The sequence below is a fragment of the Amycolatopsis sp. NPDC059235 genome (genome assembly GCF_042754125.1).
In the GTDB taxonomy this organism is placed as follows: Bacteria; Actinomycetota; Actinomycetes; order Mycobacteriales; family Pseudonocardiaceae; genus Amycolatopsis; species Amycolatopsis albidoflava.
Window position 1 is genome coordinate 39,660 of record NZ_JBHZAG010000030.1, and the last position, 54,232, is coordinate 93,891.

The 54,232-nt window shown below is 69.9% G+C and carries 57 protein-coding genes and 4 tRNA genes (1 of these 61 running past the window's edge); 35 read left to right on the plus strand and 26 right to left on the minus strand.

Going from position 1 to position 54,232, the window contains the following annotated elements:
• The first annotated feature begins 106 nt into the window (after window positions 1-106).
• Window positions 107-1,231 carry a Dyp-type peroxidase gene (locus tag ACFXI3_RS20880; protein WP_378401406.1) on the plus strand — a complete coding sequence of 375 codons (1,125 nt, stop codon included), beginning with the start codon at window positions 107-109 and terminating at the stop codon, window positions 1,229-1,231.
• Between the two features lie 54 nt (window positions 1,232-1,285).
• Here the strand turns inward: ACFXI3_RS20880 and ACFXI3_RS20885 are convergent.
• From ACFXI3_RS20885 to ACFXI3_RS20900, 4 genes are all read right to left on the minus strand, one after another.
• Window positions 1,286-1,360, minus strand: a tRNA-Val gene (locus ACFXI3_RS20885).
• Window position 1,361: 1 nt separating this feature from the next.
• Window positions 1,362-1,432 (minus strand) — tRNA-Cys (locus ACFXI3_RS20890).
• A 21-nt stretch (window positions 1,433-1,453) separates the two neighbouring features.
• Window positions 1,454-1,526, minus strand: a tRNA-Gly gene (locus ACFXI3_RS20895).
• 126 nt (window positions 1,527-1,652) lie between these two features.
• Window positions 1,653-2,078 (minus strand): SsgA family sporulation/cell division regulator, encoded by a 426-nt coding sequence (locus ACFXI3_RS20900; protein WP_005159130.1) that lies wholly within the window; start codon window positions 2,076-2,078, stop codon window positions 1,653-1,655.
• 391 nt (window positions 2,079-2,469) lie between these two features.
• On the opposite strand from ACFXI3_RS20900, the gene ACFXI3_RS20905 reads away from it, so the two are divergent.
• Window positions 2,470-2,544, plus strand: a tRNA-Val gene (locus ACFXI3_RS20905).
• 71 nt (window positions 2,545-2,615) lie between these two features.
• On the opposite strand, the gene ACFXI3_RS20910 is transcribed toward ACFXI3_RS20905, so the two are convergent.
• Window positions 2,616-2,876: a hypothetical protein gene (locus ACFXI3_RS20910; protein ID WP_344277086.1), complete on the minus strand. Its 261-nt coding sequence runs from the start codon at window positions 2,874-2,876 to the stop codon at window positions 2,616-2,618.
• Complete coding sequence (locus ACFXI3_RS20915; RefSeq protein WP_378401408.1) at window positions 2,873-3,412, minus strand: RNA polymerase sigma factor; 540 nt, start codon at window positions 3,410-3,412, stop codon at window positions 2,873-2,875. Before ACFXI3_RS20915 ends, ACFXI3_RS20910 begins: the two co-directional genes overlap by 4 nt.
• A gap of 449 nt (window positions 3,413-3,861) precedes the next feature.
• On the opposite strand from ACFXI3_RS20915, the gene ACFXI3_RS20920 reads away from it, so the two are divergent.
• From ACFXI3_RS20920 to ACFXI3_RS20970, 11 genes are all read left to right on the plus strand, one after another.
• Window positions 3,862-4,677 carry a nitroreductase/quinone reductase family protein gene (locus ACFXI3_RS20920; RefSeq protein ID WP_378401491.1) on the plus strand — a complete coding sequence of 272 codons (816 nt, stop codon included), beginning with the start codon at window positions 3,862-3,864 and terminating at the stop codon, window positions 4,675-4,677.
• A 603-nt stretch (window positions 4,678-5,280) separates the two neighbouring features.
• A complete protein-coding gene (locus tag ACFXI3_RS20925; protein WP_378401410.1) occupies window positions 5,281-6,831 on the plus strand; it encodes a sugar transferase in 1,551 nt (516 codons plus the stop codon).
• A gap of 157 nt (window positions 6,832-6,988) precedes the next feature.
• Complete coding sequence (locus tag ACFXI3_RS20930) at window positions 6,989-7,600, plus strand: malonic semialdehyde reductase (protein WP_344277075.1); 612 nt, start codon at window positions 6,989-6,991, stop codon at window positions 7,598-7,600.
• A 155-nt stretch (window positions 7,601-7,755) separates the two neighbouring features.
• Window positions 7,756-9,783, plus strand: coding sequence for a threonine--tRNA ligase (gene thrS, locus ACFXI3_RS20935; protein WP_378401412.1), 2,028 nt, complete (start codon window positions 7,756-7,758; stop codon window positions 9,781-9,783).
• Window positions 9,780-10,322 (plus strand): HIT domain-containing protein, encoded by a 543-nt coding sequence (locus ACFXI3_RS20940; RefSeq protein WP_344277069.1) that lies wholly within the window; start codon window positions 9,780-9,782, stop codon window positions 10,320-10,322. Before thrS ends, ACFXI3_RS20940 begins: the two co-directional genes overlap by 4 nt.
• Before the next feature lie 50 nt (window positions 10,323-10,372).
• On the plus strand, window positions 10,373-10,903 hold the full coding sequence (locus ACFXI3_RS20945) for a MarR family transcriptional regulator (RefSeq protein ID WP_344277066.1): 531 nt from the start codon (window positions 10,373-10,375) through the stop codon (window positions 10,901-10,903).
• A 100-nt stretch (window positions 10,904-11,003) separates the two neighbouring features.
• Complete coding sequence (gene pgsA, locus ACFXI3_RS20950) at window positions 11,004-11,651, plus strand: phosphatidylinositol phosphate synthase (RefSeq protein ID WP_344277063.1); 648 nt, start codon at window positions 11,004-11,006, stop codon at window positions 11,649-11,651.
• The gene (locus tag ACFXI3_RS20955) at window positions 11,648-12,559 is read left to right on the plus strand and encodes a phosphatidylinositol mannoside acyltransferase (protein WP_344277061.1); all 912 of its coding nucleotides are present in this window, start codon (window positions 11,648-11,650) and stop codon (window positions 12,557-12,559) included. The genes pgsA and ACFXI3_RS20955 overlap by 4 nt, the downstream gene beginning before the upstream one ends.
• A gap of 17 nt (window positions 12,560-12,576) precedes the next feature.
• Window positions 12,577-13,719, plus strand: a complete 1,143-nt coding sequence (locus ACFXI3_RS20960; protein ID WP_344277630.1) for a glycosyltransferase family 4 protein — start codon at window positions 12,577-12,579, stop codon at window positions 13,717-13,719.
• Window positions 13,716-14,201: an NUDIX hydrolase gene (locus tag ACFXI3_RS20965; RefSeq protein WP_344277058.1), complete on the plus strand. Its 486-nt coding sequence runs from the start codon at window positions 13,716-13,718 to the stop codon at window positions 14,199-14,201. Before ACFXI3_RS20960 ends, ACFXI3_RS20965 begins: the two co-directional genes overlap by 4 nt.
• A 15-nt stretch (window positions 14,202-14,216) precedes the next feature.
• Window positions 14,217-14,729, plus strand: coding sequence for an XdhC family protein (locus tag ACFXI3_RS20970; protein ID WP_378401416.1), 513 nt, complete (start codon window positions 14,217-14,219; stop codon window positions 14,727-14,729).
• Between the two features lie 87 nt (window positions 14,730-14,816).
• Here the strand turns inward: ACFXI3_RS20970 and ACFXI3_RS20975 are convergent, their stop codons facing one another.
• Window positions 14,817-16,928: an elongation factor G-like protein EF-G2 gene (locus ACFXI3_RS20975; protein ID WP_378401418.1), complete on the minus strand. Its 2,112-nt coding sequence runs from the start codon at window positions 16,926-16,928 to the stop codon at window positions 14,817-14,819.
• A 444-nt stretch (window positions 16,929-17,372) separates the two neighbouring features.
• Between ACFXI3_RS20975 and ACFXI3_RS20980 the strand changes: the two genes are divergently transcribed.
• A complete protein-coding gene (locus ACFXI3_RS20980; protein ID WP_378401419.1) occupies window positions 17,373-18,965 on the plus strand; it encodes a M4 family metallopeptidase in 1,593 nt (530 codons plus the stop codon).
• A 138-nt stretch (window positions 18,966-19,103) separates the two neighbouring features.
• On the opposite strand, the gene ACFXI3_RS20985 is transcribed toward ACFXI3_RS20980, so the two are convergent.
• Window positions 19,104-19,424, minus strand: a complete 321-nt coding sequence (locus tag ACFXI3_RS20985) for an AzlD domain-containing protein (protein WP_378401421.1) — start codon at window positions 19,422-19,424, stop codon at window positions 19,104-19,106.
• Window positions 19,424-20,119 carry an AzlC family ABC transporter permease gene (locus tag ACFXI3_RS20990; RefSeq protein WP_378401423.1) on the minus strand — a complete coding sequence of 232 codons (696 nt, stop codon included), beginning with the start codon at window positions 20,117-20,119 and terminating at the stop codon, window positions 19,424-19,426. The genes ACFXI3_RS20985 and ACFXI3_RS20990 overlap by 1 nt, the downstream gene beginning before the upstream one ends.
• A 70-nt stretch (window positions 20,120-20,189) precedes the next feature.
• Here ACFXI3_RS20990 and ACFXI3_RS20995 point away from each other — a divergent pair, with 70 nt between their 5' ends.
• Window positions 20,190-20,753 (plus strand): XRE family transcriptional regulator, encoded by a 564-nt coding sequence (locus tag ACFXI3_RS20995; protein WP_344277627.1) that lies wholly within the window; start codon window positions 20,190-20,192, stop codon window positions 20,751-20,753.
• 4 nt (window positions 20,754-20,757) lie between these two features.
• On the opposite strand, the gene ACFXI3_RS21000 is transcribed toward ACFXI3_RS20995, so the two are convergent.
• From ACFXI3_RS21000 to ACFXI3_RS21010, 3 genes are read right to left on the minus strand one after another with little or no spacing between them, the layout of a single operon-like run.
• Window positions 20,758-21,174, minus strand: coding sequence for a VOC family protein (locus tag ACFXI3_RS21000; RefSeq protein ID WP_378401425.1), 417 nt, complete (start codon window positions 21,172-21,174; stop codon window positions 20,758-20,760).
• Between the two features lie 25 nt (window positions 21,175-21,199).
• A complete protein-coding gene (locus tag ACFXI3_RS21005) occupies window positions 21,200-22,222 on the minus strand; it encodes an NADPH:quinone reductase (RefSeq protein WP_378401427.1) in 1,023 nt (340 codons plus the stop codon).
• Window positions 22,223-22,249: 27 nt separating this feature from the next.
• Window positions 22,250-23,848 carry an AMP-binding protein gene (locus tag ACFXI3_RS21010; RefSeq protein ID WP_378401429.1) on the minus strand — a complete coding sequence of 533 codons (1,599 nt, stop codon included), beginning with the start codon at window positions 23,846-23,848 and terminating at the stop codon, window positions 22,250-22,252.
• A 175-nt stretch (window positions 23,849-24,023) separates the two neighbouring features.
• Here ACFXI3_RS21010 and ACFXI3_RS21015 point away from each other — a divergent pair, with 175 nt between their 5' ends.
• A complete protein-coding gene (locus tag ACFXI3_RS21015) occupies window positions 24,024-25,199 on the plus strand; it encodes an iron-containing alcohol dehydrogenase (RefSeq protein ID WP_378401431.1) in 1,176 nt (391 codons plus the stop codon).
• A 54-nt stretch (window positions 25,200-25,253) separates the two neighbouring features.
• Here the strand turns inward: ACFXI3_RS21015 and ACFXI3_RS21020 are convergent, their stop codons facing one another.
• Together ACFXI3_RS21020 and ACFXI3_RS21025 are read right to left on the minus strand one after the other, a co-directional pair.
• A complete protein-coding gene (locus ACFXI3_RS21020) occupies window positions 25,254-25,871 on the minus strand; it encodes a TetR family transcriptional regulator (protein ID WP_344277027.1) in 618 nt (205 codons plus the stop codon).
• A 39-nt stretch (window positions 25,872-25,910) separates the two neighbouring features.
• Window positions 25,911-26,888: an NADPH:quinone oxidoreductase family protein gene (locus ACFXI3_RS21025; protein WP_378401433.1), complete on the minus strand. Its 978-nt coding sequence runs from the start codon at window positions 26,886-26,888 to the stop codon at window positions 25,911-25,913.
• Between the two features lie 118 nt (window positions 26,889-27,006).
• On the opposite strand from ACFXI3_RS21025, the gene ACFXI3_RS21030 reads away from it, so the two are divergent.
• Together ACFXI3_RS21030 and ACFXI3_RS21035 are read left to right on the plus strand one after the other, a co-directional pair.
• The gene (locus ACFXI3_RS21030; RefSeq protein WP_378401435.1) at window positions 27,007-27,861 is read left to right on the plus strand and encodes a MaoC/PaaZ C-terminal domain-containing protein; all 855 of its coding nucleotides are present in this window, start codon (window positions 27,007-27,009) and stop codon (window positions 27,859-27,861) included.
• Window positions 27,862-27,925: 64 nt separating this feature from the next.
• Window positions 27,926-28,402, plus strand: coding sequence for a cupin domain-containing protein (locus ACFXI3_RS21035; protein ID WP_344277019.1), 477 nt, complete (start codon window positions 27,926-27,928; stop codon window positions 28,400-28,402).
• Between the two features lie 6 nt (window positions 28,403-28,408).
• Here the strand turns inward: ACFXI3_RS21035 and ACFXI3_RS21040 are convergent, their stop codons facing one another.
• Window positions 28,409-29,650: a flavin-dependent oxidoreductase gene (locus ACFXI3_RS21040; RefSeq protein ID WP_378401437.1), complete on the minus strand. Its 1,242-nt coding sequence runs from the start codon at window positions 29,648-29,650 to the stop codon at window positions 28,409-28,411.
• 174 nt (window positions 29,651-29,824) lie between these two features.
• Complete coding sequence (locus ACFXI3_RS21045; protein ID WP_378401439.1) at window positions 29,825-30,448, minus strand: response regulator; 624 nt, start codon at window positions 30,446-30,448, stop codon at window positions 29,825-29,827.
• 22 nt (window positions 30,449-30,470) lie between these two features.
• On the opposite strand from ACFXI3_RS21045, the gene ACFXI3_RS21050 reads away from it, so the two are divergent.
• Entirely contained in the window at window positions 30,471-31,565 is a 1,095-nt protein-coding gene (locus ACFXI3_RS21050) for a sensor histidine kinase (protein WP_378401441.1), read from the plus strand.
• Here ACFXI3_RS21050 and ACFXI3_RS21055 read toward each other — a convergent pair.
• Window positions 31,525-32,274, minus strand: coding sequence for a polysaccharide deacetylase family protein (locus tag ACFXI3_RS21055; protein ID WP_378401443.1), 750 nt, complete (start codon window positions 32,272-32,274; stop codon window positions 31,525-31,527). The genes ACFXI3_RS21050 and ACFXI3_RS21055 overlap by 41 nt on opposite strands.
• A gap of 135 nt (window positions 32,275-32,409) precedes the next feature.
• Here ACFXI3_RS21055 and ACFXI3_RS21060 point away from each other — a divergent pair, with 135 nt between their 5' ends.
• Window positions 32,410-33,306, plus strand: a complete 897-nt coding sequence (locus ACFXI3_RS21060; RefSeq protein ID WP_378401445.1) for an aminoglycoside phosphotransferase family protein — start codon at window positions 32,410-32,412, stop codon at window positions 33,304-33,306.
• Between the two features lie 17 nt (window positions 33,307-33,323).
• Here ACFXI3_RS21060 and ACFXI3_RS21065 read toward each other — a convergent pair whose 3' ends face one another.
• Together ACFXI3_RS21065 and ACFXI3_RS21070 are read right to left on the minus strand one after the other, a co-directional pair.
• Window positions 33,324-33,839, minus strand: coding sequence for a DUF1877 family protein (locus tag ACFXI3_RS21065; protein ID WP_378401447.1), 516 nt, complete (start codon window positions 33,837-33,839; stop codon window positions 33,324-33,326).
• 82 nt (window positions 33,840-33,921) lie between these two features.
• Window positions 33,922-34,971 carry an LLM class F420-dependent oxidoreductase gene (locus tag ACFXI3_RS21070; protein WP_378401449.1) on the minus strand — a complete coding sequence of 350 codons (1,050 nt, stop codon included), beginning with the start codon at window positions 34,969-34,971 and terminating at the stop codon, window positions 33,922-33,924.
• 168 nt (window positions 34,972-35,139) lie between these two features.
• Between ACFXI3_RS21070 and ACFXI3_RS21075 the strand changes: the two genes are divergently transcribed.
• A complete protein-coding gene (locus ACFXI3_RS21075) occupies window positions 35,140-35,556 on the plus strand; it encodes a VOC family protein (protein ID WP_378401451.1) in 417 nt (138 codons plus the stop codon).
• Between the two features lie 4 nt (window positions 35,557-35,560).
• Here ACFXI3_RS21075 and ACFXI3_RS21080 read toward each other — a convergent pair whose 3' ends face one another.
• The gene (locus tag ACFXI3_RS21080; protein ID WP_378401453.1) at window positions 35,561-36,061 is read right to left on the minus strand and encodes a MarR family winged helix-turn-helix transcriptional regulator; all 501 of its coding nucleotides are present in this window, start codon (window positions 36,059-36,061) and stop codon (window positions 35,561-35,563) included.
• Window positions 36,062-36,129: 68 nt separating this feature from the next.
• On the opposite strand from ACFXI3_RS21080, the gene ACFXI3_RS21085 reads away from it, so the two are divergent.
• On the plus strand, window positions 36,130-37,548 hold the full coding sequence (locus ACFXI3_RS21085; protein ID WP_378401455.1) for an FAD-dependent monooxygenase: 1,419 nt from the start codon (window positions 36,130-36,132) through the stop codon (window positions 37,546-37,548).
• Here ACFXI3_RS21085 and ACFXI3_RS21090 read toward each other — a convergent pair.
• From ACFXI3_RS21090 to ACFXI3_RS21105, 4 genes are read right to left on the minus strand one after another with little or no spacing between them, the layout of a single operon-like run.
• Window positions 37,545-39,020 carry an FAD-binding oxidoreductase gene (locus ACFXI3_RS21090; RefSeq protein ID WP_378401457.1) on the minus strand — a complete coding sequence of 492 codons (1,476 nt, stop codon included), beginning with the start codon at window positions 39,018-39,020 and terminating at the stop codon, window positions 37,545-37,547. The genes ACFXI3_RS21085 and ACFXI3_RS21090 overlap by 4 nt on opposite strands.
• Before the next feature lie 52 nt (window positions 39,021-39,072).
• A complete protein-coding gene (locus ACFXI3_RS21095) occupies window positions 39,073-39,258 on the minus strand; it encodes a tautomerase family protein (protein WP_344276987.1) in 186 nt (61 codons plus the stop codon).
• The gene (locus ACFXI3_RS21100; RefSeq protein WP_378401459.1) at window positions 39,218-40,420 is read right to left on the minus strand and encodes a Cmx/CmrA family chloramphenicol efflux MFS transporter; all 1,203 of its coding nucleotides are present in this window, start codon (window positions 40,418-40,420) and stop codon (window positions 39,218-39,220) included. The genes ACFXI3_RS21095 and ACFXI3_RS21100 overlap by 41 nt, the downstream gene beginning before the upstream one ends.
• A gap of 28 nt (window positions 40,421-40,448) precedes the next feature.
• On the minus strand, window positions 40,449-40,874 hold the full coding sequence (locus ACFXI3_RS21105) for a heme-binding protein (protein ID WP_378401461.1): 426 nt from the start codon (window positions 40,872-40,874) through the stop codon (window positions 40,449-40,451).
• A gap of 286 nt (window positions 40,875-41,160) precedes the next feature.
• On the opposite strand from ACFXI3_RS21105, the gene ACFXI3_RS21110 reads away from it, so the two are divergent.
• The 9 genes from ACFXI3_RS21110 (at window position 41,161) to ACFXI3_RS21150 (ending at window position 49,838) form a co-directional block, all read left to right on the plus strand.
• Window positions 41,161-41,745, plus strand: a complete 585-nt coding sequence (locus ACFXI3_RS21110) for a TetR/AcrR family transcriptional regulator (RefSeq protein ID WP_378401463.1) — start codon at window positions 41,161-41,163, stop codon at window positions 41,743-41,745.
• Between the two features lie 522 nt (window positions 41,746-42,267).
• Window positions 42,268-43,068: a cupin domain-containing protein gene (locus ACFXI3_RS21115; RefSeq protein ID WP_378401464.1), complete on the plus strand. Its 801-nt coding sequence runs from the start codon at window positions 42,268-42,270 to the stop codon at window positions 43,066-43,068.
• Window positions 43,069-43,070: 2 nt separating this feature from the next.
• Entirely contained in the window at window positions 43,071-44,864 is a 1,794-nt protein-coding gene (gene asnB, locus ACFXI3_RS21120) for an asparagine synthase (glutamine-hydrolyzing) (RefSeq protein ID WP_378401466.1), read from the plus strand.
• Window positions 44,864-45,904, plus strand: a complete 1,041-nt coding sequence (locus tag ACFXI3_RS21125) for a PrpF domain-containing protein (RefSeq protein ID WP_378401468.1) — start codon at window positions 44,864-44,866, stop codon at window positions 45,902-45,904. The genes asnB and ACFXI3_RS21125 overlap by 1 nt, the downstream gene beginning before the upstream one ends.
• Complete coding sequence (locus ACFXI3_RS21130; protein WP_378401470.1) at window positions 45,886-47,013, plus strand: acyl-CoA dehydrogenase family protein; 1,128 nt, start codon at window positions 45,886-45,888, stop codon at window positions 47,011-47,013. Before ACFXI3_RS21125 ends, ACFXI3_RS21130 begins: the two co-directional genes overlap by 19 nt.
• Window positions 47,010-48,398 (plus strand): dihydroorotase family protein, encoded by a 1,389-nt coding sequence (locus ACFXI3_RS21135; RefSeq protein ID WP_378401472.1) that lies wholly within the window; start codon window positions 47,010-47,012, stop codon window positions 48,396-48,398. The genes ACFXI3_RS21130 and ACFXI3_RS21135 overlap by 4 nt, the downstream gene beginning before the upstream one ends.
• Complete coding sequence (locus ACFXI3_RS21140) at window positions 48,395-48,877, plus strand: flavin reductase family protein (RefSeq protein WP_378401474.1); 483 nt, start codon at window positions 48,395-48,397, stop codon at window positions 48,875-48,877. The genes ACFXI3_RS21135 and ACFXI3_RS21140 overlap by 4 nt, the downstream gene beginning before the upstream one ends.
• Window positions 48,878-48,896: 19 nt before the next feature.
• The gene (locus ACFXI3_RS21145) at window positions 48,897-49,349 is read left to right on the plus strand and encodes a luciferase family protein (RefSeq protein ID WP_378401476.1); all 453 of its coding nucleotides are present in this window, start codon (window positions 48,897-48,899) and stop codon (window positions 49,347-49,349) included.
• A 60-nt stretch (window positions 49,350-49,409) separates the two neighbouring features.
• The gene (locus tag ACFXI3_RS21150) at window positions 49,410-49,838 is read left to right on the plus strand and encodes a hypothetical protein (protein ID WP_378401478.1); all 429 of its coding nucleotides are present in this window, start codon (window positions 49,410-49,412) and stop codon (window positions 49,836-49,838) included.
• A gap of 62 nt (window positions 49,839-49,900) precedes the next feature.
• Here the strand turns inward: ACFXI3_RS21150 and pdxS are convergent, their stop codons facing one another.
• Window positions 49,901-50,812 (minus strand): pyridoxal 5'-phosphate synthase lyase subunit PdxS, encoded by a 912-nt coding sequence (gene pdxS, locus ACFXI3_RS21155; RefSeq protein WP_344276953.1) that lies wholly within the window; start codon window positions 50,810-50,812, stop codon window positions 49,901-49,903.
• 412 nt (window positions 50,813-51,224) lie between these two features.
• Here pdxS and pdxT point away from each other — a divergent pair, with 412 nt between their 5' ends.
• The 3 genes from pdxT (at window position 51,225) to ACFXI3_RS21170 (ending at window position 53,356) form a co-directional block, all read left to right on the plus strand.
• A complete protein-coding gene (gene pdxT / locus ACFXI3_RS21160; RefSeq protein ID WP_344276950.1) occupies window positions 51,225-51,860 on the plus strand; it encodes a pyridoxal 5'-phosphate synthase glutaminase subunit PdxT in 636 nt (211 codons plus the stop codon).
• A 60-nt stretch (window positions 51,861-51,920) separates the two neighbouring features.
• A complete protein-coding gene (locus ACFXI3_RS21165; RefSeq protein ID WP_116204315.1) occupies window positions 51,921-52,676 on the plus strand; it encodes a YebC/PmpR family DNA-binding transcriptional regulator in 756 nt (251 codons plus the stop codon).
• A gap of 158 nt (window positions 52,677-52,834) precedes the next feature.
• The gene (locus ACFXI3_RS21170; RefSeq protein ID WP_344276943.1) at window positions 52,835-53,356 is read left to right on the plus strand and encodes a DUF4262 domain-containing protein; all 522 of its coding nucleotides are present in this window, start codon (window positions 52,835-52,837) and stop codon (window positions 53,354-53,356) included.
• Window positions 53,357-53,365: 9 nt separating this feature from the next.
• On the opposite strand, the gene ACFXI3_RS21175 is transcribed toward ACFXI3_RS21170, so the two are convergent.
• Window positions 53,366-53,809, minus strand: a complete 444-nt coding sequence (locus tag ACFXI3_RS21175) for a cupin domain-containing protein (protein WP_378401481.1) — start codon at window positions 53,807-53,809, stop codon at window positions 53,366-53,368.
• A 134-nt stretch (window positions 53,810-53,943) separates the two neighbouring features.
• On the opposite strand from ACFXI3_RS21175, the gene ruvC reads away from it, so the two are divergent.
• On the plus strand, window positions 53,944-54,232 hold the start of the coding sequence (ruvC, locus tag ACFXI3_RS21180) for a crossover junction endodeoxyribonuclease RuvC (protein ID WP_037811289.1). It continues 314 nt past the right edge of the window; only the first 289 of its 603 coding nucleotides appear in the window; its start codon is at window positions 53,944-53,946; its stop codon lies beyond the right edge, outside the window.

Genomic DNA, 54,232 nt, shown 5'->3' on the forward strand with positions numbered 1-54,232 from the left:
GTGGCCTGGTAGGTCGTGCCGTGAGCCCGGGGGAGCGGGTTCGGGGAGATGCCCTTTCGCCGAGCCGAATTCGCCTGGCGCACCGGAATCTGTCACGCTGCCCGACGTGAATTCCGCTGAGCGCCGCCCTTCCCGCCGCGCTTTTCTTGGGGCCGCGGTGACCGCCGGGCTCGCCGCCGGCTGCCACGCGGCCTCCGCGCCCGATTCCGCCGAGACCCGGCCCAGCCCGATCCCGCCCACCGGCGCCCAGCAAGCCGGAATCACCACGCCGCAACAACCACAACCGCACCTGTTGGTCGTCGCCGCAGATGTTTCCGTTGCGCCAGGCCCACTTCTCGCCGAATTAGGCCGCCGCATCGTCGCCTTGACCGCTGGCACGGACGGGCGCCTGCTGGGCTTGCCCCCAGGCGACCTGACCGTGACAGTGGGCGTCGGTCCGAGACTGGTCCAAGCCCGCGATCCGCGACTGCCCGGCGCGAAAGACCTCGCACCCGCCGCCCACGAGGCGATCGCTCCCTCGGACCGCGGCGGCGATCTGCTGCTTCACCTCTGCGCGAGCGACCCGCTCGTCCCGCCCGTCGCCGCGGCCGCGCTGCTGGCTCAGCCCGGAGTGCGCGAGCGCTGGCGGCAGTCCGGCGGACGCGGGCCGCACGTCCCGGTCTCGGAGGGGCTGACCGCGCCCCGGAACGTCCTGGGCTTCGTCGACGGCATCATCGGCCCGCACACTCCCGCCGAGCAGCAACGGGACCTGTGGCTCACCGGCCCGGCTCCCGTCGCGGGCGGGACGATCGCCGTCGTCCGGCGGATGGCGCTGGACGTCACGCGATTCGCCGCCTTGCCAGTCGCCGCGCAGGAAGCAGTCTTCGGCCGCCGAAGGGACACCGGGATCCCGCTGTCCGGCGGCTCCATCGCGGACGGCCCGGATCTGGGCGCGAAAACCCCGGACGGCCGCTACCTCGTCCCCGCCGGCGCCCACATCCGCCGCGCCCACGCGAACGTCGTCGGGGCCGGGCTCATGCTGCGCCGCAGCTACAGCATGGACACTCCGGCGCCAGGGCTCCTCTTCGTGAGCTTCCAGAACGACCTGCACACGTTCACCGCCACCCTGGCGAGCATGGAGACCGCGGACGCGCTGCTGCCGTTCACGACCACCACCGCGAGCGGGACCTTCCTGATCCTCCCGGGCTTCGACGAGCACCGTCCGCTGGGATCGACGCTGTTCCCTTCCTGAGCCGGGAACGACGAAAGCCCTGCCTCTCCGAAGAGAAGCAGGGCTTCCGAACGCTGGTGCGCGATACTGGGATTGAACCAGTGACCTCTTCCGTGTCAGGGAAGCGCTCTCCCGCTGAGCTAATCGCGCGAGGTGGAGACGGGATTCGAACCCGTGTACACGGCTTTGCAGGCCGTTGCCTCGCCTCTCGGCCACTCCACCGCATGGGGCTTGAGCCCTCCGAGCGGACGACGGGATTCGAACCCGCGACCCTCACCTTGGCAAGGTGATGCGCTACCAGCTGCGCTACGTCCGCACTACCGTGGCTTCGGGATCGCGGGCCGGAGGCTCGCACCCCGTCGCCGTGGTGTGAAAGAACCATATCCGACCCCGGCGACCGGCGCGGCACCGGGGGGTTGTTGGCCTGCTCGCGGGGCGGTGATCAGGCCAGATCGTTCGGGATCAGGTGGGTGAGCGCGTCGTCGACGTCGACCCACAGGTGCTCGTTGCCCGGCAGCACGACGTCGTACGTGCGGTCCAGGAAATCGGCCAGCTCCTGCGCGGACGCCTCGAACATGGCGTGCCCGGACGGCGAGTTCAGCTCGATCAGGACCGACTCCGGGTCCTCCACCGAGGGCCGGATGCGGACGTCCCCGTCGCCGGCGTCGGCGAGCAGGCCGTCGGCGAGCAGGTCGCGCGCGTAGACCCATTCGACCCAGCCGGCCCGCCCGGTGCGGAAGGCGGCGACGACGGCATAGGGGTCGCGGGTGTCGTAGCGCAGCTCCACCTTCACCGGAACCGCCGGGGTCCGCGGCGCCAGCAGGTCGAAGACCGCCGTCGAGCGGAGCGTCACGTGATCGTTGCGCATCGTCCTACCCTTCGTCTCCCTTCCCGGCCCGGACGACCGAGGACAACGGTGAGACGCACCAGGAGCCCGGATCCGTCGCGAGTGCGCTCGAGATCACCCGTTCGAGACCGTCTGCCCCGAGGTCCGTCCGGTCCGTCGCCGTCCGTGCCGCGCAGCCTTCAGCGGGCGCCCGGTGGGGAGCCACCAGTACATCTTGCGCGGTTCGGCCGCTGTGCGATAGCACCGTCGCACGGATGTCGCGGACGGCCGCACGCGCCCCCGTCCGGGCAAGGCCTTGGTTAGCTCGGGGTTGTTCGGACGGTTATCGCTGGCAGACGCGCTGTAGTCGGAGCAAACCACCCGTTTGCAGGCCCCCGAAAGTCGTGGGGTAGGCTGGATCCGCACCGCGAGCGGGCGATTAGCTCAGCGGGAGAGCGCTTCGTTCACACCGAAGAGGTCACTGGTTCGATCCCAGTATCGCCCACCATCCCCATCCGAAGGCCTGCCGACGATCCCTGTCGGCAGGCCTTCGGCGGTGAAGGGGAGCGATCCGCCGGGTCAGCGTCCCCGCGCCGGTTCCAGCCGGCACACCCCGTCCTCGCAGGTCCGCTCCAGACGCCCGCGCGACACGGTCTGCACCAGCCCGATCGCCCAGCATGTCGGGCATCCGCGCAGCGCCAGCACGCCCGCCGGCAGTGCCAGCAGGCTGATCCACCCGACGACCGGGGCCAGCGCGAGCGACGCGGCGATCAGGCCGAATCCGACGATCCCGCGCGCGAGATGGGCCGACAGGGACTTGCTGGCGTACGACGTGCTCATCGGCCTTCCTCCGGGAGATCCAGGGACGCGCGGACCGAGGCGCGGGCGCGGTGCAGCCGTGACTTCATCGCCGCGGTGCTCAAGCCCAGCGACTTGGCGACGGTCTTTCCCGGCAGGCCCTGGACGTCGCGCATGATCAGCACCCCGCGCTGGTCGTCGGGCAGCGAAGCGATGGCGGCGGACAGGCGTTCGACCTCCAGCCTGCTCAGCACGTCGTCCTCGGCGGACGGACCCGCGGTGTCCGGGATCGGCTCGTCGCGTCGCACCAGTGCCCGTGCCCGGCGCAGGCATTCGTTGCGAACGATGCGGAACATCCACGACGCGAGCGCGGCCGTCGCGCGCAGGGTTCCGATCTTGCGGAACAGGACGATCATCGCCTCCTGCGCCGCGTCCTCGGCGTCCTGGCTGCTCGCGCACAACGAGAACGCGAACCTCCGGACGTGCGGGTACGCGCCGGACACCAGCACGGCGATCGACGCCTCGTCGCCGCGCTGCGCCGCCAGCACGAGCTGGTCGGCGGGCCAGGGCTCAGCCACGCTTCGACCTGCCCCGCGCTCGCAGGAACACCACGCAGCTGCACACCAGAACCGCCACGACCACCACGGCGACAATGACTACGGTCATCGAACCTCCTTCGACGCGTCGGCCTCGTGGCCGCACGTCCATAAGAGCGATCGCCCCGGCGAAAGGATTCAGCCGCGCGAAGATCCGCGGCTGTGCTAACTTAGCCGTGCGCCCCGTATGGGCCTATGCATGGAGGTAGCGGCTAACCAGCCAGCACAGAGATCGGGCTCTCCGTCTCTCGCAGTTCCGCGGATCCGTCAGCCGGATCGCTGCGCCATGCCTGTGCCTGCGGGGTCTTTTCGCGTCCTGTCCTGTGCTCGATGCCTCCTTTCCGGGAATAACCGAAAGGAATTGTGTGAGCGACGATTTTCACCGCAGGCTCATTGCCGAGTTCCGCGCGAACCGCGGTGCGCTGGGCGGAATGTTCGAGGGCTGGTCGCTGGCAGTGCTGACGACGACCGGTGCGAGAAGCGGCCTGAACCGGGAGGTGCTGCTCGGCTACTTGCGGATCGACGGCAACGGCGTGGTCGTCGCGTCGGCGAACGGGGCGGACCGCAATCCCGCCTGGTACCACAACATCCGGCGGAATCCGAGAGTGACTGTCGAGACCGGCAGCGACACGTATCAGGCGATGGCGGCTATTCCGCGGGGAACCGCGTACGAGAAACTTTTCGCGCAAGTGGTCGCCGAAGCGCCGGGCTACGGCGATTATCAGGCGAAGACGACCCGCGAGATTCCGGTGGTCGTCTTGCATCGGATCGACGAGCGCGTCAAAGGAATGGGGGATTGGCTCGTCGAAGTGCACCAATGGTTTCGCAGTGAGTTGCGGACGCTGCGCGAGCAGGCGGACAACCTGGCCAACGGCAGCGCGACGGCGATCGTCCGGCCGAAACCGGACCTGGCGCAGGAGATGCGCACCCACTGCCTCAGCTTCTGTACCGCACTGCGGCGGCATCACGTCGGCGAGGACTCGGTGGTGTTCCCCTCGCTGGCGGAGCAGTTCCCGGCACTTGCCCCGGCCATCGCGCAGCTCGCCGAGCAGCATCACGTGGTGGCGTGGCTGCAGGACTCGATCCGGGAGCTGGTCGACGGGTTCGTCCCAGGCGAATCCGACCCGGCGCGGCTGCGGGCCGAATTGGAGCGGCTCGCCGGTGAACTGGAGGCGCATTTCGACTTCGAGGAGCGGACAGTGGTGACCGCGCTCAACGCGACGGCGGCGGCACCGCCGTCGGCCTGAGCGAAGACCTGCGCTTTTCGAGCGTCCAGTGTGGACCTGGCCCCGCCGCGAAGGCGGGTTCCGGGCTAATCCGGGAGAAATGTGCGGCGGGGGTTCCCGGCGCGGCGGAGAGCGCGCCGGGAATGGTTCAGACCACCCAAATGGTCGAAGACGGGACCTCCCGCGCATTTCGGAGCGGATTGCGCTGCGGGCAAAGGAAATCGGCGAGTCGGCGCAGAGCTTGTGCCCGAACGGCGGTTGGGGCGGGTTCGCCCGCGGCCGCTGACCCGTGCGGGGGAGCTGAATCGGCTGCGGGCCTGCTGGGCCGTTCGGTGTAGGTAGTGGGAAACTTGACTACTGCGGGTAGTTTCGGTTGCCGAGCCAGCGTGACCCATCGTGACATTCCCGTTATCTTCCCGGTGCTTCTTGACGGGGAAGACTCGCAGGCTGTGGCTGGAAAATCTCTGTAACACCGCTCGCTGACCACCCGATACCTTGGCGAGTGTCACACCTTCGGCGACAGTGGGCCGAACCGTCTCATGATCACTGATTGTGATTGGCGGTCCTGACTCAGTGTGCCGGTGGCGATCAGGTCCGGGGAGCTTGCGTAGCGCGGGAGGACTGATGGAAGAACCGGTGCGGCCTTGGCCCGCGGACGGCGTCGCGCTGCCGCGGGTCGACCTCAGGGCGGTCCCCGCACCGCCGGTCGACGTGGCGGCCCCGCCGCCCGGCCGTGCCGCCGACGACCGGCTCGACCCGGCGACGGTCTGCCCGGCGGAGGGAGATCCGCCGAAAACGCACGCCGCGGAATGGGAGAAGCGGTACCGCAGGACCGTGATCGCGTCGGATCTCGTCGCGGCCTGCGTGGTGATCGCGATCAGCGCGTTCATCATCGACCGGGTCGCTCCGCACGACATGCACGCGTTCGGCACCGCGTTCGCGATCCTCTGCGCCCTTCCGGTCAGCCGGGCGTGGAGCGCGCGGGTGCTGGGGGAGGGCCCCGAGGAGTACCGGACGCTGGGCCGGGCGCTGATCACCGCGGCGGTCCTGGTCGCTTTCGGCGGATTGTTGTTCGGCGCCCTCGAAGTGCAGCCCTGGGTGTTTTTCGTGGTTCCAGCCGTCGCATTGGTGCTGTTTCCGCAGCGATATGTGCTCAGGCAGATTCTGCACCGCAGACGGCGGCGCGGGCTGTGCCTGCTGCCCGTGATGGCGGCCGGCAACGCGGACACCGTCGCCGACCTGATCAAGCGGACGCGGACCGAGGCGCACGTCGGATGGCGGGTCGAGGCGGTCTGCACGTCCACCGGGCACGGCGAGATCGACGGCGTGCCGGTCGTCGGGCGGCTCGAGGAGCTTTCGCGGCACGTGCGCCGGGGCGGCTACCGGGTCGTGGCCATCACCGCCGACCAGTACTGGAATCCGGAGCGGCTGCAGCGGCTGGCCTGGGATCTCGAAGGCACGTCGTCGGAAATGGTCGTCGCGCCGATGCTGATGGAGGTCGCCGGTCCGCGGCTGAACGTCAGCGGAGTGCTGGGCATGCCGCTGCTGCGGGTCACCGCGCCCGCGTTCACCGGCGGACGCCGTTTCGTCAAAGAGGTCGTCGACCGCTGCGGCGCGGCGTTGCTGCTCGCGCTGTTTTCCCCGCTGCTGCTGGCGATCGCGGTCGCGGTGAAGGCGGGCGACCGGGGTCCGGTGATCTACCGGCAGCGGCGCATCGGCAAGGACGGCGAAGCCTTCACGATGCTCAAATTCCGCACCATGGTCGTGAACGCGCACCTGATCCGGCACGACCTGGAGACGGCGAACGAAGGCGCGGGGCCGCTGTTCAAGATGAAGAAGGATCCGCGGGTCACGAAGGTCGGCGGGCTGCTGCGCCGGTATTCGCTCGACGAGTTGCCGCAGCTGTTCAACGTCGTCGCCGGACGGATGTCGCTGGTCGGGCCGCGGCCGCCGCTGCCGGAGGAGACCGCGACGTACGCTCCGGCCGCGCGCCGCAGGCTGCTGGTGAAACCGGGGCTGACCGGGCTGTGGCAGGTGAGCGGGCGCAGCGATCTATCGTGGGAGGAGAGCATCCGCCTCGACCTCCGCTACGTCGAGGACTGGTCGCTGGCTCTCGATCTGGTGATCCTCTGGAAGACCTTCCGCGCCGTGCTCGCCGGGCAGGGCGCCTACTGACCAGCGAGGATTCCGCTGACGACGGCCGTCGGTCCCGCGAGGACCGGCGGCCGTCGCTCGTGCGCTGAGTCACAACCGTGCCGGACGAGAAATAGTCAAGCGTTCAACCATGTTGGTGCCGTGCGTAGGCGACAGCACGGGAAGGAACGCCGAACCGATGACTACTTTCGCAGAGACCGAGCAGTTGCAGGTGCCCGCCGAGGTGCAGGACCTGCTGTTCCGCGAGGCGCGCACGGCCAACAACTTCAGCGCCGAGCCGGTGACCGACGAGCAGGTCCGCGCGATCTACGACCTCGTCAAGTGGGCCCCGACGTCGATGAACACCCAGCCGCTGCGCGCGCTGGTCATCCGCAGCGACGAGGCGAAGCAGCGCCTGCTGCCGCACCTGGCCGAGGGCAACCGCGCCAAGACCGAAGCCGCGCCGCTGACCGTCATCCTGGCTGCGGACGTGGACTTCCACGAGAACATCCCGCAGATCTTTCCGCACAACCCCGGCGTGAAGGACAACTTCGCCGACGAGTCCGGCCGCGTCGAGTTCTCCAAGCTGAACTCGCTGCTGCAGGTCGGCTACTTCATCATCGGCGTGCGCGCCGCCGGTCTGGCCGCGGGCCCGATGACCGGCTTCGACGCCGCGGGCGTGGACAAGGAGTTCTTCTCCGGCAACAACTGGCGTTCGCTCGTCGTGGTGAACGTCGGCAAGCCGGGCGAGAACCCGTGGTACGACCGCCTGCCGCGGCTCGACTTCGACCAGGTCGTCGACACGCTCTGACCCTTCTTTCGCCGCCGAGAGGCCGCCCCGCACGCCCGGGGCGGCCTCTCGGCGTCCGCGGGCAGGGTCAGCCGACGGCGGTCGAATCGGGTTCGTCGCCGCCGACTAGCATCAGCGGAAGCCGTTTCAGTCACTTCTCCCGAAGGAGCCCGATCGTGTCCCAGCCGTCGTCAGTAGCCGCCGTACCCGCCCCGCGCGTGGTGGTGCCGGCGGGCACTACGGCGGGCGCCGCGGTGCGCGAAGCCGGGCTGCCCACCAAGGGCCCGGACACGATCGTCGTCGTCCGCGACGCCGACGGGAAACTGCGCGACCTCGCGTGGAGCCCGGAAGCCGAGGCGCTGGTCGAAGCCGTCGCGGCGAACACCGAGGACGGCCGCAGCGTGATCCGGCACTCCGCCGCGCACGTGCTCGCCCAGGCCGTCCAGCAGGAATTCCCGGACGCCAAGCTCGGCATCGGCCCGCCGGTGCGCGACGGCTTCTACTACGACTTCGCCGTCGAAAAGCCGTTCACGCCCGAGGATCTGCAGAAGCTCGAGAAGCGGATGAAGCAGATCGTCAAGGGCGCGCAGCAGTTCTCGCGCCGCGTCTTCGACTCCGTCGACGAGGCCAAGGAAGAGCTGAAGGACGAGCCCTTCAAGCTGGAGCTGGTGGACATCAAGTCCGATGTGGACACCACCGAGGTCATGGAGGTCGGAGGCGGCGAGCTGACGATCTACGACAACCTCGACCCGCGCACCAAGGAACGCGTGTGGAGCGACCTCTGCCGCGGCCCGCACGTGCCCACCACCAAGTTCATCCCGGCCTTCAAGCTCACCCGGGTGGCCGCCGCGTACTGGCGCGGCAACGAGAAAAACCCGCAGCTGCAACGGATCTACGGCACCGCGTGGGAATCGGCCGAGGCGCAGGACGCCCACCTCGAGCGCCTCGCCGAGGCGGAGCGCCGCGACCACCGCAAGCTCGGCGCGGAGCTGGACCTGTTCTCCTTCCCCGAGGAGATCGGCTCCGGGCTGCCGGTGTTCCACCCCAAGGGCGGCATCATCCGCCGCGAGCTGGAGAACTACTCGCGCCGCAGGCACGAGGAAGCCGGCTACGAGTTCGTGAACACACCGCACATCTCCAAAGGCGATCTGTTCCACACCTCCGGGCACCTGCCGTACTACGCGGACACCATGTTCCCGCCGGTGCAGTTCGAGGAAGAGGACTACTACCTCAAGGCCATGAACTGCCCGATGCACAACCTGATCTTCCGCTCGCGCGGGCGGTCCTACCGCGAACTGCCGCTGCGGCTGTTCGAATTCGGCACCGTCTACCGCTACGAGAAGTCCGGCGTCGTGCACGGCCTCACCCGCGTGCGCGGCCTGACGATGGACGACTCGCACATCTACTGCACCAAGGAGCAGATGCCGTCCGAGCTGCGGTCGCTGCTCAAGTTCGTGCTGGACCTGCTGGCCGACTACGGCCTGTCCGACTTCTACCTCGAGCTGTCCACCCGGGGTGACTCGGAGAAGTTCATCGGCGAGGACTGGGAGTGGGAGGAGGCCACCGAGACGCTGCGCCAGGCCGCCGTCGACTCCGGCCTCGAACTGGTGCCGGACCCGGGCGGCGCGGCCTTCTACGGCCCGAAGATCTCGGTGCAGGCGAAGGACGCCATCGGCCGCACCTGGCAGATGTCGACCATCCAGCTGGACTTCAACCAGAACAAGCGCTTCGGCCTGGAGTACACCGCGTCCGACGGCAGCCGCCAGCGGCCGATCATGATCCACCGCGCGCTGTTCGGCTCGATCGAGCGGTTCTTCGGCGTGCTGACCGAGCACTACGCGGGCGCGTTCCCGGCGTGGCTGTCGCCGGTGCAGACGGTGGCCATCCCGATCACCGCCGACCAGGTCGAGTACCTGCGCGGCGTGGAGAAGGCGTTGCGCGCCAAGGGGATCCGCGTCGAGGTCGACGCGAGCGACGACCGGATGCAGAAGAAGATCCGCACGCACACCACGCAGAAGGTGCCGTTCCTGCTGCTGGCCGGCGCGAAGGACGCGGAGGCGGGCGCGGTGTCGTTCCGGTTCCGCGACGGCGGCCAGATCAACGGCGTCCCGGTGGACCAGGCGGTCGAGGCGATCGCCGAATGGATCGAGCGCCGGGAGAACGCGTCGCCGTCGGCCGAGGCCGTGGAGAAGATCCTGAAGTGACCGAGCCGGAACTCGTCGAACAGGACGGGGTCGGGGTCCCGGACGCGCTGCAGCGGCTGTGGACCCCGCACCGGATGGCCTACATCCGCGGCCAGGACAAGCCGGACGGCGACGAGTCCGACGGCTGTCCGTTCTGCCGCCTGCCCGGGCTCGGCGACGACAAGCGCGCGCTGATCGTCGCCCGCGGCGAGACCGTGTTCGCGGTGCTGAACCTGTACCCGTACAACCCGGGCCACCTGATGGTGGTTCCGTACCGGCACGTCGCGGACTACCCCGATCTCACGCCTGAGGAGACGCGCGAGCTGGCGGAGTTCACGCAGCACGCGATGGGCGTGATCCGGGCGGTGTCGGCGGCGCACGGGTTCAACATCGGGATGAACCAGGGCGTGATCGCCGGGGCGGGCATCGCCGCGCACCTGCACCAGCACCTGGTGCCGCGCTGGGGCGGCGACGCGAACTTCATGCCGGTGATCGGGCACACGAAGGTGCTGCCGCAATTGCTCGGCGAAACCCGCGACCTGCTCGCGGGCGCGTGGTGAGGCCCGTCGCGCCGCGGTAATTGAGTGCTCAACCAGCGTATGATGACCATATGTCCGAACCACGCTGGCTGACCGACGACGAGCAGCGGGTCTGGCGCTCCTACGCCCAGGCCAGCTCGCTGCTGCACGCCCACCTCGAAGGACAGCTGCAGCACGAGTCGGGCATGCCGCACACGTACTACGAGGTGCTGGTCGCGCTGTCCGAAGCGGACGGACGGCGGCTGCGGATGAGCGAGCTGGCGTCGGTGCGCGGTTCGTCGCGCAGCAGGCTGTCGCACGCGGTGGCGCGGCTGGAGGCCAAGGGCTGGGTCCAGCGCGAGTCGTGCCCGACCGACAAGCGCGGGTCGTGGGCGGTGCTCACCGACTCCGGGTTCGCCGCGCTCGAAGAGGCCGCGCCCGGGCACGTCGAGGCGGTCCGGGAGACGCTGTTCGACCAGTTGAGCGCCGAGCAGGTGCGCCAGCTGGGCGAGATTTCCGAGGCGATCCTGGCCGGGCTGCGGCCCAAGTGCCAGGCCGTCCGGGAAGCCGAAGAGGCGGCGGAATTCGCCGCGCCGGTCGTCGAACTGCCGAAATCCGGCTGACGTTCCGGCGGGTCGCGGGCGGGCACGTCCGGTCCGGTGAGCGGGGTCGATAGGCTTTCGTCGCCCACCCGCCCCCGAATCAGGTGCACAGACGAGGAAGATGCTCAACATTTTCGCCCGTGCCTCGGTCTCCCGCGTGACGGACCCGATCGGCGCCACCCTGGTCCGCGCCGGACTGACCCCGAACGCGATGACCGTGCTCGGCACCGCGGGAGCTGTCGCGTGCGCGCTGGTCTTCTTCCCGCAGGGCATGCTGCTGTGGGGCACGTTCACCGTGTGGGGCTTCGCGATGCTCGACCTGCTTGACGGTGCGATGGCCCGCGCCCGCGGGTACGGCACGCCCTTCGGCGCGGTGCTCGACGCGACCTGCGACCGGCTGGTCGACGGGGCGCTGTTCGCAGCGATCGCGTGGTGGTGCTTCGTACAGGACCACAACAACCGGGCCGCGGCCGCCGCGCTGATCTGTCTCGTGCTGGCCCAGGTCATTTCTTATGTGAAGGCGCGTGCCGAAGCGTCCGGCCTCGAAGCCGACGGCGGGCTGGTGGAACGCGCCGAGCGGCTCATCATCGCCCTGGTCGGCACCGGGCTGCACGGCTTGGGCGTGCCTTACACCGTCGAGATCACGTTGTGGCTGCTCGCCGTGCTGTCGGTGATCACGCTGCTGCAGCGGGCGGCGGCGGTGGCGAGCGCGGCGCGGGCGGTCGCGGCGAAACAGGCCGACTCATCGGCGGGCGGGGCGCAACCGTGAGCACACTGTCCCAGCGGCTCGGCGAGTTCGGCTACGCGACGGGCTGGCGGTTCGTCCGCCGGCTGCCGGAGTCGTTCGGGTCGGCGACGTTCGCCTTCGGCGCCGACATGGCCGCCCGGCGCGGCGGCGGTGGCGTGCGGCAGCTGCGCGCGAACCTCGCCCGCGTCGTGCCGCAGGCCGGGGAAGCGGAGCTGGACGAGCTGGTCCGGCGCGCGATGCGGTCGTACGCGCGGTATTGGTTCGAGACGTTCCGGCTGCCGGCGATGGACCACGCGGCGGTCGCGAAACAGGTGACGGTGACCGGCGCGGAGAACATCGACGCCGCGCTCGCCGAGGGCAACGGCGCGGTGATGACGCTGCCGCACAGCGGGAACTGGGACATCGCGGGCGTCTGGCTCGCCAGTTACGCGGGCACCTTCACCACGGTCGCGGAGCGGCTCAAGCCCGAATCGCTGTACCGCCGGTTCGTGGAGTTCCGGGAGTCGCTCGGCTTCGAGATCGTGCCGCTGACCGGCGACAGCGCGGCCATGCGGCTGCTGCTGCGGCGGCTGCGCGAGAACAAGGTGGTGGTCCTGCTGGGGGACCGGGACCTGACGTCGTCCGGGATCCCGGTGCGGTTCTTCGGCGAGCAGACGCACCTGCCGCCCGGCCCGGCGCGGCTCGCCGCCACCACCGGCGCCGCGCTGCTGCCCACCGGCTGCTGGTTCACCGAGGACGGCTGGGAGATCCGGATCCATCCGCGCATCCGCGTCACGCAGCGGGCCGAGGTGCCCGCCGCGACGCAGGCGCTGGCCGACGTGTTCGCCGGCGACATCGCCGCGCATCCGGCCGACTGGCACATGCTGCAGCCGTTCTGGCCCGCCGACGCGGCGGCGAAGGAGCCCAAGCCGCTGGAAGAAGCGAGCTGACCCGGGTGGCGCGCGGGTTGAAGATCGGGATCGTGTGCCCGTACTCGTTCGACGTCCCCGGCGGGGTCCAGGGGCACGTGATCGACCTGGCGCGGGCGCTGCTCGAACGCGGGCACCGGGTGTCGGTGCTGGCTCCGGCGGACGAGGACGCGCAGCTGCCGGATTTCGTGCACCCGGCGGGCAAGGCGCTGGGGATTCCGTACAACGGCTCGGTCGCGCGGCTGCAGTTCGGGCCGGTGTCCTACGCCCGGGTGCGGCGGTGGATCCGGGAGAACGGCTTCGACGTGCTGCACCTGCACGAACCGGCCGCGCCGAGCCTGTCGCTGCTGGCGCTGAAGGTCGCGGACGGGCCGATCGTGGCCACCTTCCACACCGCGACGACGCGCTCGCGGACGCTGGCGGCGTTCCAGCCGGTGCTGCGTCCGCTGCTGGAGAAGATCACCGCGCGGATCGCGGTGTCCGCGCTGGCCAGGCGGGTGCAGGTGGAGCACGCGGGCGGCGACGCGGTCGAGATCCCGAACGGCGTCGACGTCGAGTTCTTCTCTCGTGCGCTGCCGCTGGACGGCTACCCGCGCGCGGGCGGGACGATCGGGTTCGTCGGGCGCTTCACCGAACCGCGCAAGGGCATGGACGTGCTGCTGGAGGCCGCGCGACGGCTGCTGCCGGAGTTCGAGGACCTGCGGCTGCTCGTGGTCGGCCGCGGCGAGCCGGACCAGCTGCGGCGGATGGCGGGGCCGCAGTTGTGGCCGCACATCGAGCTGCTGGGCCAGGTCGACGACGAGACGAAGGCGCGGGCGCTGCGCAGCGTGGACGTCTACTGCGCGCCGAACACGGGTGGCGAGAGCTTCGGGATGATCCTGACCGAGGCGATGGCCGCGGGCACTCCGGTGCTGGCCAGCGGCCTCGACTCGTTCCGCCGCGTGCTCGACGACGGCCATGCCGGAATGCTCACCACGACCGGCGACCCGGCGTCGCTCGCCGACGGCCTGCGCGAACTGCTGGGCGATCCGGCGCGCCGGGCGTCGCTCGCGGCCGCGGCGGGCGAGCGGGTGACGGCGTACGACTGGGCGGTCGTGGTCACCCAGGTGCTGCGGGTGTACGAAACGGCCATCGCGGCGGATCCCCGGCTGGTCGCGGCGGGGGAGCGGGAGCTCGCGTGACGGTGCTGGTGTGGCTGCTCGTGGCGGCGGCCGCGATCGTGGTGCTCGGCGGGCTGTTCCTGGTCGCGACCGCGAACCGGCTGGACCGCCTGCACGTCCGGACCGACGCCGGCTGGGCTGCCTTAGAGGCTGCTCTCGCCCGTCGGGCCGTAGTAGCGCGGGCAGTCGCTGCGGTATTGCACGACGGTGCCGACCTGCACGCCGCAGCCGCGCGGGCGGAGGCTGCTTCGCGGCCGGACCGAGAGGCCGCCGAGAACGAGTTGACGCTGGTCCTGGCCCCGATCGACCGGTCGCGGCTGCCGTTGGTGCTCGCCGAGGAGTTGACGGACGCCGAACACCGGGTCGTCATCGCGCGCCGCGTGCACAACGACGCGGTGCGGGACACGCTGGCGCTGCGGCGTCGTCGAAAGGTGCGGTATTTCAAGCTCGCCGGGACCGCGCCGCTGCCGGAGTACTTCGAATTCGCCGAGCCGGACCTCTGAGGCAGACTGAGGCGCATGACGACCGAACCCGATGCCTGCGCCGTCGCACACGGCGAGGTCGAAGAAGCGCCCGCCGAACGGACTTTGGTAGCTGTGTTCGCCTCGCCGGTGGCCCGGTACCTGCTGCGCTATGCCGCCGATTTGGGTTACCACGCCGTGCTTTTCGAGCCGGATGAGGCGCGGGCCAGCGATGCTCCCGAGGGCGTCGAGGTCCGCACCACCGCGCCCTCTCCTGGGCCGGACGCGGACGTCGTGGTGACGGACCACCACCGGCCGGAGCTGGGGACGGTCCTTCAGGCTGCGCTGGCGGTGCCGACGCGGTGGGTCGGCGTGCTGGGCAACCCGCGGCATCCGGGTCCGCATGTGGAAGCGCTGCGCGCGCTGGGCGTGGCGGAACCGGACATCGCGCGGGTGCACCGGCCTGTGGGGCTGAACATCGGTTCGCGGACTCCGGCGGAGATCGCGGTGGCGACGCTGGCGGGGTTGGTGGCGGACCGGAACGGGCGACCGGGCGGCTTCGAGTTCTGACAGTGGCGCCCACCGCGGTTTGTCCGTGAGGGGAACCCTGAGGGAATCAGAGTCCCTCAGGGTTCCCCTCACGGACTTCGCCCGGGGTCAGGTCGGGACCGCCGCCCCCTCCGGCATCGGTTCGAAGCGGGCATGCCGGCGCGTGAAAGTAGCCGTCCCCGACGTAAGAGACCGCAGATCCACCGCGTACCGCAGCAATTCCGCCGCGGGGACCTCCGCGTGCACCACGGTGTGTCCGCCCTCTCCGGATTCGGTGCCCAGCACCCGGCCGCGGCGGGACGACAGGTCGCCGAGCACCGTGCCCAGGTGTTCGTCCGGCAGGCTCACCTCGACGGTGTCCAACGGCTCGAGCAGGGAGATCCGGCTGGCCGCAGCGGCTTCCCGCAGGGCCAGCGCGCCCGCGGTCTGGAACGCGGCATCCGACGAGTCGACGCTGTGCGCTTTCCCGTCGGTCAGAGTCACGCGAACATCCACCACCGGGTAACCATCCTGGACACCGCGTTGCAGTTGCGCGCGCACGCCCTTCTCGACGCTCGGGATGAACTGGTGCGGCACGGCTCCGCCGACCACCTTGTCCACGAACTCGAACCCGCCGCCGCGCGGCAGCGGCTCGACTTCGATGTCGCACACCGCGAACTGCCCGTGCCCGCCGGACTGCTTCACGTGCCGGCCATGCCCGCGGGCGGATTTCGCGAACGTGGAACGCAGGCTGATCCGCACCGGCTCGGTGCCGACGTCCGCTCCGCCCGCGCGCAGCCGCGAGAGGACGACCTCCGAATGTGCCTCGCCCATGCACCACAGCACGAGCTGGCCGGTCTCCGCGTTGCGTTCCAAGCGCAGCGTCGGATCGCCCGCGACGAGGCGGGAAAGGTTGCGGGACAACGTGTCCTCGTCGCTGCGGGACTTCGCGACGACGGCGACCGGCAGCAGCGGTTCGGGCATCCGCCACGGTTTCATCAGCAGCGGATCGTCCGGCGAAGACACGGTGTCGCCGGTTTCGGCCGAACCCACCTTGGTGAGCGCGCACAGATCGCCCGCGACGCAGAACGGCACCTCGCGCAGGTTCGCGCCGAGCGGCGAATACAGGTGGGCGAAGCGCTCGTCGGTGTCGTGGTCTTCGTGGCCGCGTTCGGTGAGGCCGTGGCCTGAGACGTGCACGGGGTTCTCCGGGCGCAGCGTCCCGGAAAACACCCGGACGAGCGAAACGCGTCCCACGTACGAGTCAACCGCGGTGCGCACGACCTCGGCGGCGAGCGGCCCGGCCGGGTCGGCGGACAGCGCGGCGTGCGCGGTGCCGTCGGGGCTGGTCACGCCGGGCGGCTGGTGTTCCAGCGGAGAGGGGAAGGCCCGCACGATGCCGTCGAGCACCTCGGCGAGGCCGATGCCGCTGGTCGCGCACACGGGGATGACCGGGTGGAACGAACCGCGCGCGACGGCCGTTTCGAGGTCGGCGATCAGCACGTCCTCGGCGATCTCCTCGCCGCCGAGGTAGCGGTCCATGAGGGTCTCGTCCTCGCTCTCGGCGATGATGCCCTCGATCAGCTCGTTGCGGGCGTCGGCGAGCCCGTCCAGCGCGGCCGGGTCCGGGTCGCTCACGCGCGGCGGGTAGCCGGCGGAGTAGTCGTACCGGCGCTGGGTGACGAGCCCGACCAGGCCGTCCGGCGCGGGGAGGTACAGCGGCAGCACGCCCGCGCCGAAGGCGGCTTGGCAGGCGGCGATCTCGGCGAGCGCGTCGGCGCGGTGGTGGTCGAGCCGCGACACCACGACGGCGCGCGGCATGCCCACCGACGCGCATTCCTCCCACGCCGCGACGGTGGCGGCGTCCACGCCCTCGGCGGCGCACACGACGAACAGCGCGGCGTCCGCGGCCCGCAGCCCGGCGCGCAGCTCGCCGACGAAATCGGCGTACCCCGGGGTGTCGATCAGATTGATTTTGTGCCCGGCGTGCAGCACCGGGGCGACGGAAAGCCCGACTGAGCGCTGCTGGCGCACGGCCGCGGGGTCGTGGTCGCACACCGTGGTGCCCTCCACGACCGAACCGGCGCGCGGCACCGTGCCGGACGCGGCGAGCAAGGCCTCGGTGAGCGTGGTCTTGCCGGAACCGGACGGCCCGACGAGGACGACGTTGCGCACCTTGGCGGGGTCGTCCACAGCGACGGCGGCCCCGGGGTCGGCACTCCTGTTCTGCTTGTCGGCCATGACGGCCTCCTCAGCGACGGCGGATGGAAGAACTGTGTCCCCGATCACACACCCGCGACCCGCCGGGAGGCAAGGCGGACGGCCCGGGACCAGCCGTTCGCCCGCCTCCAGCTCCGGGGCCCAACGCCCTCGATTCCACTGTGGACTGCCGTGGCTGCGGCTGTCCACAAAGGATTCACCGGGCAATTCCTGCCGGATTCATCCCTAACGCCGGTCTGCTGCCGAGGTGGGCGACTGGCGATTCTTGGGCGGAAAGGGGAATTTCCGGAAAACAGAGCGCAGAAATCGGAGCCGACGGCGGCGAAGTTGATAACTTAGCGACCTTCGTCGGTTGTCCGGAGTTGGGAAAAACCCGACTCTTGTCGGGGTTCGATCCCATTCCACTTCCGAATCCGGCCCCCACCCCCGGGTCTGATCCGGCCTGTCCGGAGGAGAACACCGCCGATGAAATCGCGCCGACCGCTCGTGCTGCTCGCAGCAGGGGTGCTGGCCGGGGCCGTCACCACGGCCACCGCCGCCCACGCACAGCCGCTCGAACCGCAGAGTCCGCAGGCCGCCGAAGCGATGGCCGCCAACGCCGCGCAGGCGCTGGTCGCCTCCCGGCCCGCCGCGCTGCATGCCAGCAAGGACGACGTTTTCCAGCAGCACAAGGTGATCTCGTCGACCAACGGGCTGAAGTACGTGCCGTACGACCGCACCTACAAAGGCATTCCGGTCATCGGCGGCGACTTCGTCGTGTCCACGAACTCCGCGGGCCAGGTCCTCGCCACCTCGGTCGCGCAGACCGCCGCGATCGACCTGCCCAGCACGTCGCCGAAGCTGACCGCGAAGCAAGCCGAAGCGATCGCCCGCACTCAGGTGCCCACTGTGGACAGTGTGCAGCCCGCGACGCTGGCCGCGTACGCGCTCGGAAGCCCGAAACTCGCCTGGACGACCCGCGTGACCGGGCGGAACGCGGAAGGACCGAGCAAGCTGGACGTCGTCGTCGACGCCGCGACCGGGAAAGTCCTGCACACTCAGGAGCACGTGGCTTACGGCGACGCGCAGGGCGTGTGGAACGGCCCGGAGCCGCTGCACCTCGACACGACGTCGGACGGCGCCGGCGGCTTCTCGATGACCGACCCGACCATCTCGAACCTCAGCTGCCAGGACGCCTCCACTCAGCAGACTTTCACGAAGTCGACTGACAGCTGGGGCAACGGCGACGAGACCGACAAGGAAACCGGCTGCGCCGACGCCCTGTACGGCATCCAGCAAGAGAACAAGATGCTGACGCAATGGCTGGGCCGCAACAGCTTCGACGGCAACGGCGGCGCCTGGCCGATCCGCGTCGGCCTCAACGAGCAGAACGCCTACTACGACGGTACCCAGGTCCAGGTCGGGAACAACACCGCGGGCCAGTGGATCGGCTCGCTCGACGTGATCGGGCACGAGTTCGGCCACGGCATCGACGACCACACCCCGGGCAGCATGTCCGGCAGCGGCACCCAGGAATTCGTCGCGGACGTCTTCGGGGCCTCGTCCGAATGGTTCGCCAACGAGCCCGCGCCCTACGCGGTCCCCGACTTCCTGGTCGGCAACCAGGTGAACCTCACCGGCAGCGGGCCGATCCGCAACATGTACGACCCGTCGCAGCTCGGCCACGCGAACTGCTACGACGACTCGATCCCGGGCACCGAGGTGCACGCCGCGGCCGGCCCCGGCAACCACTGGTTCTACCTGCTGGCCGAGGGTTCGAACCCGACCAACGGCCAGCCGACCAGCCCGACCTGCAACAACTCGACGGTCACCGGGCTCGGCGTGCAGACCGCGGTGAAGATCTTCTACAACGCGATGCTGCTCAAGACCAGCGGCAGCTCGTACCAGAGCTACCGCACCTGGACGCTGACCGCGGCGAAGAGCTTGTTCCCCAACGGCTGCACCGAGTTCAACTCGGTGAAGGCCGCCTGGGACGCGGTGAGCGTGTCCGCCCAGCCGGACGAACCGACCTGTGGCGCCGTCGGCGCGACCGGTTCGCGGGCGATTTCCGCTCGATGACCCGAAACTGATTTCCCCACCGGCGGGAGGGGGAGACGAGCACTCGTCTCTCCCTCCCGATCGTTATTGCCCGCCGGGCGCGAATTCGCTTTCCGGGAATTCTGCCTCGAACGGCCCCGCGCAATTTTCCGGGAGCGGTTACGGCACTCCGGCGAGCCGGAGCAAAGCGGCAGTCGCCGCGGCGGCGATCACCACGAAAACGAACGGCGCCTTCCGCCACGCGAGCACCCCGCCCACCAGCACCCCGGCCGGCCGCGCGATCCCGGCGAATTCGTGCCCCTGGGTCAACGCGCTGGTCGCGACCAGCGCGGCGAGCAGCACCACCGCCGACAGCGTCATCAGCCGCTCCGCTCGCGGAGACAACCGCACTTTCGTGCGCAGCAGCGGCCCGGCGAGGCGGAACGCGAACGTTCCCGCCGCCAGCACGAGCGTCGCGACGATCAGTTCCGCGCCGTCCATCAGTGCGTTCCTTCCAGGGTCTTCGGCTCCTTCGCCGCGGCTCCGGCGACCACTCCGACCAGCGCCAGCAGCACCGGCAGGCCCGCCGGGAGCAGGGGAGTGGCCACGAGCGCGACCACCACGCCGATCAGCACCGGCAGCCGGGCGGCCCGGTCTTTCAGCGACGGCAGCACAAGCGCCAGCAGCACCGCGGGGAAGGCGGCGTCCAGGCCGAACGCGTCGGTATCGCTGATCGCGGACCCGGCGAACGCGCCGACGACGACCCCGAGGTTCCAGCACACGAACAGCCCGATGCCGCACGCCCAGTACGCCGCCCGCCGCCGGTCCGCCTCGCGCTGGGCCAGCGCGAACGCCACCGATTCGTCGATCATCAGGTGGCTTCCGGCCAGCCGTCCGAGCAGGCCGCGGCCGAGCGCGTCGCCGACCGCGAACCCGAACGGCACGTGCCGCGCGTTCACCAGCAGCCCGGCGGCGACCGCGGCGAGCGGATTGCCGCCCGAGGCCACGATGCCGACGAACATGAACTGCGACGCGCCGGCGAAGACCAGCAGGGACAGCAGCATCGGCGCCCACAGCGGGAAGCCGGAGCCGACCGCGATGGCGCCGTAGGAGACGCCGACGAGGGTGTCGGCCAGGCACACGAGACCGATGTCGCGGGCGAGGCCGCGATCGAGTGTTCGCCAAATCGAACGCATAGTGTCCTATGCTGAACACGTCGGGGCCTGTTCGTCAAGGCGAACGAGAAGACTGATGGAGCGAACACACATGCCGAACGAGAGCACGGGCGCGCCGCTGGACATCATCGCCGCGTCCCTGCGCCGCGAACGAGCCCGCGCCGGCCTCTCGCTGACCGAGGTCGCGCGGCGGGCCGGCCTGGCGAAATCCACGTTGTCCCAGCTGGAGTCGGGGTCCGGCAACCCGAGCGTGGAGACGCTGTGGGCGCTCGGCGTCGCGCTGGACGTGCCGTTTTCGAGGCTGGTCGAGCCGGAACGGCAGGAGGTGAAGGTGATCCGCGCGGGCAAGGGCCCGACGGTGTTCGCCGAACACGCCGACTACGCGTGCACCCTGCTGTCCGCGTGCCCGTCCGCGGCGCGCCGGGACATCTACCTGGTCAGCGCGGAGCCGGGCGTCCCGCGGCGGTCGGATCCGCACATGAGCGGCGTCGTCGAGCACACGGTGCTGTGCGCGGGGCGGGCGCGGATCGGGATCATGGACGATCCGGTGGAGATGCTGCCGGGGGATTACATCTGTTACCCGGGGGATGTGCCGCACATCTTCGAGGCGCTGGAGCCGGGGACGTTCGGAGTGGAGATTTCCGAGTACAACTGAGCGGTCATTCGCCGGTGTAGCTGCTGAAGGTCCAGACTTGGTTTTCCGGGTCGGCGCAGGAGTATTCGCGGACTCCGGCGATCGACGCGTGGACGGGGTTCAGGATCCTCGCCCCGTGTTCCCGCGCGTGTCGTTGGTGCTCGTCCAGGGCGGAGTCGGGGACCCATACGCACAAAGCGTGGCTCGTGCCCTTCAGTGTCAGGGGGCTGTGCATGCCGTATCGGTCGGCTGGCTGGTCTTTGCCGAGGAAGATCAGCTGGTTGCCGACACGAAGCTGGGCATGCTCGACCGTCCCGTCCGGGGTCTCCACGACGAAGTGCGTGGTGAAACCGAACGCTTCGGTCAGGAAAGCGATGGCGGCCTTGGGATCGGCGTACTTCAGGTTGGGGTACACCGTCTGCGCGGGAACGTCGTCGGCCATCGCCCCATCATGCCGGTTCGGCCGGTCATTCCGGTGCCACTTCGACGAGAACCTTTCCCAGGACTCCTCGCTCGACTGCGCGATGCGCGTCCGCGACGTGGTCGAGTTCGTACCGGTGGATCGGCAGCCCGTGCTCGGCGCCGACCTCCAGTGCGCCGTCCGCGGCGGCGGCGTGTACGTCGGCAAGGGCGTTCGCTTTGCTTTCCGGGTCGGTCGTGTAGGTGAAGGTGAAATCCAGCTGCACGTTTTTGACCAGCATTTCCCGCGACGGGATCGGGAGGCGGTCGGCGTCGCCGTAGCTGTAGACGTTGATGTTGCCGCCGTGGGCGAGCACGGCCAGGTCGGTTGTCAGGTTGGCGCCAAGGTCGACCTCGACGATGTGGTGCGCTCCGCCGGGCGCCAGCTGCGAGACGCGCGCGGCGACGTCCTCGGTGCGGTAGTCGATGACGTGGTCGGCACCGGCCGCGCGGGCGAGTACCGCTTTTTCCGGGCTGCTGACGGTCGCCAGGACAGTCGCGCCCGACCACGCTGCCAGCTGGATCGCGGCGTGTCCGACCGAACCGGCGCCGCCTTGGACCAGGACGGTTCGGCCGGTCATGGTTCCTGGGCCGAGGCGGCGCGGTCCGCGTGCCGAAGTGGTCAGGGTGCGGTGCGCGGTCAGGGCCGGGATGCCGAGGCTCGCGCCGACGTCGAAGCTCGCGCCGTCCGGCAGCGGCATCACGTGGCGGGCGGGCACCGAGACGAACTCCTGCGCGGTTCCCGCTGGGCTGTCGAAGGCAACATCCCACAGCCAAACCCGTTGGCCGGGCGAGAAATCCTGGACGCCGTCGCCGACCGCGTCCACGAAACCCGCGCCGTCCTGGTGCGGGACTTGTTCCTCGAACCGCAGCGCGGACGACTGGCCGGAACGGCTACGCCAGTCGGTCGGGTTCACCCCGGACACGACTACGCGGACCCGCACCTGTCCCGGTGCCACGGCGGGGAGGTCGCGCTCGACGAGACGGAGCACTTCCGGGCCGCCGGTGCTGCGGTAGACCACTGCCTTCACGAATAAACCCTTTCGGAGTACTGGCTTTCAGCGAGCGAGCTTGATTCCCGCGGCCTCGCGATCCCAGGTGTCGGCGGTGACGGCCGATTCCCGCAGGACCGCTTTCTGGATTTTGGCGGTCGGCGTCTTGGGCAATTCCGGGACGAACCGCAGATACCGGGGAACCATGTAGTACGCCATCCGCGGTTCGAGGAAGCGGATCAATTCCACCGGGTCGAGATGTTCTCCGGGAACGGTCGCGATCACCGCCAGCACCTCGTCCTCGGAAATCTCGCTCGGCACCGGGACGACGGCCGCCTCGCGCACGCTCGGATGCGCCATGATCTCCGCTTCGACCTCCATCGACGAGATGTTTTCGCCGCGCCGGCGGATCGAATCCTTGAGACGGTCGGCGAAGTAGTAGTTGCCGTCCGCGTCCTTGCGTGCGGTGTCGCCGGTGTGGAACCAGCCGTTGCGCCAGGCTTTCGCCGTCGCCTCCGGCATTCGGAAGTACCCGTGGGACAACGCCCACGGCGCGTCGGCGCGGAGGACGATCTCGCCGACCGAGCCGGTCGGCACCTCGCGATCGGCCTCGTCGACCAGCCGGATCTCGACGCCGGGCCGGGCCTTTCCGCACGTGCCCTTCTCGGCCGGATTCGGCCCGGACACGATCGGCGCGGACAATTCCGTCATGTTGTAGATGGTGTAGACGTCGACGCCGAACCGTTTCGAGAACGCCGCGATGTCGTCGAGGAGCGGAACGACGAAAACCTTGATCAGCGGATTGTCCGCGTCACCGGGATCCGGCGGAAGGCGGTTCACGAAATTGGCCATCACGCCGAGCAGGAAAATCATGGTGGCTCCGGTCTGCCGGATCTGCCGCCAGAACTGCTCGCCGCTGAATCGTTCGACCACCGCGACCGAGCCGCCGTTCAGGAGCATCGCGTAGAGCAGGGTCGAGCCGCCGGCGTGGAAAGCGGGCATGTTGATGAGAAACCGGTCGTCAGCGGTCATGATCGGCATCGAGACCGGGCCGAAGGCCGACCATGCCTGCATGTACGACGTCAGCACGCCTTTGGACGGGCCGGTCGTCCCGGACGTGTAAAGGATCGCCTGGGTGTGCCAAGGCTCGATGGGGACGCTCGGCTCGGACACTTCGCCGTCGAGGTTCGGGAGTTCCGCGGCCCGCACCACCGAGATGCCGTCGAGGCCGGGCTCGCCGTCGCCGACCTGGACCGCGAGGCGGAGGCCTTCGCGCGGGCCGATCTCGGCCAGGCGGGGGAGCAGTTCGGCGTCCGCGACGAGGATCTCGGCCTCGGAGTTGTCCAGCACGTGCGCGAGAAGACCGCCGCGATACGCCGTGTTGATCGGCACGAACACCGCGCCGAGATAGTTGATCGCGAACCAGAACCGCAGCACGTCCGGTCCGTTGGGCAGCCAGCACACGACGTTGTCGAACTGCCGCACGCCGAGCGCCTCCAAGGCTGCGGCGGTTTGCCGTACTTCGCGCAGCAGATCGGCCCGCGTCCAGGTCGGCCCTCCGTCGAAGACCGCGAACACCTTGTCCGGGTCTTCGGCCGCGCGGCGCTCGAGCAGGTACCTCAGCACCAGCTCCTCGCGGGGCGGGACTCTCGGATCCACAGGCACGGCGGGCTCCCTTCGGATCACTTCTCGAACGGTCGGTACAGTTTCATGGTTACCGAACCGCGTCAAGTGCGAGAACGCCTGGCGCGGTCTCGACTAAATACCGGATGACCGGTACAGTTCTGCGCGCTGCCCTGTCGGGCCGGCCACAACGACGTGCGAACCCCGGAGGTTGCCCATGCCTGAAGTCCTGACGTTCGAGATGCCCCGGGTCGAGACGGTCGTCCAAGGCGCCGGGGCGGTGCGCGAGATCGGCGCGGAGCTGGACCGCCGGGGGCTGCGCCGGGTGTTCCTCGTGACCGGCCGGTCGGTCGGCGGGAGCGAGGCCTTCGCGAAACTGGCCGCCGACCTCGGCGACCGGGTCGCCGGGACGTTTTCCCGGATCAAGGCGCACAACCCGGTCGAGCTGATCGTGGAGCTGATCGGGCAGGCGCGCGCCGCGGCGGCCGACGCGTTCGTCGCGGTGGGCGGCGGTTCGCCGTGCGACGCCGCGAAACTGGCTGCGATCGGCCTCAGCGAGGGGTCGGGTTCGGTCGAGGACCTCGCGCGCAACTACCTCGAGTTCGAGTACCCGAGCACGATCCGCCGTCGTCCGCTGACCGGCACGCCGATGCCCGTCTTCGCGGTGCCGACGACGTTGTCGGCGGCCGAATGGGACGGCTTCGCCGGGTCGGTCGACGAATCGCGCGACACCAAGGACCTGACGGTCTACCTCGAGGCGACGCCCCGCGTGGTCTTCCTCGACCCGGAGTTCTGCGCGGGCACCCCGCGCGACCTCTGGGCCACCACCGGCGTGCGGGCGCTGGACCACGCGGTCGAAACCGCTTACGCGAAGAACGCCCACCCGTTCACCACGGCGCTCGCCGAAGGCGCGCTGGCCATCCTCGCCGAGCACCTCCCGCGTTCCGTCCGCGATCCGCACGACCACGAGGCGGCGCTCAAGTGCCTGCAGGCCGCGTGGATGTCGATCGTCGGGGTGCACAACGTCTCGCTCGGCCTCTCGCACGCGATCGGCCACCAGCTCGGCGCGGTCGGGATCCCGCACGGGGTCACCTCCTGCATCATGCTTCCGCACGTGATGCGCTTCCTGGAGCCGGTGACGTCGGCGGAGCAGGCCCGGATGGCGCAGTCGCTGCGGCGGGTGCAGGGCGACGCCGAGGAGCTGTCCGCCGCGGACCGCCTGGAACGGATTCTCGACGAACTCGCCGTGCCGCGCCGGGTGTCCGAGTTCGGCGTCGGGCGCGAGAAGCTGAACGGCGTCGCGCGGGCCGCGCTGGGCGACATCGTGGTCCGCGAATCGCCGCGGACGGTCGACGAGACGGTGATCCGCGAGCTGCTGGAGGCGGTCTGGTAAGCACGGCGCCCGAAAAAGCGGGGCCGACTGGTATCGGCCCCGCTTTTTCGTGAGCTACCGGGGGTCTTGGCGGATTCCGTTGAGCAGCGTGTCGGTGAAGAGGTCGGCGATCTCCTCCGGAGTGCGCTCGCCGTCCGGCCGGATCCACGCGTACGAGTAGTTGTAGTGCCCGAGAATGCCCTTGACCACCAGGGGATCCAGCTCGCGGAACTCGCCCGCCTCGGCGCCGCCGCGGAGGATTCCGGCCACCATCGTCTCGTACCGGTCGCGTGCGTCCTGGATGACCGCGTGCCGTTGCCCGGTGAGGGCCTTGAACTCCTGGAACGCGACGGTCCACTCCAGCGCGTGCTCCGCGAGATTGCGCATGGTGGACCGCATCAGCTGCCGGAACCGCTCCCGGTAGGTCGTCTCGGTCGCGACGATCCAGCCCGACTGTTCGAGCAGATCCGACAGCCGCGTGTGGCAGATTTCGAACAGCAGCGTCTCTTTGCTGCCGATGTGGTGGTACAGCGCGCCCCGGCCGATCCCGGTGTCGTGGGAGATCATCTCGATCCCGGTGGCGTGGTAGCCGTTCTCGGCGAACAGCCGGACAGCGGACGTCATGATGCGCTGCCTGGCTTCCGTCCCCGCCCGGTTCGTGCGTCGTGCGGTGCCGCCGGGCTTCACAGGCATAGAACGCTTCCTTCGCTGGTCGAGGAGGAGGAGACGAGGCTAGCCGATCGCCGCGACGGCGAGAACGACCTTCCCTGACGTGGCGCGGTCTTCGATGGCCTGCAGCGCCTTGGCGGCGTCGGCGAGCGGGAAGACGTGGCCCACCACCGGCCGCACGAAGCCCTCGCGGGCGAGCCGGGTGAGCTCCGCGGCGGAAGCGGCCGCGACGGTGTCGTCCCGTTCGACGAACCCGCCCCAGTACACGCCGACGACCTCGATGTTCTTGAGCAGCAACCGGTTCACCGCGATCTCCGGGATCCCGCCCGCGGCGAACCCGATCACCAGGTGCCGGCCTTCCGGGCGCAGCAGCCGGATTGAGTCCGCGAAATACTCGCCGCCGACCGGGTCCACGGTGACGTCGATTCCCTTCGGGGCGGTGGCGCGCACCGCGTCGGCCCAGCCTGGTCCGGCCACCACGACGTGGTCCGCGCCTGCGGTTTCGGCGACGGCGACCGTGCCCGGGGAGTCGACCACCGCGGTGACGATCGAGCCGAGCCCCTTGGCCACCTGGATCGCCGCCGTGCCGACTCCGCCCGCGGCTCCGTGCACCAGCACGTGCTCGCCCGCGCGCAGCCGGCCGCGCCGGACCAGGGCGAAGTGGACGGTCTGGAAGTTCATCGCGAAGGCCGCGCCCTGCTCGAACGAGAGTTCGCCGGGCAGCGGGAACGTCACCGCGGGCTTGGCGGCGACCACCTCGGCGTATCCGCCGCGCGGGACGTAGGCGGCGCACCGGTCGCCGGCCTTGACCGCCGCGCCCTCGGGAGCCGACCGGACGATCCCGGCCACCTCGACGCCGGGAACGAACGGGAGTTCGGGCCGCACCTGGTACTGGCCGCGGGTCATCAGGGCGTCGACGAAGCTGACGCCGACGGCTTTCACGTCGATGACGATGTCGCCGGCGGCGGCCTCGGGCTCGGCCACCTCGACCAGTTCCACCGCGGCGGGTCCGTCGAGCGAGGAAATCCGGATAGCGCGCACTGTGCTCCCTCAAGTCGGATTGCGGGCCGGCCGGTCCGCGAGAAAGGCGGACCGCGCTCGGCGAGGTTCTGTTACTGTACCGACTGTTCAGTTTTTGGCAAGCAAGGACGGACGGCCCATGGCGACCGAGCACGTGATCCGAGTACTGCCGACCGACAGCCCCGGGCTGGTCCGGACGGCCGAGAGCCGCGTCGACGAGCGCTGGCTGCGCGCCTTCGCGGCCGCCGTCGGCGACACCCGCGACGAGTTCTTCGATCTCGACCGCGGCATCGTCGGCCACCCGGTGTTCCCGGTCTGCGTCGAATGGCCGCTCATCGAGCAGGGGGCTCCGGGGATCGAACTGTCCGAGGACACGCTGCGGCTGGGCCTGCATGTCGGGCACCGGATCCGGCTGCGGTCACCACTGCGTCCCGGCGAGCGGGTGCGGACCGAGGCACGGCTGCACCGCGCTGAGGCGCGAACGGGCGCAGCGCTCATCGTCACGGAGTTCCGCACCACGACGCCCGGTGGAACGCTCCTCGTCACCTCGCAGGTGAGCACGCTGTACCGCGGCGTCCGGCTCGAAGGCGGCGAAATCGTGGTCCCGTCACCAAAACCCCGGTCGGTCGAACTCTCCCGGATCGCGACGTTCGAGACCGACACCGCCAACGCGGTCGTTTACAGCGAGTGCGCGCGGATCTGGAACCCCATCCACACCGACATTCGCGTCGCGCGTGCGGCGGGCCTGGCCGACACGGTCCTGCACGGCACCGAAACACTCGCGCGGGCAGTGTCCGCCGTGACCCGCGCTTACCCGGGCGCTGACGTCACCGGGGTCGACTGCCGCTTCACCAACCCGGTCTTCCCGGGGATGACGCTGTCGGTCCATGCGGGCCGGACACGTTCCGCGGCCGTCGCTTTCGACGTGCGTGCGGCGGACGGGACACCAGTGCTCGCGGACGGTCTCCTCGCCTTCGCGGCCGAGTCGTCGTGACCGGCGGCTGTACACCGGCGGCGCGATAGCGCAGAGTCGGACGAAACATCGGCCAGGAGGTGTGATGACCGGCGAGGAAATCGTGCTCGGTCCCCTGCCCAAGGGGATCACGCCCGCCCGCGAGGGCATGCGGAACAAGGTGTGGAACGTGCTCGGCCACACCTACTCGATGAAGGCAGCCAGCGAGTCGAGCTTCGCGTTCGAGACCCTCGACCCGCCCGGCACCGGGGTGCCGCCGCACGTCCATCCGACTCAGGACGAGCACATCTACATCCTGGAAGGCGTGTTCACGCTCTACCTCGACGGCAAGTGGGAGACCGCGGGCCCCGGCGACACCGTGCGGATGCCGAAGGGGCTTCCGCACGCGTATTACAACCGCAGCGAGGGCCTGACCCGCGGGCTGTTCTGGGTGAGCCCGGCCGGGCAGCTCGCGACGCTGTTCGACAAGCTGCACAACCTGACGGACCCGGCCGAGGTGGTCCGGGTGTCGGCGCTGCACGACGTCGAGTTCCTGCCGCCCGGTTCGGTGGAGGGCGCCTGAACCGGCTCAGCCGCGGTTCACCTGCTGCTGGGAGGCCCCGGAAGCCTGGGCGTAGCCCGCGACGATCGCCTCGAGCGTGGCTGTGTCGATCACGTCTTCCAGGCGGGTAAAGCCTTCCGGGGCCCGCCGTTCGACCTCGTCGATGACGTTTTCCGGTCCGCCGCGGCGGTTGCGCAGCACGATGTCGCTGGTCGCCGGAAGGCGGTCGGCTTCGTACGCGCGAAGCGCCTCGACCGGATCGGAGCGCCGCGTCAGGTGCCAGGCGAGGCTGGACGCGTCGAGGATGGCCTGGCCGGCGCCGTTGGAACCCATCGGGTACATCGGATGGGCGGCGTCGCCCAGGAGCGTCACGCGTCCGTGCGACCACGCGGGCAGCGGATCCCGGTCGCACATCGGGAATTCGAAGATCTCCTCGGTGGCCTCGACCAGCGCGGCGTGGTCGACCGCCGGGCACCGGAACCGCCCGAGGTGCCGGGCCAGCTCCGTCCGGTCGCCGGGTTTGGCCCAGTCCTGCCGGTCCGGCGGAGGGGAGCCGGGCTCTCCGGTCCGGATGCAGACCGCCCAGTTCGTGAGCCTGCTGCCCGCGCTCTTGCCCGGTCCGATCGGGTAGACGACCAGCTTGGCCGCCGTGCCGCCGGAGACGATCATCGAAGCCCCGCCGCCGAATTCCGGCCAGTCGGTGGCGCCGCGCCACATCAGGACGCCGTTCCAGCGGGGCGGTCCCTCCTCGGGGAACAACAGGGCTCGCGCGGCCGAGTGAATCCCGTCGGCCGCCACGAGAACGTCGCCGGTCGCGGTGACCGGGGCGCCGCTGTCCCGCTCGGCGAAGTGCGCCCGGACGCCTTGTGCGCTTTGGTCGAACCCGGTCAGCCGGTACCCCGTCCGCACCGCGTCGGGGCCGAGCCGCGTTTGGACTGCCCGCAGCAGCAGGTCGCGCAGCCTGCCTCGGTGCAGGCAGTACTGGGGGAGAGTGAACCCGGCGTCGAGACCGCAGGGCTTGCGGAGGATCACCTGACCGAGGCGGTGGGTGTAGGACAGCTCGCGGGTGCGGATCCCGATCTCGTCCAGCTGGTCGAGCAGCCCGAGCGCGGCCAGTTCCTTGACCGCGTGCGGCAGGGCGTTGATGCCGACGCCGAGTTCGCCGATGCGGGCGCTTTGTTCGTAGACCGCGCATTCGACGCCTTCGCGGTGCAGCCGCAGGGCCGCGGCCAGCCCGCCGATCCCCGCTCCGACGATCACGACCTTCACCGCGAACCTCCCTGTCGTCGATCGACTCAGGGTGGCGGAGATCGGATGGGGGCGCTACCGCCGAGTGGAGGGGGCCGTGTCCGCGGTGGCGAGCGTGCCCGGCCGGTGTCCGGTGTGGACGGTGCGGCGGGGAGGGCGCCGAGCACGGAAGACTCAAGACTGTCGAAATTCCGATCAGCGGGAATCGCCCAGCCGAGCCGGGTTCGCGAGGATCTCCTCGGCCAGCAACGCCGCCTGGGTCCGGCTGTCCACCTGAAGTTTCGCCAGCAGGTTGCCGACGTGGACCTTCACCGTGCGCTCTGCCAGGCCCAGTTCGGCGGCGATGTCGCGATTGGACAGACCGCGGCCGAGCAGGAGCAACACGTCGCGTTCCCGCGGAGTGACTCCCTCGGCGGCCGGCGTGCGCAGCGTCGCCGCCACCGCTGGGCTCATGGCCGTGATGCCTTCATGCGCCGCGCGGACCGCGGCTGCGAGTTCCGTTCCGGTGCTGTCCTTGAGCACGAATCCGCTCGCTCCCGCGGCCAGCGCGCGACGGATTTCGCCTGCGCGGCCGATCGTGGTGAGCATGACGACCTTCGGTCCCTCGCTCTGCCGGATCCGCTGCAGGACTTCGATCCCGTCCATCCCCGGGAGGTAGAGGTCCAGCAGGACGACGTCGGTGGCGGCATCGAGCGCGGCGAGCAGTCCTGGACCGTCGGGGTGTGCGCCGAGTACGTCGAGGTCCGGCTGGGCGCCGAGGATCAGCGCGAGGCCTTCTCGCACCAGAGCGTGGTCGTCGACGACGCGGACCCCGATCACCACGGCAGTCTACGCTCGCTTTGTGCGTTGGTTCCGCGACCGAAAGACGTTGCTCGACCTCGGAACGGCCGTCCTCATCGCCGTCTTGCTCGGGGTGGGCGGGGCCTGGCCGCCCGCGGTGGGCTGGAGTGGCGTCGCGCTCGTGACCGGGCAGGTTCTGCCGCTGGTCTTCCGCCGCCGGTTTCCGGGTTGGGTGCTCGCCGTCGTCACCGCGGCCACGCTCGCCCGGCTGCTGACGACCCAACCCCACAACATCGACTACGTGCCCGTGCTGATCGCGTTGTACACGGTGCCGAGCGCGCGCCGGGCCTCGGTGCGTTGGGGACTCGGTGGATTGTCCGCCGCCGCGATCGGTGCCGCGATGACCGTGTCGAAGGGGCCGATCGACGGCGCGTTGCTCACCGTCGCGGTTTGCGTCGTGGCGTGGCTGCTCGGCACTGAGCGACAGCGGCACGCGGCCGAGCGTGCGGAGTTCGCGGCGCAGCGCACGCGGTTCCGGCTGGAGCGCTTGGCCGCCGAACGGCGTGAGCAGACCGCGCGGCGGCTGCACGACACGCTCGCGCGCACCACCACGGTCATGCTCGTGCAGGCCGAGGCGCTCCTCGCCGTCGGCGAGCTGACCAGCGCGGACCGCGCGAGGGTGGACGCGATGCTCGCCGCCGGGCGGGACGCGCTGAGCCAGGTCCGCGAAACCCTCCGTGATTTGCGGCACGACGGCGAGCCGCGCTCGGGGCCAGGGGTCGCCGCCGTTCTCGCCGAGCTGTCCGCGGCCGGTCTGGTCCTCGAGGAAGAGCCCGCTCTGCACCGGATTCCGGACCGGGTGCGGGACCTCGCCGACCGGATCGTCTCGGAAGCGGCCATCAATGCCTTGCGGCACAACGGTCCCGGGGTCCGGCTGTGCGCAGGTGTCGAGGTGACGCCGGAGTCCGTCCGGATCGTGCTGCGCAATGACCAACGCGGGCAGCCGACCGACGGTTCCGGGTACGGCCTGGAAAGCCTGCGCGCACAAGTCGCCGCCCGGGGCGGTTCTCTCAAGGCAGGCCCCGCCGAGGACGGAAGCTGGTCGGTCGAGGCGGTCATCCCTTGCCTTGCAGAGCCAGCAGCTGCGACACCGTGACGAACCGGTAGCCGAGCGCCCGCAGCCGGTCGATGGTCGGGCCGATGGCCTCGCGCGTCTGCTCGCGCCCGGCGTACATGGGGTGGAACAGCACGATCGAGCCGGGGCGCACATGGGTGACGGTGTAGTCGGCGATCGCCGCGGCGCTGCGGTCGATTTCGGGGAACGAATTCGGTTCGACGTCCCAGGTGATCGTCTTCCGGTTGTGCTCGTGCAGGTAGTACGGAAGCGCGAGCAGCTTCTTGCCGTTCGGCGGGCGGACCGTGATCTCGCCGGTATAGCCAGTGGCGCGGATCAGCGCGTCGGTGCGCTCGATCTCGCTCGCCGCGCGCCCGGGCGTGATCAGCAGCATGCGTTCGTGGGAGTAGGTGTGGTTCCCGATCTCGTGCCCCGCCGCGGCGATCGCGCGCCCGAGATCCGGATGAGCCTCCAGTTCCGACCCGATGAGATAGAACGTCGCATGGACGCCGCGCGCGGCCAGTGCGTCGAGGACGGGCTTCACTCCGGCCGGGTTGGGACCGTCGTCGAAAGTCAGCGCCACCGCCTTCTCCGACGTTTCCACGCGGGCGGTGAGACCGCCGAAGAACTGGAACGTCCGGGAATCGGCGATCCGGAGCAGCACGTAGCCGCCGACGAGGGCCAGAACCAGCGCCACAGCCACGGCGATCAACCAGCGGCGAGCCCGTCTGGAGAGGGAGAAGCGGATCATGGGGGCGAGCTTGCCGACGGGGCTTCGGGGTGGGAAGCCGCGAAGGTACTAGTCCTTCCGGCACAGGCAGCGCCGCCCGTAGCCGGACAATCCGGTGTCGAGGCCGCTGACGCCGGGTCGGTACTGTGCCATCGCATGACCGGCCCCGAGATCGTGATCACCGCGGACCTGGTCCGCGACCTGCTTCGGGAGCAGCATCCAGACCTCGCCGAGCTGGCGATTCGCGAGGTGCCGGGCGGCTGGGGCAACCAAATGTGGCGTCTGGGCGACGACCTGGCCGTCCGCGTGCAGCGCATGGACCCGACACCGGAGCTCCAGCTCAAGGAACGGCGATGGCTGCCCGTGCTGGCCCCGCACCTGCCGCTTCCGGTGCCGACGCCGGTGCGGTTCGGCGAACCGTCCGGGCGGTTCCCCAAGCACTGGACCGTGATGACGTGGGTTCCCGGCGAACCGCTCGACCACGGCACGATCAGCCGCGACGTCCACGCGGCCGACACGCTGGCGGAGTTCCTCCGGGCGCTCCATGTGCCCGCGCCCGCCGAGGCCCCGGTCGCCGCGGATCGCGGAGCCCATCCCCGGGATTGCACGGCCGGCTTTGAAAACTTCCTCCAGGCCGTTGGCCTCGACGACCTGGCCGCCGACGTCCGGGCGGTCTGGGACGACGCCGTTGAGGCTGGCGAGTGGGAGGGGCCGCCGGTGTGGGTGCACGGCGATCTCCATCCCGCGAATGTCGTGGTCTCGGACGGAACCCTCTCGGGCATTGTTGATTTCGGTGATCTGTTCGCCGGGGATCCGGCGTGGGATCTGGCCGCTGCCTGGGTGTTGCTGCCGGAGGGGATGGTTTCGCGGTTCTTCGGCAGTTACGCGCGGGCGGACGAGCCGGCGATCCGGCGTGCGCGCGGGCTGGCTGCGATGAAGTGCCTTTTCCTGATTCTCATGGGGCAGAACGGCGATCGCGGCCTTCCCGGCGGCAAGCCGCATTGGGGACCCGCGGGCCGGGCGGCGCTCGACCGGGTGCTGAAGGGCGTTTGAGGTTTCGGCCGGAAGGTTCAGTCCCACCACAGCACGACGGCGAGCTGGCGACGCGCGGCTTCCTCGTAGAAGTCGCGCAGGATGGTGTGCTGCTCGGCCAGATACCCGGCCAGATCACCGCGCACCTCGAGTGCGGTCGGGCTCAGTTTCGCCTCGATCTGCTCCGGGTCCGATGGCACGACGGCGTGCACAGCTTCCGGGGTCAGGGAACGCAACGCTTCGGCGACAGCCTTGACCTCAGGCGGCTCCAGTGCGGTCACCGGGTGGTCAATGATCCCGTAGGGATAGTCGCGGTAGGCCGGATTGACTTCCTCGTCGCCGTCGAATCCACGCCGCAGCAAGGCGAAGGTCCGCTCGTCGGCTCCGGCCATCGCCCAGGCCCGTTTCAGGATGACCGGCCACCAGTTCAGATCGAGGTAGGCCTCGTCCGGAGCCGCGGTGAAGGAGCAGAGTGCGTCCAGCGCGTCCGCCGACTCCCGGCAAGCGGCGAGTTGCGCGGCGGGGATTCGGGCGAGCTGCTGGGTGACAGCCATGCCGTCCAGTATGTCAAGGCTCGGCCGCGCGTCGGAAGGCATGCGCTGTGGCAACGCATCCCAGCGTTGTGTCCACTGTGGATCAGTCGCCGACACCAGACGCGTCAAGGGCTTCCGCGGCGACTCGCAGAGCGCGCTTGCTGGCTTCCGGATCGGGATGAGTGGGGGAGAGCGCAAGAGTGGTGACGCCGCTCTCGGCGAGCGCCTGCATCCGGTCGGCGATGCGCTGTTTCGGGCCGAGAAGCGAGGTCTTGTCGAGGAATTCCGTCGGGATGGCGGCCATCGCGCCGGCGTAGTCCATGGTCAGGTACCGCTCGCGGACCTCGTCGGCGGCGGCCTCGTATCCCATCCTGGCCATGAGGTCGCGGTAGAAGTTGTTCTCGCGGCTGCCCGCTCCGCCGACGAATCCGGCGACGTAGGGGCGGGCGTGGTCGGCCGCCTCCAGCCAGTCGTCGCCGACGGCGAGCGGGGCGGTGGTCGCGACGTCGAATCCGTCGAGAGTGGTGCCGGCTTTCTCGCGGCCGGCGCGGATCCGGTCCAGGGACTCGTGGCTGTGCTCGGGGGAGAAGAACAGGCCGAGCCAGCCGTCGGCGATTTCGCCGGTGAGTTCCAGGTTCTGCGGGCCGAGGGCGGCGAGGTAGAGCGGGATGTGCTCGCGGGCGGGCGGCACGGCCAGCGGCAGCGCCTTGCCGGGGCCGCCGGGCAGCGGGAGCTGGAAGTGCGCGCCGTCGTGCCGGACCCGTTCGTAGCGCAGCGCTTTGCCCACGATGTCGACGTATTCGCGGGTCCGCTGCACTGGTTTCCGGAACGGGACGCCGTACCAGCCCTCGGACACCTGCGGCCCGGAAACCCCGAGCCCGAGCCGGAACCTGCCGCCGGAGAGGTTGTCCAGGGTCGCTGCGGTCATCGCGGTCATGGTCGGGCGGCGGGCCGGGATCTGCAGGATGGCGCTGCCGAGGTCGACGCGTTCGGTGCGCGCGGCGAGCCAGCCCAGCACGGTCGCGGCGTCCGAGCCGTAGGCCTCGGCCACCCACACGACGGAGAACCCGAGCCGGTCGGCCTCCTGGGCGAGCTGGAGGTTCGTCGCATCGTTGCCGGCGCCCCAATAACCGATGTTGAGTCCTATTTTCATGCGGCCGACGTTACTGCTGGTAATTGAAAGGACACCGGTGGTTCCCGGGGTTCAGGGGGCGCGATAGGGGTTGCCCCGAGTCCACAGTGGACTTCCGCGAATACGCGACACAGGGTGTCGTGATTCGCCTGAGAGGCTCGGCTTCCGCCTCGAACCAAGGAGTATCGGATGGGATCTCAGCTCACCCCGTGCCTCGCCTTCGCCGGAAACGCCAGGCAGGCGATGGAGTTCTACCGGGAAGTCCTCGGCGGCGAACTGGACCTGGGCACCTACGGCGATTTCGGCTCTCCGGAGGCTCCCGGCGGCGACACGGACCAGATCATGCACTCCGTGCTCAGGACGCCGGACGGCTGCACGGTGATGGCGTGGGACGTGCCGGAGCGGGTGTCCTTCCAGCCGGGCAACAACGTCGCGCTGTTCCTCGGGGGCGACGACGGCAAACTCCGGGGCTGCTTCGAGAAGCTGTCCGCTGGCGGCACCGTGACGTTGCCGCTGGAGAAACAGTCCTGGGGCGACGAGGCCGGTTCGCTCGTGGACAAGTTCGGGATCACGTGGATGGTCGACATCGCCCAGCGGCAATCCTGAGCGCTCAGTCCGGAATCTCGCCCATCGAACGGCACAGCCTGCGCAGCAGATCGGCCAGTTCGCGCTGGTCCTCGCCGCTCAAACCGCTCACCAGCTTCTCCTGCTCGGCCAGTTCCACGGCGACCGCCTCGTCGGCGAGGGCCAGCCCGGCCGGAGTGAGCCGGATCAGCGCGGTGCGGCGGTTCGCCGGGTTTTGCTTGCGGTCGACCAGACCCGCGGCCACCAGCCGGTCCAGCCTGCTGGTCATGGTGCTGTTGCCGGCCAGCATCCAGCGCGCGATCTCGGACAGGGTCAGCTCGTACGGCGCCCCCGCGCGCCGCAGAGTGGCGAGGATGTCCAGGTCCGCGTGGAGAACGCCGTAGTCCTTCAGGGTTTCGTCGAGGCGGCGGGTCACCCGGCGCGCGATCCGCGTCAGGCGGGCCAGCACCGACAGCGGGGCCGGGTCGAGGTCCGGGCGTTGCGCGCGCCATTGGTCCAGGACGTCGTCGACGAAGTCACGCTCCATCTTCGTACTATACAATGACGGACATTACGACCTCGTACCTTTCGGCTCCGCAGCGAAGGAGAGGGAAGATGCCCGGAGTGATCGTCGTCGGCGGCGGGCCGGTCGGCATGCTGCTGGCCACCGAACTCGGCAGGCACGGTGTACCCGTGACAGTCGTCGAGAAACTCACTGCCACGCATGACGAACCACGTGCGGGGACTTTGCACGCGCGTACCGCACAGTCGTTGCTGCGCCGTGGCTATCTGCCCGTGCCGCCCCGGCGCGACCCGCGCGCGATCGTCGAGACTCCGTTCCACTTCGGCGGCCGTCCGGTGCTGACGCTGGAATCGCCCGCGCTCGAAGGCGCGCCGATGGTCGGGCAAGCGCAGTCCGACATCGAGCGCTTTTTCGAGGCGCAGGCCCGTTCGCTTGGCGTCACGATCCTGCGCGGCCGCCGGGTGACCGGGGTCCGGGACGACGGCGAGCAGGTCAGCGTCTCCACCGACCACGGCGAACTCACCGCCGACTACGTCGTGGGCTGCGACGGCGCCCGCAGCATCGTCCGCGAAGAGGCGGGGTTCACCGGGACGACCCACCCGGCCACGTTCGCCGGGCTTCTCGGCCTGGCCAGGCTCGGCGACCCCGCGCGGGTGCCCGGCGGCTGGACGCAGGGCCCGACCGGCTGGACGCTGATCAACGTCAACCCGGCCGGGCAGAGCAGGATCCTCACCCACGAGTTCACCGAGCCGCTCCCGGAACGCGGCGCCTCGGCAGGTCTCGAGGATCTTCGGGCGGCCGCCTCGCGCATCCTCGGCCACGACGTGCCGATGTCCGACGCGACGTTCGTCGGCCGGTTCAGCGACTTCACGCGCCTGGCCGACTCCTACCGCCGCGGCAGGCTCTTCCTTGCCGGCGACGCGGCCCACGTGCACGCCCCGCTCGGCGGGCAGGGGCTCAACCTCGGCCTGCAGGACGCGTTCAATCTCGGCTGGAAGCTCGCGATGGTCGTCGCGGGCACGGCACCGGACGCACTGCTGGACACCTACCACGCGGAACGGCATCCGGTCGCCGAAGCCGTCATCGAGAACACCCGTGCGCAAGCGGCGCTGATGCGGCCGGGGCCGGAGTTCGAACCGCTGCGCGCGCTGGTCGCCGACCTGCTGTCCACTTCGGACGGCAACCGGCTGCTCAGCGACCGGGTCAGCGCGCAGGGAGTGCGCTACGGCGACGGCCGCGGCAGGACAGGGGAGTTCCTGCCGAACTTCCCGCTCGGCGAGCGCTCGGTCGCGGAACTGCTGCATCCGGGCCGCCCGGTGCTGTTGCTCGGTCCTGGTGCTGCCGGTGCCGAAGACGTGGCGGCGAAGTGGAAAGACGGCGTTGACGTTGTTGCGCACGACGAGGACCTCGGCGAACCGGCGATTCTGCTGCGCCCGGACGGATACGTCGCGTGGGCTGGACCGGACTCAGGGCTCGCCGCCGCCCTCGCCGGGTGGTTCGGCCCGCGCTAGGCAGGCCGGACCGACTGGCGGTGCCGGAACACGTCCTCCGGGTCCCACTGCGTCTTCGCCCGCCGCAGCCGCGCGTAATTGTCCTTGAAGTACAAGTCGTGCCAAGGAACCCCGGACGTGTTCCAGTCCGGATCGGACAGATCGGCGTCCGGATAGTTGATATAACACCCGTCGGCGACCTCGCCCGGCACCGGCACCCCGCCGGTCTCCGTGTACATCGCGCGGTAGAAGTCCCGCACCCAGCCGATATTCGCCGCATCCGCGTCCACTGTGGACCAGAAGGCCTGGTACAGCAGCTTGAACGTGCTGTCGCGCTGGGCCACCGCGGTCGCGGCCGGGTCGACCGCGGAAATCGCGCCGCCGTAGGAAAACGCGACCAGCATGGTCTCCGGGTTCGTCACGTCCGGCCGGGTCAGATACTCGTAGGCGGTCCGCAGCTGCGACTCCGGCAGAGTGCTCCGGACGTAAGCCGACTTGTGCTCGGCGCGCAAGGTCGGGTCGGCGAGCACCGGAGTGTTCGTGCCGAGGAGCCGCGTCGCCCGCAGCCAGGTGAGCCGTCGCGGAGGGGCGAGTCCGGGCATCGGGCCGAATTCGCCAGCCTGCGCGAACCCGGTCGCCGCCAGATCGCCGAGGACGCTCGAGAGGTACTCGTCGAGCACCCGGTCCGCGTCCGGTGCGCCGGCGTCGATCTGCGCCACCAAGCCGACCGTCCCGTTGCAGCGGTGGTTCAGCATCAGCAGGCTCGACAGCGCCGCGCCCGGCGAGTCCGGCGCACGGTGCTCATGGTGCCAGCGCGCGTAACCGCCGAGCAGCCGGGCGAACCGCCGTTCGTCGAGCTCGGCCCACGGCACCGACAAGGCCGCGACGAGCACTTCGGACGGCGGCCGGACGAGCGGCGCACGGAACAGGAACCGTGTCACCACGCCGAACGAGCCGCCGCCACCCCCAGTGTGCGCCCAGAAGAGATCGGCCTCCGGACCGGAAGAATCGCGGGTGACCACGATCGTCCGGCCGTCGGCGAGCACGACCTCGACGCCGTGCAGGTGGTCGACGGTGAGGCCGTCCCGCCGCGACAGCAGGCCGTAGCCGCCGCCGGTGACGTGGCCTCCGGCGCCGACCGAATAGCAGATCCCGCCCGGGATCGTCACGCCCCAGCCGCGGTACAGCCGTTCGTAGACGTCCTGCAGCCGCGCCCCGGCTCCGACGGAGTAGAGGCCGTCCGCGTAGTCCACTTCGGACAGTTCGCTGAGATCGAGGATTTCGTCGACCCCCTCGTGGTGGACGAAATCCTCGAAGCAGTGCCCGCCGCTGCGGATCGAGAGCCGTCCGCTCGCGCCGGAGACCGCTGAAGCGACCTCGTCGGCGGTGCGCGGCAGGTGCACCGCCGCCGGTTTCGCGGTGTAGCGCTGGTTGACTCCGGCGGTGAAATCCGGGTAGCGCGGGTCTTCCGGCCCGATCGCGCGTCCGGTCATGGCTCCTCCCGGAAGGGGAAGGCCGGGGCGGGCAGCCCGCCCCGGCCTCCGTTCAGAGGTCTCCGGCGAGCTTCCCGCCGAGGCCCCAGTGGTCCTTTTCGACGTCGGTGATGATGACCGTGACCGCGGCTTCGGGGCATTTCGCGAGCCTCGAAACGGTGCCCGTCACTTCCTCGACGAGCTCGCGGCGTTCGGCCTCACCGGCTCCCTTCCACCAGTTCACGTGCACGACCGGCATCGTCGTTCACCTCCTTTCCTGTGCGGCGGTCCAGGCCCACCGCGCCGAGCGCGACGACCAGCGACGCCACGGCCAGCCCGGCGCCGATCCAGCTCGGGGAAAGCAGCCCGGCTCCCGCGCTGAGGCCGACGCCGCCGAGCCACGGGCCGAGCGCGTTGCCGACGTTGAACGCCGAAATGTTGCTTGTGCTCGCCAGCGTCGGCGCGCCTTCGGTCTCGTTCATCACGCGGGTCTGCAGCGCCGGGTTGATCAGGAAGCTGCCGATCCCGAACAGGAACAGCGTCGCGATCATGGCCGGTTTACTATGCGCAGTAAGGGAAAACGCACCGAGCATCACCGCGAGCAGCAGCAGGCCCGCGCACAGCGTGCCCATCAGCGAACGGTCGGCGAGCTTGCCGCCGAGCACGCTGCCGAGGAACGTGCCGAAGCCGAACAGCGCCAGCAGCGGAGGCACCATTCCGGCGGAGAACCCGGTGAGGTCGGTCAGCAACGGCGCGATGTAGGTGTAGGCGGTGTAGAGCGCCGCCTGGCTGAGCGTGGTCGTGCCCAGCGCCAGCCACACCTTGGGATTGCGGAACGCGGCCAGTTCGTGGCGCAGGCCGAGGTGGCCCGCCCGCGGCTGGTGCGGCACCAGCGCGAGGACGCCGATCAGGTCGATCACGCCGAGGATCGCGACCGCGAGGAAGGTCGCGCGCCAGCCGAAGTGCTGGCCGACGAACGTGCCGAGCGGAACCCCGGCGATGGTGGCGATGGTCAGGCCGCCGAACATGATCGCGATGGCCCGGGCGCGCTTGCCCGGTTCGACCAGGTTCGACGCCACCACCGCGCCGATGCCGAAGAACGAGCCGTGCGCGACGGCGGTGACCACGCGCGCGGCCATCAGCACGCCGAACGACGGCGCGGCGGCGGCGAGCACCTCGCCCGCGATGAACACCACGAGCAGCGCGACGAGCGCCGTCTTGCGCGGCACCTTGGTGGTCGCGGCGGTGATCAGCGGAGCGCCGATGACGACGCCGACCGCGAACAGCGAGATGAGCAGCCCGGCCTGCGGCAGGGAGACGCCGAACGCGCCGGACAGTTCCGGCAGCAGGCCGGCGATCATGAACTCGGTCGTGCCCAGGCTGAACACCGTCAGTCCGAGCACGAACAGGGCGATGGGCATCGTGACTCCCGGAGGGTTCGGGCGATGATCAGGATTCGAGCGCCGACAGTCCGGCCTCGGCGATCTTGACGTCGTCGGTCCAATGCGCGCCGGAGACGCCGATCGCGCCGGCCAGTTCGCCGTCGACCATGATCGGGAGGCCGCCGCCCATGCCGACCAGGCGGTCGATCGCCGTGGGCGCGGCGGTCCGCAGCACCGGGTCGGCGTCGAGCACCTCGGACCACTTCTCCGTCGGCATCGCCGAGGACGCCGCGGTGTAGGCCTTGTCCTGCGCGACCTGCACGGCGTTGAGCTTCGCGCCGTCCTGGCGCAGGAACGCCTTCAGGTTTCCGCCTTCGTCCACCACCGCGACGGCGAACCGCTTGTCGGTCGCCTTCGCGGCCTCGTCGGCGGCGCGGACGATCTGCCAGGCCAATTCGTCGCTGACGGACGACCGGCGCTGCACGTGAGGCATGAGAACTCTCCTTGTCTGGCGAGTGCGGTTTTCTCTTCGGTGCCGCCGGCCACAGGAGGGTGCGCACCGGGACCGGTCGCACACGGACCGCATCCGGCGGTCGCTTCGACGGTACCAAATCTGGAACGATCGGCAAATAATAGTTAAGTCAAAAGCCTTACCTTCGGCGCTATACCCCTTGTACAGCAAGCGAAACGAGAAATCTGAGGTTCTTATTGTTGACCGATCAGTCCAGATGAAGCGCTCTATTGTTGACCTGTCGTTCCAGCTTCTTTATCCTGGAGGCATGCCCCGAGTTCGCGAGTTCGACACCGACGAGGTGATCCAGAAGGCCATGGAGGTCTTCTGGCGCAAGGGCTACGAAGCCACCTCGATCCAGGATCTCGCCGAGGCGACCGGGCTCGGCCGCGGTTCGCTCTACGCCGCGTTCGACAGCAAGCACGGCCTCTACGAACGAGCGCTGCAGCGGTACGTCCGGCAGACCACCGACGCCACCCGGGAATCGCTGATGCAGCGGGTGCCGATCCGGCAGGTGATGCGCGATCTGCTGCTCGGCCGGATCGACGACGCGATGAAGGAGCCCGGCCGGCCGGGCTGCCTGCTCGTCATGGCGATCACCGAGCGGGTGCCGCACGACGACGCGGCCAACCGGATCGTGTGCGACGCGATCGCCGCGCTGCAGGATTCCTTCTACGGAACGCTGCACCTGGCCCGCAGCATGGGCGAACTGCCGCAGGGCGCCGATATCCCGGCGTTGTCGAATTTCCTGGTGACGATGATTCAGGGGCTGCGCGTGATGAGTGCGGTCTGCCGCGACAAGACGTTGCTGGCACAGGTTGTCGACACCGCGCTGAACGCTATTCCGGAATAGTTCCATTTCCGCGCCCGGAGGCGATCATCTCAAGGATGGTCGCCTCTTTTTCGTGCCGGAAAGACGGTCGCCGGTTCCGTTGCCGATCATGTTCCGCCATGTCGGAAAGTGTTGGCTCCGTCCTCGGCGGCACGTCGTCTTCACGGGAAATTCCGACTGTCTTGTGTGGTCCTGAGTTGTCAAGTTTCCTTATGCGGCACGAGCTTTCGTGAATTCGCGCTGGTAAGGTCAATGTTCCGTCCCCTTAAACTGTGGCGACGCTCACAGGAAAAATCTGCCCCTTCTTTTCGATTGCCCTCCGGGCACTAGCGGACGCTCCGGTTGCGGCATTTGGCGGAGCGGGAAATGTACTGGATCGATACAGTCAATGACTGCTGCGTAATTTGCGCCAATTCGACCGGCCCGCTGACGGCTTTGCGGCGCGCTGTGCCCGGCTAGTACGGTCGCCACCGGAAGCGAAACGCGGAATCGAATCGCGTTGATCAATTCAGCTTCCGTCACTGGGCAATTATCGGCAACCTGATGGGACATGGGATGCTTGTCGACCACATTCAGGGAACGATCGTCCGCGCCGCGGACTTCGTCTTCTCGCCGTTCGACTGGGGCCGCGTCGCCGAGCCAGTGGGCCCGGCCATGGGGGCGCAACGGGTGACTTTGCTCGTCGTGGAGGTCGCGCCGGGGAAGGCGTGGCGGCTCGGCTGGGCGCTGGAGGAAGAGAACGTCGCGGTCGTCTTCGCGGGCTCCGGCCACGGCGACGTCACCGGGCATCGCACGGAAATCGCCCGCGGTTCGGCCTTGCACTCGCCGACCGGGCGGACGCTCGAACTCGAAGCGGGCGACGACGGCCTGACCGCGTACGTGTGGCGAACCCGCTTGGCGGGCAACGAACCCACCGGCTCCGCGCCGCGGCTCGAAAACGAACTGTGGAACACCGAAACGCAATTGCACGGGTTCAGCGGCACCGGCGAGATCGCCGCCGACGAGAAGACCGCCGTCATGAATTTCCTTTTCTGGCCCGGAACCGGCAGCGCGCGGCTGTGCCTGCACTGCGGGATCCAGGACCCTGGCCAGACTTTCAACGTCCACCAGCACCCGGAGAGCGAAGAGGCGTTCATCGCTTTCGAGGGCGACGGCCAGATGTACCTGATCGACCGCTGGCACGACGTCTCTCCCGGCGACGTGCTGTTCGCCGCCCCCGGCGTGCCGCACGGCACGCGCAATCCGGAATCGGCCGAGGGGCGGTTCGCCACGTGCGGCGGACCGACGCCGTTCGACCCTGTCCTCTACGCCCGTGCGGGCGTATCCGCGGAGGTGAAGCAGTAGTCATGTGCCGGATCTACGGACACTTGGGCGGGAATCTCGCGCACCACCATCTGCGCGCGGTTTCGGCGCTGCAGCGGCACGGCGGCCCGGATGCCCGGTTCAGCGCGGCGGGCGAAGGCTGGGCGCTGGGCAACAACCGGCTGGCCATTGTGGACCTCGACGGCGGCGAGCAGCCTTACCGGCTCGGCCGCGAGATCCAGGTCGTCTTCAACGGCGAGATCTACAACCACGACGTGCTGCGCCGCGATCTGCACGCGGCAGGCTACGTCTTCCACGACCACTGCGACGGCAACGTGCTCCCGGCGCTGTACCACAAGTACGGCCTGGACTTCGTCGACCACCTCGACGGGATGTACGCCATCGCGGTGCTGGACTCCCGCGCCGAGCCGAAGCTCGTGCTCGTCACCGACGACGCGGGCATGAAACCGCTGTACCACCACGAAAACCCGGAACGCCGGGAGCTGTATTTCTCGTCGGAGCTGCCGGCTCTGCTGAGCGTCCCCGGCGTCGGGTGGGAGCAGCGGGACGAGGGGCTCGACAGCTACCTCACCACCAAAACGCCCTTCGGGGAGCGGACGATGTTCGACCGCGTCCGGGTGCTGCCGCGGGCGGCCACCGCCGTCTACACGCGCTCGGGCGGGCTGAAGATCTCGCGGCGCGCGGAAAGCGCGCTCCCGGTCGAGGGAGGCGACCTCGACGAGGCGGGCGGCCGTGTGCGCGACACGCTGCGCGCCGAAACCCGCAGGCTCGCACTGGCCGACGTCCCGATTTCGACGATCACCAGCGGGGGACTGGATTCCAGCCTGGTGACGGCGTTGCTGGCGGAGAAGGTCCCGCACGTGCACGCGTTCAACATCGCCTACACCGGCGACTGGCCGTTCGACGAAAAGGCCTACGCCCGCGAGGTCGCTGCCCGCTGCGGCGCGACGTATCACCAGATCGAAGCGGACCCGGCGACGTTCCCGGACCTGCTCGGCGAAGTCGTGTGGCACCTCGGCCAGCCCAACGCGGACCCGATCACGCTGAGCACCTACCTGTTGTTCCAGGGCGTGCACGACGCCGGGTTCAAGGTGACGCTCTCCGGCGACGCCGCCGACGAGATCTTCGGCGGCTACCGCCGGATCAGCGACGCGGTGGGCGGCGCCGAGGACTGGCCGAACGGATACGTCGAAGCGCTCGCGGCCGTGCCCGCCGCGCTGCGAGACCGGCTGTACACCGACGAATACCGGGACCTGGTGCGGCGCAACGGAACTGAGGCCGACCGGATCGCGCGGCGGCTGCGCGGAGCCGGGCCGGACCGGTTGTCCGCGATCACCGAGTTCGAAGTGGACGAACGCTTGCCCGCCTATCATTTGCGCCGCGTCGACCACTTGAGCATGGCGCATTCGGTCGAGGTGCGACTGCCGTTCTGTCAGCGCTCGGTGACGCGCCTGGCCCGGCGGCTGCCCGCCGAGCAGCGCGTGCGCGGCCGCGAGGTGAAGCGCGCGCTCTACGCGGCTGGCCGGGGCCTCGTGCCGGATTCGGTGCTCGATCGGCCGAAACAGCCGTTCACGCTGCCGATCACCTCGATGCTCGCGGCCGGGCAGCCGTTGCACAGCTACGCCCGAGACATGCTTTCCGGACCGTCGCTCGCCGATCGCGGGCAGCTCGATCCGCAGGCCGTGGCCGGGTTGTTCGACGCGCAGGCCGCCCGGCCCAACGACGAATCGGCGCTGGCCATCTGGTCGCTGCTGATCCACCGGATCTGGAGCGAACAGCTGGTGAGCGGCGGTGCCAGGGAAAGGAGCGCGGCCTGATGCTCGCCCACATCGCCCATGCCCACGGCAGCCCGAGTTCCACGCTGGTGCTGCCCGCCGAGCGGCTGCCGGCGTCCGAGGAGGCGCTCGCCGAAGCGCTGTCCGACGGCGTCGCCTGGCTCGCCGAACACGGCCTCGCCGCGGTCACGAAGATCGCGCTCGTGTCGGTCTCCGAGCATCCGCTGTTCGACCTCGACTACCGGTTCGTGCAGGTCATTCCCGGCGATCCGGCGCGGTTCGAATTCCGCGGCAGCTGCGGCCATTCGGTGCTCTCGTCGGTGGTCGTGGCCAGCAGGCTCGGCTGGATCGGGAGGCTCGCGCCCGAACACCGCGTCCGGGTGCGCGTGCTCAACAACAACGACCACGTGGTGTGCGAGGTCGACGAATGCGTCCGCGACCGGACGACGTTCACCGCGCACTTCCTCAACCACCCCGCGGTGCCGCTCGGCGAACTGCTGCCGTTCGGCGAGACCACCACGGACCTGCCCTTCGACGACGGCGCGATCCGGGTCTCCGCGGTCTCGGTCGGGAACCCGTACCTGTTCCTGTCCGGCCACGACCTCGGCGTCGACACCCCGGAGGAGCTTTTCGCCGCCGGGCAGCCGCTGTTCCGCACGATGAGCGCGATCCGCCGCTCGGCCGCGCGGCAGTACGGCTATCCCGTCGACGGCGCGTTCCCGAAGGTGGCCGCGGTTCTGCCGGACGGCGAGAACGGGCTGGCTGCGCGCGCGGTCTCGGTGCCGTCGTGGCATCCGACGCTCGCGCTCACCGGCGCTGTTTGCCTCGGCGCGGCCCGCCGGATCCGCGGCACCATCCCGTTCCAGCTGGCCGGCGGCGAGACCCGGCGCACCGCGTCGCTGCGCATCCGCACCGCCGGCGGGTGCACCACTTCGGACGCCGCGGTGTCCGGCCACGACCAGGACAGCGAGCTGTCCTGGGTCAGCGTCCCGGAGAAGGCGGTGTCGTTCACCGGCGCGGTGACCATTGATTCGTTCGATCCCCATGCCCTGAAGGAGGATTCGTGTCTGCTGTCGACCTGACCACCCCCGTGCGCCTCGGCGTCGACGAGCTGGTCGACGTACTCGCGGAGCACGCCGCGGCGGCCGACGAAGCCGGTCGTCCGGCTTCCGAGGTGCTGGCCGCGCTGCGGAACTCGCCGCTGCCCGGCCTCGTCGTCCCGCGCCGGTACGGCGGAGCCGGGGCGGACGCCCTGGAAGGCAATCGGATGATCGCGCGGATCGCGCGGCACGACCCGTCCACCGCGATCATCGCGTTCCAGCACCTGGCCGTGTGCAGCCGGATCGCCGAATGGGGCAGCGACGCCCAGCGCGAAGAACTGCTGCCGAAACTCGCGTCCGGCGAGTGGCTGGCCGCGTCCGCGTGGAGCGAATCCGGGGCCGGTGCGGCGAAGAAGAACCTCTCCACGGTCGCCGACGAAATGCCCGACGGCAGCTGGACTGTCAGCGGCGGCAAGGCTTTCACCACTGGCGCCGGGATCACCGACGTCTACCTGGTGCTCGCGCAGAGCACGCCGGTGGGGGAGTCCGACGAAGCCGCGTACGGATCCGGCGGGCAGAGTTTCTTCCTGGTGCCCGCGACCAACCCGGGCATCGAGCCGGACCTGAGCCTGGACCTGGTCGGCATGCGCGCGTCGGCGACCGGGTTCGTGGAACTCAAGGACTGCCGCCTCGGCCCGGAAGCGCTGCTCGGGCCGCGCGACACCGCGAGCACGATCATCGCCGGCGTCCGCCAGTCCGGGGCCACCCTCGGCGCGGTGTCGGCCGGGATCGCCGAAGCCGCGTGGGACCTCGGTTTCCAAGCGGCACAACGGAAATCGCTGCTCGACCTGCAGGCCGTCCGGCACCGTCTGGTGGACCTGCGCGGGCAGGTGGAGTCCGCCCGCGCATTGGTCGAACGGGCCGGCCGCCGCGACGGAGCCGACCCCGGCGAGGTCACGCTGCACAGCAAAATCCACGCCTCGCAGACGGCCGAGGAAGTCGTCGCCGCGATCGCCCGGCTGCTCGGCAGCGCCGGGTACGTGGTGACGAACCCGATCAACCGGATGGCCCGCGACGCCCGCGCCGTCGCGCTGATGGGCCCGACCAACGACCTGAGCCGAGAGCTGGTGAGCCTGCCATGGGCCGCGTGAAGAACTACGACCTCGTCGTCCGGGGCGGCCGGGTGACCGGCCCCGGCGGCGTCCGCCTCGCCGACATCGCCGTCGCCGGCGGGAAAATCGCCGACGTGCTCCCCGCCGGGAGCACCGTGTCCGGCACCGAGGAGATCGACGCCGCCGGGCGGCACGTCCTGCCCGGCCTGATCGATTCCCACGTGCACTTCCGTACTCCGGGCCTGACCGAAAAGGAGGACTGGGCGCACGCGTCGCGCGCGGCGGTGGCGGGCGGCGTCACGACAGTGTTCGACATGCCCAACACGCGCCCGGCGACGTTCACTCCCGCCGACGCCCGTGCCAAGGACGCGGAAATCCGCGGCACCAGCCTGGTCGACTACCGCTTTCACGCGGGCGTCAACCCAGAGGCCGTGGAATCGCTGGAAACATTCGAGCCCGCCGAAGCGCTGACCGCGAAGGCATTCCTCACCGGGCACCACACCGCACCGCACGTGCTGCGCGACCCCGGTCGGCTCGACGAACTGTTCGCCGTCGCGAAACGACAGGGCCTGCGGCTGCTCTTCCACGCCGAGGACGACGACGTCTTCGCGCTCCTCGACCAGTGGCAGGGCGCCCCGGCGACCTACCGCGACTACGAACGGTTCCGGCCGCGCTCGGGCGGGATCGTCGCCGTGGCCAAGCTGATCGAGCTGGCGCGGCGGCACGGCACCGCGGCGCACGTGCTGCACGTGTCCAGCCGGGAGGAGGCCGACCTGCTCACCGCGGCCGGCGCGGCCGGGCTGCCGGTCACCTGGGAGGCCACCGGGCACCACCTGTCCTTCACCGCGGCCGACACCGCCCGGTGCGGTTCGCGCATCCGGCTCAGCCCCGCCATCCGGGAACAAGCCGACCAGGACCGGTTGTGGGACGCGGTGTTCCGCGGCGAAGTGTCCACTGTGGGCAGTGACCACGCACCGCACGCGTTCCCGGACAAGACCGTCGCGGCTCCCGACGCCCCGCCCGGGCTGCCCGGAGTGCAGGAACTTTTCCCCGCCCTGTACACCGGCCTGTGCCGCCGCGCACCCGATGCCACGCCGGACGACCTGCTGCCGATCGTCACCCGCGTGCTAGCCGCCGAACCAGCCCGGCTGTTCGGGATCGCCGACCGCAAGGGCGCGATCGCTCCCGGCCTAGACGCGGACCTGGTGCTGTTCGACCCGGCCGAAAACTGGTCCTTCGGCCCCGGCGACGTCCAAGCGAAATGCGGCTGGACAGCGTATGCGGGCTGGATGTTCACCGGCCGCGTCGCACGCACCATCCGAAGGGGCCGCACGGTCTTCCGCCTGGAACACGGCTTCGGCACCCCCGACGGCGAATGGCTCAAGCCCTCGGCCGTCCCCGCCGCAACTGGTGATGCCCGATGACCGCCGCGCTGCTCGACGAGTTCAAAGACGCGATGTCAGCACTGGCCGGCGGCGTCTGCGTGGTGACCGCCCTCGACGACGACGGCACCCCGCGCGGATACGCCGCGACCTCGGTGACCTCAGTATCGATGCGCCCGCCGCTACTGCTCGTTTGCCAGGCGAAAACATCAAGCTCCTACGATGTTTTCTCCCGCTGCTCACGATTCGGCGTCAACGTCCTGGCCGCGGAGCAAACCGAACTGGCCGCCCTGTTCGCGACACCCGGCGCCGACCGCTTCGGCAGCACCGGCTTCCAACCAGGCGAGCAGGGCACCCTCCTGCATCCCGACGCACTGGCCGCCATCGAATGCCACCGCCGGGAAACGGTGGACGCAGGAGACCACGGCCTCCTGCTAGGAGAGGTCCGCGCAGCCACCACCCGGCCCGGCGACCCCCTCGTCTACCACGGCAGGCGCTACCAGCGCACCCGACCAGTCTGACTCACTCCTTGGAGGACTCATGTTCGACATCCCCGACCGCGACGGCCCGGCCCCGCGCACCCGCGGCCCGATCCCGCACGGCCAGCTCAACCAGATCGCTCCGACGACGCTGCAGGAAGAACTGTGGCAACGGATGCGCTCGCTGGCGGGCGTCTACCTGGCGCCGACGCACGTGCCCTACCCGGAAGCAAGGGCGATCCACCTGGCCCCGGAGTTCGGCACCGGTCCGGACGACGCGTTCATCAAGCGCAGCCGGGAATTCGCCCACCTGCACCCGCAACAGGACGGCAGCCTTCACCTGACGCTCCCGCCGATCGCGAAGAAACTGGTGACCGAGGCGGGGTGGGGTGTGCCGCACCCGATCCAGAACACGCAGCTCGTGTACGGGCCTCGGGACCGGGAAGAGATCGAGGTCGTGTGGCGGGTGGTGCTGGAGTCGTACAGCTATGCCCGGGGGCGGCACAGCGAATGAGCCCTCGGGGTTGATGGCGGACGGCTCGACCAGCCGCGTGCGAGGGGTAAAATCGTTGCCGTGACCGAGTGGACTCCAGCGGTGTACCGCGGAGACGGGGCATGGATCGGCATCATGCCCGGCGGCCTGATCGGCGCAGGCGTTGAACTGGAGGGCCGGGCGACCCTTGAAGCATCCGGGTTCGTGCCGATGTGGCCCTTCCTGGAGCGCGACCTGTCGGCCTGCCTCGGCGAGTTCTCCCGCGCGTGGGAATCTCTCGACGGGGGAGGCGTGTCCGCTCCGGAGAGGCTGATCGAGCTTACCGTCGAGTCGGCCTGGAATTCCGGACGTCCCTACTGGATGCTGCTGGCCGTTCCCTGGGCCGTCGAGATGGCGCGACTGCCGAATTTCGACCGCGAATTCGTCTCGGAGCTGCTCGGCAGGATGGCAAGCTCGGAGATCGCGGACACGGATCTGCGGGATCGAGTCGAGCGAGTTCTTTCGCAATGAACGAACGGCGAGGGCACAGTGCCCTCGCCGTTCGCATCGAAACCTGAATCAGAGCCGAACAATCACCAGCCGCGCTCAGCGAGCCGGTGCGGCTCCGGCACGTCCTCGACGTTGATCCCCACCATCGCCTCCCCGAGCCCGCGCGACACCTTCGCCAGCACATCGGGGTCGTCGTGGAACGTCGTCGCCTTCACGATCGCCTCGGCACGCTGCGCCGGGTTCCCGGACTTGAAGATGCCCGAGCCCACGAACACGCCCTCCGCGCCCAGCTGCATCATCATCGCCGCGTCGGCCGGGGTCGCGATGCCGCCCGCGGTGAAGAGCACCACCGGCAGCTTGCCCGCCTCGGCCACTTCGCGGACCAGTTCGTACGGCGCCTGCAGCTCCTTGGCCGCGACGAACAGCTCGTCCTCGGGCAGGTTCTGCAGGCGGCGGATCTCGCCGCGGATCTTGCGCATGTGCGTGGTCGCGTTCGAGACGTCGCCGGTGCCGGCCTCGCCCTTCGAGCGGATCATCGCCGCGCCCTCGGTGATGCGGCGCAGGGCCTCGCCGAGGTTGGTCGCGCCGCACACGAACGGCACGGTGAACGCCCACTTGTCGATGTGGTTCGCGTAGTCGGCGGGGGTGAGCACCTCGGACTCGTCGATGTAGTCGACGCCGAGCGACTGCAGCACCTGCGCCTCGACGAAGTGGCCGATCCGCGCCTTCGCCATGACCGGGATCGACACCGCTTCGATGATGCCGTCGATCAGGTCCGGGTCGCTCATCCGGGCGACGCCGCCCTGCGCGCGGATGTCCGCGGGGACGCGCTCCAGCGCCATGACCGCGACCGCGCCCGCGTCCTCGGCGATCTTGGCCTGGTCGGCGGTCACGACGTCCATGATGACGCCGCCCTTGAGCATCTCCGCCATGCCGCGCTTCACCTTCGCGGTGCCGGTGACGGTCTGGGGTTCGGCGTTCTGCTGCTGCGACACCTTCGGGCCTTTCTCGGGGGAGCGGAAGCGTTCTTCCCCTTCAGCGTAAGTCGGCGGTGGACCGCTGAGCCAGGCCATTGCACGGGTATCTCGGAAGGCCACTTCCCTCGGCGGAAGATCCACTTGGGCTCGGTCACTTTTCCGCCGGGGAGCGTTGACCTGGGGCTTCCGGATCGGCCTACCATGGAAGACGGGTCCGGGCCGGGAACGGCAGAATGGACCGGTGCCGGTGGAGACCACCTTCGAGGTGGCCACTGGCGACAGATTTCAGCAGTCCACTTCGCCTCGGTTCAGGATCGGCCGGCGGAGCGCTCCCCGGGTGGGCGGCGGCCCCGGTGGTGCCCGCCTGACCTGCCCGGTTGCGCTCCGGACGGTCCCCCTAAGCTGATGCGAACGTCTCACGGGAGGTCGGGTGGCGACAGCTACGGGAGCACGGCCGGCGGTCGGCGTGCTCGCCCTGCAAGGCGCCGTGCGCGAGCACGTCGCGATGCTGGAAAGCGCGGGCGCCCGCGCGGTTCCGGTGCGCCGCCCCGCCGAGCTGTCCGGAATAGCCGGCCTGGTGCTGCCCGGCGGGGAGTCCACCACGATGTCTCGGCTGCTCGAGACCTTCGAGCTGCTCGAACCGCTGCGCGAGGCGATCGCGGGCGGCCTGCCCGCCTTCGGCTCGTGCGCCGGGATGATCCTGCTGGCCCGCCAGGTGCTCGACGGGCGCCCGGACCAGCAGCAGCTCGGCGGCCTCGACGTGGTCGTGCGGCGCAACGCGTTCGGCAGGCAGGTCGACTCCTTCGAGGCCGACCTCCCGTTCGCCGGCGTGCCCGGCGGACCGCTGCACGCGGTGTTCATCCGGGCCCCGTGGGTCGAGAAGGCGGGAGACGGCGTCGAGGTGCTGGCCACCGTGCCCGACCCGGAGGACCCGCCGGACGGGCCCAGGGCGGATAGGATCGTCGCCGTCCGGCAGGGGGCGGTGGTGGCCACGGCGTTCCACCCGGAGATCACCCGGGACGAGCGCGTGCACCGGCTGTTCGTCGAGCTCGTGCGGAAAGCCTGAGCAAAGGATTGCGGCGGCCGCGCCGGGAGGCACGCGGCCGCGGGAACAGATGGAGGAAAGATGAGCGGCCACTCCAAGTGGGCCACGACGAAGCACAAGAAGGCGAACCTCGACGCCAAGCGGGGCAAGCTCTTCGCGCGGCTGATCAAGAACATCGAGGTCGCCGCCCGCACCGGGACCGGGGGAGGGGACCCGGACGGCAACCCCACGCTGTACGACGCGATCCAGAAGGCGAAGAAGAACTCCGTCCCGCAGGACAACATCGAGCGCGCGCGCAAGCGCGGCGCCGGCGAGGAAGCGGGCGGCGCCGACTGGCAGAACATCACGTACGAGGGCTACGGCCCGAACGGCGTGGCGGTGCTGATCGAGTGCCTCACCGACAACAAGAACCGCGCCGCGATGGAGGTCCGGACCGCGCTCACGCGCAACAACGGCTCGCTCGCCGACCCGGGCTCGGTCGCCTACATGTTCAACCGCAAGGGCGTCGTGATCATGCCCAAGGCGGACGCGACCGAGGACGACGTCCTGATGGCGGTCCTCGACGCGGGCGCCGAGGAGGTCAACGACCTCGACGAGAGCTTCGAGATCGTCTCCGAGGGCGGCGACCTGGTGCCGGTGCGCAAGGCGCTGCAGGAGGCCGGGTTCGAGTACGAATCGGCCGAGCTGACCTTCCTGCCGTCGGTGAGCGTGCCGCTCGACGTCGACGGCGCGAAGAAGGTCTTCAAGCTGATCGACGCGCTCGAGGACTGCGACGACGTGCAGAACGTGTACGCCAACTTCGACGTGTCCGATGAGGTCATGGCCGCGGTGGACTGATCCAATCGCCCGCGACACGGCCGCGCCCCCGGCACTCCGGGGGCGCGGCCGTTTTCGCGTGAATTTCCCTTGGTGCGCAAGGGAAAGCGCGAAAATCCTTGGGACGGCGGGAAAATGACCGGCGCGGGGACTGGGCTCGGGCGCGCGGGTGGGGCAGAATGTCGGCCGTGACGACCTCCGCGCTCACCGAGCAAGAGCAGAGCCTCATCGCCTGGATCGAAACCCAGGCGAGGGAACGAGGGAACGCGGTCATCGCCGTGCCCGCCGACGACCAGGGCGCGGGCTACTGCTTCACCGCGTGCGCGTGGGCGCTGCACAACGTGCCCGAGGCGGTCGTGATCGGCCTGCCCGACCACATGGCCCCGGTGCTGCTCGACGCGTACGTCGACCGGTCCGCCAACGGCGAGATCTTCGAGGTCGGCAAACGCTACGACGATTTCTTCGACGGCGCGCCGGTGATCTTCGAGCGCGTCGCGAAAGGCCACTACCCGGAGTACTTCGGGTCCGCGTTCCTCGTCTACCCGGACGGCGACTTCCCGGCGCTGCAGATGATCGTCGCGACGCCGGAGGGGTACTTCCCGTGGCATGCCGACGCGCCCGAGGGCTTCGCCGAATGGCAGCCGGTCCTCACCGAGAGCGGCGACCCGGAGAGCTGGACTCCCGGCGTCGACGGTCCCTGACCTGCCCGATCAACCCAGCGCGGCCAGGTCGTCGCCGGCGTCCGGGAACTGGGCGGCCAGCGTCGCCGGATCCGCGAATTCCACGCAGTCGTCGGTATAAGGCGGCATCACCACGGTGCCGAGCAGGCTCCACGCGCCCAACGGCACTGTCGCTTGCCACGTCCCGGCAGGCACGACCACCTGCGGACGTTCCCCGGCGGCCACGTCGCTGCCCAGCACTGGACGCGTCACCTCGCCGCCGGGATGCAGCAGGAGCATCCGCGCAGGTGATCCCGCGTGGTGCACGAACACCTCGACGCGGTCGAGGCGGTGCGGCGCGGAGATCTCGGGCGCGGTGAGCAGGTAATAGATCGCCGACCCCTCGTCCGCGCGCCAGCTCTGCGCGAACCGGCCGCCCTCCACCGGCAGCGGCTCCAGGCCCAGGTGCGCGACGTAGTCCTCCGGTCCCGGCATGCCTCCATCGTGCTCGCGCACAAGGGTCGCCCGCCAGGTGTGACCATGCGTTGCGCGTGTCCATGCGCAGGCCCGCGCACCGCGACCGTTAGCCTGCACGTCGAACGGATGTTCGCGCGGGCGAAGGAGAAACGGTGCGGGTGCTCGGGGTCGACCCCGGTCTGACCAGGTGCGGCCTCGGCGTGGTCGACGGCGGCAAGGGCCGGTCGGTGCGCCCGGTCGCGGTCGGGGTCGTGCGCACGCCCGCCGACCAGGATCTCGCGCAGCGGCTGCTCGGCGTCGCCGACGAGGTGGAGCGCTGGCTCGACAAGTACCGGCCCGAAGCGGTCGCCGTCGAGCGGGTGTTCGCGCAGCACAACGTCCGCACCGCGATGGGCACCGCGCAGGCGGGCGGGGTCGTGGCGCTGTCGGCGGCGCGGCGCG

Excerpts from the sequence above, each read along its gene's own strand:
- ACFXI3_RS21085 (WP_378401455.1), top strand. The coding sequence starts at position 36,130 with ATGCCCGGAGTGATCGTCGTCGGCGGCGGGCCGGTCGGCATGCTGCTG.
- ACFXI3_RS20985 (WP_378401421.1), bottom strand. The coding sequence starts at position 19,424 with ATGGACGGCGCGGAACTGATCGTCGCGACGCTCGTGCTGGCGGCGGGA.
- ACFXI3_RS21125 (WP_378401468.1), top strand. The coding sequence starts at position 44,864 with ATGCTCGCCCACATCGCCCATGCCCACGGCAGCCCGAGTTCCACGCTG.
- ACFXI3_RS20980 (WP_378401419.1), top strand. The coding sequence starts at position 17,373 with ATGAAATCGCGCCGACCGCTCGTGCTGCTCGCAGCAGGGGTGCTGGCC.
- ACFXI3_RS20910 (WP_344277086.1), bottom strand. The coding sequence starts at position 2,876 with ATGAGCACGTCGTACGCCAGCAAGTCCCTGTCGGCCCATCTCGCGCGC.
- ACFXI3_RS20930 (WP_344277075.1), top strand. The coding sequence starts at position 6,989 with ATGACTACTTTCGCAGAGACCGAGCAGTTGCAGGTGCCCGCCGAGGTG.
- ACFXI3_RS20970 (WP_378401416.1), top strand. The coding sequence starts at position 14,217 with ATGACGACCGAACCCGATGCCTGCGCCGTCGCACACGGCGAGGTCGAA.
- ACFXI3_RS20925 (WP_378401410.1), top strand. The coding sequence starts at position 5,281 with ATGGAAGAACCGGTGCGGCCTTGGCCCGCGGACGGCGTCGCGCTGCCG.
- ACFXI3_RS21090 (WP_378401457.1), bottom strand. The coding sequence starts at position 39,020 with ATGACCGGACGCGCGATCGGGCCGGAAGACCCGCGCTACCCGGATTTC.
- ACFXI3_RS21015 (WP_378401431.1), top strand. The coding sequence starts at position 24,024 with ATGCCTGAAGTCCTGACGTTCGAGATGCCCCGGGTCGAGACGGTCGTC.
- ACFXI3_RS21000 (WP_378401425.1), bottom strand. The coding sequence starts at position 21,174 with ATGGCCGACGACGTTCCCGCGCAGACGGTGTACCCCAACCTGAAGTAC.
- ACFXI3_RS21070 (WP_378401449.1), bottom strand. The coding sequence starts at position 34,971 with ATGAAAATAGGACTCAACATCGGTTATTGGGGCGCCGGCAACGATGCG.
- ACFXI3_RS21115 (WP_378401464.1), top strand. The coding sequence starts at position 42,268 with ATGGGACATGGGATGCTTGTCGACCACATTCAGGGAACGATCGTCCGC.
- ACFXI3_RS20945 (WP_344277066.1), top strand. The coding sequence starts at position 10,373 with ATGTCCGAACCACGCTGGCTGACCGACGACGAGCAGCGGGTCTGGCGC.
- ACFXI3_RS20975 (WP_378401418.1), bottom strand. The coding sequence starts at position 16,928 with ATGGCCGACAAGCAGAACAGGAGTGCCGACCCCGGGGCCGCCGTCGCT.
- ACFXI3_RS21075 (WP_378401451.1), top strand. The coding sequence starts at position 35,140 with ATGGGATCTCAGCTCACCCCGTGCCTCGCCTTCGCCGGAAACGCCAGG.
- ACFXI3_RS21065 (WP_378401447.1), bottom strand. The coding sequence starts at position 33,839 with ATGGCTGTCACCCAGCAGCTCGCCCGAATCCCCGCCGCGCAACTCGCC.
- ACFXI3_RS21055 (WP_378401443.1), bottom strand. The coding sequence starts at position 32,274 with ATGATCCGCTTCTCCCTCTCCAGACGGGCTCGCCGCTGGTTGATCGCC.
- ACFXI3_RS21140 (WP_378401474.1), top strand. The coding sequence starts at position 48,395 with ATGACCGCCGCGCTGCTCGACGAGTTCAAAGACGCGATGTCAGCACTG.
- ACFXI3_RS21170 (WP_344276943.1), top strand. The coding sequence starts at position 52,835 with ATGTCGGCCGTGACGACCTCCGCGCTCACCGAGCAAGAGCAGAGCCTC.
- ACFXI3_RS21110 (WP_378401463.1), top strand. The coding sequence starts at position 41,161 with ATGCCCCGAGTTCGCGAGTTCGACACCGACGAGGTGATCCAGAAGGCC.
- ACFXI3_RS20900 (WP_005159130.1), bottom strand. The coding sequence starts at position 2,078 with ATGCGCAACGATCACGTGACGCTCCGCTCGACGGCGGTCTTCGACCTG.
- pgsA (WP_344277063.1), top strand. The coding sequence starts at position 11,004 with ATGCTCAACATTTTCGCCCGTGCCTCGGTCTCCCGCGTGACGGACCCG.
- ACFXI3_RS21095 (WP_344276987.1), bottom strand. The coding sequence starts at position 39,258 with ATGCCGGTCGTGCACGTGAACTGGTGGAAGGGAGCCGGTGAGGCCGAA.
- ACFXI3_RS20990 (WP_378401423.1), bottom strand. The coding sequence starts at position 20,119 with ATGCGTTCGATTTGGCGAACACTCGATCGCGGCCTCGCCCGCGACATC.
- ACFXI3_RS21165 (WP_116204315.1), top strand. The coding sequence starts at position 51,921 with ATGAGCGGCCACTCCAAGTGGGCCACGACGAAGCACAAGAAGGCGAAC.
- ACFXI3_RS21175 (WP_378401481.1), bottom strand. The coding sequence starts at position 53,809 with ATGCCGGGACCGGAGGACTACGTCGCGCACCTGGGCCTGGAGCCGCTG.
- asnB (WP_378401466.1), top strand. The coding sequence starts at position 43,071 with ATGTGCCGGATCTACGGACACTTGGGCGGGAATCTCGCGCACCACCAT.
- ACFXI3_RS21105 (WP_378401461.1), bottom strand. The coding sequence starts at position 40,874 with ATGCCTCACGTGCAGCGCCGGTCGTCCGTCAGCGACGAATTGGCCTGG.
- ACFXI3_RS20995 (WP_344277627.1), top strand. The coding sequence starts at position 20,190 with ATGCCGAACGAGAGCACGGGCGCGCCGCTGGACATCATCGCCGCGTCC.
- ACFXI3_RS21145 (WP_378401476.1), top strand. The coding sequence starts at position 48,897 with ATGTTCGACATCCCCGACCGCGACGGCCCGGCCCCGCGCACCCGCGGC.
- ACFXI3_RS21035 (WP_344277019.1), top strand. The coding sequence starts at position 27,926 with ATGACCGGCGAGGAAATCGTGCTCGGTCCCCTGCCCAAGGGGATCACG.
- ACFXI3_RS21020 (WP_344277027.1), bottom strand. The coding sequence starts at position 25,871 with ATGCCTGTGAAGCCCGGCGGCACCGCACGACGCACGAACCGGGCGGGG.
- ACFXI3_RS21060 (WP_378401445.1), top strand. The coding sequence starts at position 32,410 with ATGACCGGCCCCGAGATCGTGATCACCGCGGACCTGGTCCGCGACCTG.
- ACFXI3_RS21080 (WP_378401453.1), bottom strand. The coding sequence starts at position 36,061 with ATGGAGCGTGACTTCGTCGACGACGTCCTGGACCAATGGCGCGCGCAA.
- ACFXI3_RS20920 (WP_378401491.1), top strand. The coding sequence starts at position 3,862 with ATGTTCGAGGGCTGGTCGCTGGCAGTGCTGACGACGACCGGTGCGAGA.
- ACFXI3_RS21030 (WP_378401435.1), top strand. The coding sequence starts at position 27,007 with ATGGCGACCGAGCACGTGATCCGAGTACTGCCGACCGACAGCCCCGGG.
- ACFXI3_RS21100 (WP_378401459.1), bottom strand. The coding sequence starts at position 40,420 with ATGCCCATCGCCCTGTTCGTGCTCGGACTGACGGTGTTCAGCCTGGGC.